This window comes from Scytonema sp. PCC 10023, from assembly GCF_963920835.1.
In the GTDB taxonomy this organism is placed as follows: domain Bacteria; phylum Cyanobacteriota; class Cyanobacteriia; order Cyanobacteriales; family Nostocaceae; genus Kalymmatonema.
Genome location: NZ_CAWUDP010000017.1, coordinates 57,228 through 114,898, shown reverse-complemented (window position 1 = coordinate 114,898; position 57,671 = coordinate 57,228). Strand labels below are relative to the sequence as shown.

Annotated in this window: 52 protein-coding genes, 1 tRNA gene and 3 pseudogenes (2 of these 56 cut by a window edge); 30 read left to right on the top strand and 26 right to left on the bottom strand. The window is 43.0% G+C overall.

Annotated elements, in window-relative coordinates:
- Both ACM0OZ_RS12970 and ACM0OZ_RS12965 read left to right on the top strand, forming a co-directional pair.
- On the top strand, nt 1–412 hold the final stretch of the coding sequence (locus ACM0OZ_RS12970; protein WP_414583234.1) for an amylo-alpha-1,6-glucosidase. It extends 1,598 nt beyond the left edge of the window; 412 of the gene's 2,010 nt are visible here — the last part of the coding sequence; the start codon falls outside the window, past its left edge; it ends in the stop codon at nt 410–412.
- A 151-nt stretch (nt 413–563) separates the two neighbouring features.
- Nucleotides 564–827 carry a chemotaxis protein CheB gene (locus ACM0OZ_RS12965; RefSeq protein WP_414583251.1) on the top strand — a complete coding sequence of 88 codons (264 nt, stop codon included), beginning with the start codon at nt 564–566 and terminating at the stop codon, nt 825–827.
- A gap of 55 nt (nt 828–882) precedes the next feature.
- Here ACM0OZ_RS12965 and map read toward each other — a convergent pair whose 3' ends face one another.
- Nucleotides 883–1,656, bottom strand: coding sequence for a type I methionyl aminopeptidase (gene map, locus ACM0OZ_RS12960; protein WP_414583233.1), 774 nt, complete (start codon nt 1,654–1,656; stop codon nt 883–885).
- A gap of 5 nt (nt 1,657–1,661) precedes the next feature.
- On the bottom strand, nt 1,662–2,675 hold the full coding sequence (locus ACM0OZ_RS12955) for a Gfo/Idh/MocA family protein (RefSeq protein ID WP_414583232.1): 1,014 nt from the start codon (nt 2,673–2,675) through the stop codon (nt 1,662–1,664).
- Between the two features lie 459 nt (nt 2,676–3,134).
- On the opposite strand from ACM0OZ_RS12955, the gene ACM0OZ_RS12950 reads away from it, so the two are divergent.
- Nucleotides 3,135–3,434: a ferredoxin gene (locus ACM0OZ_RS12950; protein WP_414583231.1), complete on the top strand. Its 300-nt coding sequence runs from the start codon at nt 3,135–3,137 to the stop codon at nt 3,432–3,434.
- A 556-nt stretch (nt 3,435–3,990) separates the two neighbouring features.
- Complete coding sequence (locus ACM0OZ_RS12945; protein ID WP_414583230.1) at nt 3,991–4,293, top strand: ferredoxin; 303 nt, start codon at nt 3,991–3,993, stop codon at nt 4,291–4,293.
- Nucleotides 4,294–4,569: 276 nt separating this feature from the next.
- Here the strand turns inward: ACM0OZ_RS12945 and ACM0OZ_RS12940 are convergent, their stop codons facing one another.
- Nucleotides 4,570–6,165 (bottom strand): SpoIID/LytB domain-containing protein, encoded by a 1,596-nt coding sequence (locus ACM0OZ_RS12940; protein WP_414583229.1) that lies wholly within the window; start codon nt 6,163–6,165, stop codon nt 4,570–4,572.
- A 330-nt stretch (nt 6,166–6,495) separates the two neighbouring features.
- Here ACM0OZ_RS12940 and ACM0OZ_RS12935 point away from each other — a divergent pair, with 330 nt between their 5' ends.
- The 4 genes from ACM0OZ_RS12935 to ACM0OZ_RS12920 all read left to right on the top strand — a co-directional run bounded on the left by ACM0OZ_RS12935 (nt 6,496) and on the right by ACM0OZ_RS12920 (nt 8,543).
- Nucleotides 6,496–6,756 carry a ParB N-terminal domain-containing protein gene (locus ACM0OZ_RS12935; RefSeq protein WP_041034194.1) on the top strand — a complete coding sequence of 87 codons (261 nt, stop codon included), beginning with the start codon at nt 6,496–6,498 and terminating at the stop codon, nt 6,754–6,756.
- A 45-nt stretch (nt 6,757–6,801) separates the two neighbouring features.
- Nucleotides 6,802–7,287, top strand: coding sequence for a Dps family protein (locus tag ACM0OZ_RS12930; protein ID WP_041034196.1), 486 nt, complete (start codon nt 6,802–6,804; stop codon nt 7,285–7,287).
- A 72-nt stretch (nt 7,288–7,359) separates the two neighbouring features.
- Nucleotides 7,360–8,025, top strand: a complete 666-nt coding sequence (grpE, locus tag ACM0OZ_RS12925) for a nucleotide exchange factor GrpE (RefSeq protein ID WP_414583250.1) — start codon at nt 7,360–7,362, stop codon at nt 8,023–8,025.
- A 182-nt stretch (nt 8,026–8,207) separates the two neighbouring features.
- A complete protein-coding gene (locus ACM0OZ_RS12920; protein ID WP_414583228.1) occupies nt 8,208–8,543 on the top strand; it encodes an STAS domain-containing protein in 336 nt (111 codons plus the stop codon).
- Here ACM0OZ_RS12920 and ACM0OZ_RS12915 read toward each other — a convergent pair.
- The 6 genes from ACM0OZ_RS12915 to ACM0OZ_RS12890 all read right to left on the bottom strand — a co-directional run bounded on the left by ACM0OZ_RS12915 (nt 8,540) and on the right by ACM0OZ_RS12890 (nt 13,919).
- The gene (locus tag ACM0OZ_RS12915) at nt 8,540–9,676 is read right to left on the bottom strand and encodes a PP2C family protein-serine/threonine phosphatase (protein WP_414583249.1); all 1,137 of its coding nucleotides are present in this window, start codon (nt 9,674–9,676) and stop codon (nt 8,540–8,542) included. The genes ACM0OZ_RS12920 and ACM0OZ_RS12915 overlap by 4 nt on opposite strands.
- 92 nt (nt 9,677–9,768) lie before the next feature.
- Nucleotides 9,769–10,536, bottom strand: a complete 768-nt coding sequence (locus ACM0OZ_RS12910; protein ID WP_414583227.1) for a DUF1350 family protein — start codon at nt 10,534–10,536, stop codon at nt 9,769–9,771.
- Between the two features lie 301 nt (nt 10,537–10,837).
- Nucleotides 10,838–11,626, bottom strand: coding sequence for an ABC transporter permease (locus ACM0OZ_RS12905; protein ID WP_414583248.1), 789 nt, complete (start codon nt 11,624–11,626; stop codon nt 10,838–10,840).
- A 243-nt stretch (nt 11,627–11,869) separates the two neighbouring features.
- A complete protein-coding gene (locus ACM0OZ_RS12900) occupies nt 11,870–12,901 on the bottom strand; it encodes an ABC transporter ATP-binding protein (protein WP_414583226.1) in 1,032 nt (343 codons plus the stop codon).
- Between the two features lie 402 nt (nt 12,902–13,303).
- Nucleotides 13,304–13,468, bottom strand: coding sequence for a hypothetical protein (locus ACM0OZ_RS12895; protein ID WP_414583225.1), 165 nt, complete (start codon nt 13,466–13,468; stop codon nt 13,304–13,306).
- A gap of 127 nt (nt 13,469–13,595) precedes the next feature.
- Nucleotides 13,596–13,919 (bottom strand): hypothetical protein, encoded by a 324-nt coding sequence (locus ACM0OZ_RS12890; protein WP_414583224.1) that lies wholly within the window; start codon nt 13,917–13,919, stop codon nt 13,596–13,598.
- Nucleotides 13,920–14,182: 263 nt separating this feature from the next.
- Here ACM0OZ_RS12890 and ACM0OZ_RS12885 point away from each other — a divergent pair, with 263 nt between their 5' ends.
- Nucleotides 14,183–17,596: a filamentous hemagglutinin N-terminal domain-containing protein gene (locus ACM0OZ_RS12885; RefSeq protein ID WP_414583223.1), complete on the top strand. Its 3,414-nt coding sequence runs from the start codon at nt 14,183–14,185 to the stop codon at nt 17,594–17,596.
- Nucleotides 17,597–18,318: 722 nt separating this feature from the next.
- Here ACM0OZ_RS12885 and ACM0OZ_RS12880 read toward each other — a convergent pair.
- Together ACM0OZ_RS12880 and ACM0OZ_RS12875 are read right to left on the bottom strand one after the other, a co-directional pair.
- On the bottom strand, nt 18,319–19,965 hold the full coding sequence (locus ACM0OZ_RS12880) for an ABC1 kinase family protein (RefSeq protein WP_414583222.1): 1,647 nt from the start codon (nt 19,963–19,965) through the stop codon (nt 18,319–18,321).
- A gap of 428 nt (nt 19,966–20,393) precedes the next feature.
- Nucleotides 20,394–21,458: a mannose-1-phosphate guanylyltransferase gene (locus ACM0OZ_RS12875; protein WP_414583221.1), complete on the bottom strand. Its 1,065-nt coding sequence runs from the start codon at nt 21,456–21,458 to the stop codon at nt 20,394–20,396.
- Nucleotides 21,459–21,753: 295 nt separating this feature from the next.
- Here ACM0OZ_RS12875 and ACM0OZ_RS12870 point away from each other — a divergent pair, with 295 nt between their 5' ends.
- Nucleotides 21,754–23,187, top strand: coding sequence for an LCP family protein (locus tag ACM0OZ_RS12870; protein ID WP_414583220.1), 1,434 nt, complete (start codon nt 21,754–21,756; stop codon nt 23,185–23,187).
- A gap of 374 nt (nt 23,188–23,561) precedes the next feature.
- Here the strand turns inward: ACM0OZ_RS12870 and ACM0OZ_RS12865 are convergent, their stop codons facing one another.
- Nucleotides 23,562–24,053: a cupin domain-containing protein gene (locus tag ACM0OZ_RS12865; RefSeq protein WP_414583219.1), complete on the bottom strand. Its 492-nt coding sequence runs from the start codon at nt 24,051–24,053 to the stop codon at nt 23,562–23,564.
- A 396-nt stretch (nt 24,054–24,449) separates the two neighbouring features.
- On the opposite strand from ACM0OZ_RS12865, the gene murJ reads away from it, so the two are divergent.
- The 3 genes from murJ (at nt 24,450) to ACM0OZ_RS12850 (ending at nt 29,642) form a co-directional block, all read left to right on the top strand.
- On the top strand, nt 24,450–26,072 hold the full coding sequence (murJ, locus tag ACM0OZ_RS12860) for a murein biosynthesis integral membrane protein MurJ (RefSeq protein ID WP_414583218.1): 1,623 nt from the start codon (nt 24,450–24,452) through the stop codon (nt 26,070–26,072).
- 292 nt (nt 26,073–26,364) lie between these two features.
- Nucleotides 26,365–26,913, top strand: coding sequence for an outer membrane beta-barrel protein (locus ACM0OZ_RS12855; RefSeq protein ID WP_414583217.1), 549 nt, complete (start codon nt 26,365–26,367; stop codon nt 26,911–26,913).
- Nucleotides 26,914–27,590: 677 nt separating this feature from the next.
- Nucleotides 27,591–29,642 carry an alpha-amylase family glycosyl hydrolase gene (locus ACM0OZ_RS12850; protein WP_414583216.1) on the top strand — a complete coding sequence of 684 codons (2,052 nt, stop codon included), beginning with the start codon at nt 27,591–27,593 and terminating at the stop codon, nt 29,640–29,642.
- A 174-nt stretch (nt 29,643–29,816) separates the two neighbouring features.
- Here ACM0OZ_RS12850 and ACM0OZ_RS12845 read toward each other — a convergent pair whose 3' ends face one another.
- Nucleotides 29,817–30,077, bottom strand: coding sequence for a GNAT family N-acetyltransferase (locus ACM0OZ_RS12845; protein ID WP_414583215.1), 261 nt, complete (start codon nt 30,075–30,077; stop codon nt 29,817–29,819).
- 147 nt (nt 30,078–30,224) lie between these two features.
- Here ACM0OZ_RS12845 and crcB (ACM0OZ_RS12840) point away from each other — a divergent pair, with 147 nt between their 5' ends.
- The 3 genes and pseudogenes from crcB (ACM0OZ_RS12840) to ACM0OZ_RS12830 form a co-directional block, all read left to right on the top strand.
- A complete protein-coding gene (gene crcB, locus ACM0OZ_RS12840) occupies nt 30,225–30,635 on the top strand; it encodes a fluoride efflux transporter CrcB (protein ID WP_414583247.1) in 411 nt (136 codons plus the stop codon).
- Nucleotides 30,636–30,819: 184 nt separating this feature from the next.
- A pseudogene (locus ACM0OZ_RS12835) lies at nt 30,820–30,966 on the top strand (transposase); the annotation flags it as partial.
- A pseudogene (locus tag ACM0OZ_RS12830) lies at nt 30,956–31,213 on the top strand (transposase); the annotation flags it as partial. The pseudogenes ACM0OZ_RS12835 and ACM0OZ_RS12830, both read left to right, overlap by 11 nt.
- 224 nt (nt 31,214–31,437) lie before the next feature.
- Here ACM0OZ_RS12830 and crcB (ACM0OZ_RS12825) read toward each other — a convergent pair.
- Nucleotides 31,438–31,857: a fluoride efflux transporter CrcB gene (gene crcB / locus ACM0OZ_RS12825; RefSeq protein ID WP_414583214.1), complete on the bottom strand. Its 420-nt coding sequence runs from the start codon at nt 31,855–31,857 to the stop codon at nt 31,438–31,440.
- A gap of 264 nt (nt 31,858–32,121) precedes the next feature.
- Nucleotides 32,122–32,463, bottom strand: a complete 342-nt coding sequence (locus tag ACM0OZ_RS12820; protein ID WP_414583213.1) for a hypothetical protein — start codon at nt 32,461–32,463, stop codon at nt 32,122–32,124.
- Between the two features lie 419 nt (nt 32,464–32,882).
- Between ACM0OZ_RS12820 and ACM0OZ_RS12815 the strand changes: the two genes are divergently transcribed.
- Entirely contained in the window at nt 32,883–33,416 is a 534-nt protein-coding gene (locus tag ACM0OZ_RS12815; protein WP_414583212.1) for a pentapeptide repeat-containing protein, read from the top strand.
- A 559-nt stretch (nt 33,417–33,975) separates the two neighbouring features.
- Entirely contained in the window at nt 33,976–36,537 is a 2,562-nt protein-coding gene (gene glgP, locus ACM0OZ_RS12810; RefSeq protein ID WP_414583211.1) for an alpha-glucan family phosphorylase, read from the top strand.
- Nucleotides 36,538–36,586: 49 nt separating this feature from the next.
- Here the strand turns inward: glgP and ACM0OZ_RS12805 are convergent, their stop codons facing one another.
- Nucleotides 36,587–37,327, bottom strand: a complete 741-nt coding sequence (locus tag ACM0OZ_RS12805; protein WP_414583210.1) for a DUF429 domain-containing protein — start codon at nt 37,325–37,327, stop codon at nt 36,587–36,589.
- Between the two features lie 235 nt (nt 37,328–37,562).
- On the opposite strand from ACM0OZ_RS12805, the gene ACM0OZ_RS12800 reads away from it, so the two are divergent.
- From ACM0OZ_RS12800 to ACM0OZ_RS12790, 3 genes are read left to right on the top strand one after another with little or no spacing between them, the layout of a single operon-like run.
- Nucleotides 37,563–37,748, top strand: a complete 186-nt coding sequence (locus ACM0OZ_RS12800; protein WP_414583209.1) for a transcriptional regulator — start codon at nt 37,563–37,565, stop codon at nt 37,746–37,748.
- 60 nt (nt 37,749–37,808) lie between these two features.
- Entirely contained in the window at nt 37,809–37,979 is a 171-nt protein-coding gene (locus ACM0OZ_RS12795; RefSeq protein ID WP_414583208.1) for a helix-turn-helix domain-containing protein, read from the top strand.
- Nucleotides 37,980–38,031: 52 nt separating this feature from the next.
- A complete protein-coding gene (locus tag ACM0OZ_RS12790; protein ID WP_414583207.1) occupies nt 38,032–38,598 on the top strand; it encodes a GNAT family N-acetyltransferase in 567 nt (188 codons plus the stop codon).
- A 240-nt stretch (nt 38,599–38,838) separates the two neighbouring features.
- Here ACM0OZ_RS12790 and ACM0OZ_RS12785 read toward each other — a convergent pair whose 3' ends face one another.
- Nucleotides 38,839–40,422: a B12-binding domain-containing radical SAM protein gene (locus tag ACM0OZ_RS12785; RefSeq protein ID WP_414583206.1), complete on the bottom strand. Its 1,584-nt coding sequence runs from the start codon at nt 40,420–40,422 to the stop codon at nt 38,839–38,841.
- Between the two features lie 300 nt (nt 40,423–40,722).
- Between ACM0OZ_RS12785 and trpS the strand changes: the two genes are divergently transcribed.
- From trpS to ACM0OZ_RS12770, 3 genes and pseudogenes are all read left to right on the top strand, one after another.
- Entirely contained in the window at nt 40,723–41,733 is a 1,011-nt protein-coding gene (trpS, locus tag ACM0OZ_RS12780) for a tryptophan--tRNA ligase (protein ID WP_414583205.1), read from the top strand.
- Nucleotides 41,734–41,794: 61 nt separating this feature from the next.
- Nucleotides 41,795–42,724: a methylenetetrahydrofolate reductase gene (locus ACM0OZ_RS12775; protein WP_414583204.1), complete on the top strand. Its 930-nt coding sequence runs from the start codon at nt 41,795–41,797 to the stop codon at nt 42,722–42,724.
- Nucleotides 42,725–43,203: 479 nt separating this feature from the next.
- Nucleotides 43,204–44,270, top strand: a pseudogene (locus tag ACM0OZ_RS12770) (transposase).
- 204 nt (nt 44,271–44,474) lie between these two features.
- Here ACM0OZ_RS12770 and ACM0OZ_RS12765 read toward each other — a convergent pair.
- Entirely contained in the window at nt 44,475–45,026 is a 552-nt protein-coding gene (locus ACM0OZ_RS12765) for a calcium-binding protein (protein WP_414583203.1), read from the bottom strand.
- A gap of 941 nt (nt 45,027–45,967) precedes the next feature.
- On the opposite strand from ACM0OZ_RS12765, the gene ACM0OZ_RS12760 reads away from it, so the two are divergent.
- Both ACM0OZ_RS12760 and ACM0OZ_RS12755 read left to right on the top strand, forming a co-directional pair.
- Complete coding sequence (locus ACM0OZ_RS12760; RefSeq protein WP_414583202.1) at nt 45,968–46,585, top strand: hypothetical protein; 618 nt, start codon at nt 45,968–45,970, stop codon at nt 46,583–46,585.
- A gap of 445 nt (nt 46,586–47,030) precedes the next feature.
- Nucleotides 47,031–48,425, top strand: coding sequence for an amidase (locus ACM0OZ_RS12755; RefSeq protein WP_414583201.1), 1,395 nt, complete (start codon nt 47,031–47,033; stop codon nt 48,423–48,425).
- Nucleotides 48,426–48,542: 117 nt separating this feature from the next.
- Here ACM0OZ_RS12755 and ACM0OZ_RS12750 read toward each other — a convergent pair whose 3' ends face one another.
- Nucleotides 48,543–49,289 carry a class I SAM-dependent methyltransferase gene (locus ACM0OZ_RS12750; protein ID WP_414583200.1) on the bottom strand — a complete coding sequence of 249 codons (747 nt, stop codon included), beginning with the start codon at nt 49,287–49,289 and terminating at the stop codon, nt 48,543–48,545.
- A gap of 1,279 nt (nt 49,290–50,568) precedes the next feature.
- Here ACM0OZ_RS12750 and ACM0OZ_RS12745 point away from each other — a divergent pair.
- Nucleotides 50,569–52,293: a protein kinase domain-containing protein gene (locus tag ACM0OZ_RS12745; protein WP_414583199.1), complete on the top strand. Its 1,725-nt coding sequence runs from the start codon at nt 50,569–50,571 to the stop codon at nt 52,291–52,293.
- A 266-nt stretch (nt 52,294–52,559) separates the two neighbouring features.
- Nucleotides 52,560–52,934: a hypothetical protein gene (locus tag ACM0OZ_RS12740; RefSeq protein ID WP_414583198.1), complete on the top strand. Its 375-nt coding sequence runs from the start codon at nt 52,560–52,562 to the stop codon at nt 52,932–52,934.
- A gap of 126 nt (nt 52,935–53,060) precedes the next feature.
- On the opposite strand, the gene ACM0OZ_RS12735 is transcribed toward ACM0OZ_RS12740, so the two are convergent.
- Together ACM0OZ_RS12735 and ACM0OZ_RS12730 are read right to left on the bottom strand one after the other, a co-directional pair.
- Nucleotides 53,061–53,636, bottom strand: coding sequence for a DUF924 family protein (locus tag ACM0OZ_RS12735; RefSeq protein ID WP_414583197.1), 576 nt, complete (start codon nt 53,634–53,636; stop codon nt 53,061–53,063).
- A 5-nt stretch (nt 53,637–53,641) separates the two neighbouring features.
- Nucleotides 53,642–54,199, bottom strand: coding sequence for an SRPBCC family protein (locus ACM0OZ_RS12730; RefSeq protein WP_414583196.1), 558 nt, complete (start codon nt 54,197–54,199; stop codon nt 53,642–53,644).
- A gap of 831 nt (nt 54,200–55,030) precedes the next feature.
- Here ACM0OZ_RS12730 and ACM0OZ_RS12725 point away from each other — a divergent pair.
- Nucleotides 55,031–55,231, top strand: a complete 201-nt coding sequence (locus tag ACM0OZ_RS12725) for a hypothetical protein (RefSeq protein WP_414583246.1) — start codon at nt 55,031–55,033, stop codon at nt 55,229–55,231.
- Nucleotides 55,232–55,416: 185 nt separating this feature from the next.
- On the opposite strand, the gene ACM0OZ_RS12720 is transcribed toward ACM0OZ_RS12725, so the two are convergent.
- The 4 genes from ACM0OZ_RS12720 to ACM0OZ_RS12705 all read right to left on the bottom strand — a co-directional run bounded on the left by ACM0OZ_RS12720 (nt 55,417) and on the right by ACM0OZ_RS12705 (nt 56,873).
- Nucleotides 55,417–55,490, bottom strand: a tRNA-Pro gene (locus ACM0OZ_RS12720).
- A 52-nt stretch (nt 55,491–55,542) separates the two neighbouring features.
- On the bottom strand, nt 55,543–55,908 hold the full coding sequence (locus ACM0OZ_RS12715) for a DUF1818 family protein (RefSeq protein WP_414583195.1): 366 nt from the start codon (nt 55,906–55,908) through the stop codon (nt 55,543–55,545).
- A 102-nt stretch (nt 55,909–56,010) separates the two neighbouring features.
- Entirely contained in the window at nt 56,011–56,613 is a 603-nt protein-coding gene (locus ACM0OZ_RS12710) for a hypothetical protein (RefSeq protein WP_414583194.1), read from the bottom strand.
- 23 nt (nt 56,614–56,636) lie between these two features.
- On the bottom strand, nt 56,637–56,873 hold the full coding sequence (locus ACM0OZ_RS12705; RefSeq protein ID WP_041034255.1) for a DNA-directed RNA polymerase subunit omega: 237 nt from the start codon (nt 56,871–56,873) through the stop codon (nt 56,637–56,639).
- A 159-nt stretch (nt 56,874–57,032) separates the two neighbouring features.
- Between ACM0OZ_RS12705 and ACM0OZ_RS12700 the strand changes: the two genes are divergently transcribed.
- The gene (locus ACM0OZ_RS12700) at nt 57,033–57,452 is read left to right on the top strand and encodes a fasciclin domain-containing protein (protein WP_414583193.1); all 420 of its coding nucleotides are present in this window, start codon (nt 57,033–57,035) and stop codon (nt 57,450–57,452) included.
- Nucleotides 57,453–57,580: 128 nt separating this feature from the next.
- On the opposite strand, the gene ACM0OZ_RS12695 is transcribed toward ACM0OZ_RS12700, so the two are convergent.
- Nucleotides 57,581–57,671, bottom strand: partial view of a glycoside hydrolase family 13 protein gene (locus ACM0OZ_RS12695; protein WP_414583192.1) — the end only. 1,367 nt of this gene lie beyond the right edge of the window; 91 of the gene's 1,458 nt are visible here — the last part of the coding sequence; the start codon falls outside the window, past its right edge — the gene reads right to left on this strand; its stop codon occupies nt 57,581–57,583.

Here is a 57,671-nt window from a genome sequence, read left to right as displayed (position 1 = left end):
CACGCCAGCGCAACAACGAGGAGTGGTCGATTCTTGTGGGCGGATGCTGCTAACTTCGCATGGATTGCGTTCGCTTAGCGTGTCCGAAGGACTCTCGCTTGCCCCTGAACATACCCAATACCAGGGAAACTACGGAGGTAATCAGTATCAACGCGATGGAGCCTATCATCAAGGAACAGTCTGGGGTTGGTTACTAGGTCCCTTTGTCCTGGCACATATGCGTGTCTATAAAAATCCAGCTATTGCTCGTCAGTTCCTAGAGCCAATGGCGAACCATCTCACTGCTCACGGTGTCGGTAATCTCAGCGAAATTTTTGATGGCAATGCCCCTATGACCCCACGGGGATGTATTGCCCAAGCGTGGACAGTAGCAGAGGTTTTGCGTGCTTGGCTTGCGACAGAGAATTCCTAAAAGGTTTCTTGCGATGTGCAATGCCTAGAGATGAGTTTTTCCTGAGTCTATCCTGCATTTTTCTCGTCGCATTTTCACTATCAATTTCTCATCAGAAATTCAGCCTTATTTAGGGCAGGACTGTTTGATTGTCTGAAGCCAACCGGGACGGATTTATATTGCTCTGCCAGATCACCACCTGCTTGTGGAATCGGGGCATATCCGAGTAACTCGCGGATCTAAGGAAAATCGCTTTCGTCCCTCGATTGACGTCTTGTTTCGCTCCGCCGCCCGGAGCTATGATCCGCAAGTGATTGGGGTAGTTCTAACTGGATTGCTTGATGATGGGGCATCTGGGCTGTACGCGGTGAAGGAGCAAAGCGGGAAAGGGGTTGTCCAAAACCAGCCTTTGCCCCAACCGCATGTGTGTATTTGATGCAACTGAGAAGCGCTATAGTTTTGATGCCATCAACACAGAAGGTTTTTGATGGTTAAGTCTCGCCTTCGGGTAACGTGAGGATTTCAACGCCGTCTTCAGTCACAGCGAGAGTATGCTCAAATTGAGCGGAAAGCTTGCGATCGCGTGTCACAGCAGTCCAACCATCGCCCAGAAGCTCGACTTCCCAGGTGCCTTCGTTAATCATCGGCTCAATGGTAAAAACCATACCAGGTCGTAGACGTTTTCCCTTGCCTCGTGTCCCGAAATGCGGAATTTCCGGTGCAGTGTGGAAAACGTTGCTCACACCGTGTCCGACGAAGTCTCGCACCACTGAAAAGCCCTGTGCCTCGGCATACTCTTGAATGGCTGCACCAATATCCCCAACCCGTGCTCCTGGCTTAACCTCAGCAATGCCCCTTCTCAGGCACTCGTGTGTCACCTCAACCAGCTTTTTAGCTTTTGGGGAAGGTGTGCCAACAAAGAATGTCTTGGATGTATCACCGTGGTAGCCATCAACAAGCGGTGTCACATCAATGTTAATGATGTCACCTTCCTTGAGGATTTGCTTGGCATTGGGAATCCCGTGACAGATGACTTCATTAACACTCGTGCAAATTGACTTAGGAAAGCCCTTGTACCCAAGAGGTGCGCTTTTTGCACCATGCGCCTGTGTCCAGCGTTCAGCTTCATCATTGAGTTCGAGGGTGCTTACCCCTGGCTTGACAAGTGGTTCAAGATGGTGTAGAAGCTCGGCTGCCAAGCGTCCAGCCTTACGCATCTTGTCTAGTTCTCTGTTAGATAAAATAACAATCGTTTCGCTTTTCATGAAATCTAATGTAAAGCATCATCCAATACTACCGTTACCCCCATTTCGGCAGAACGTCGTGCCGCATCCGCCACTTTCAGAGTGTACAAGCTTTCTTCTGGGGTGACGTATATGGGAGTACCATCAATGAGATGGTCTAACACTATTGTCGTATCTTTGGCAAACAAACCCCGACGAGAAGCAACTTCTATCGGCTTTGTTTCCCCTAGCTGTACCAAAATTCCGGTGTTACCGTCAAAAAGTAATCCGCCGTTTTCACCATGAACTTCAAACTTACGTTCTGGTTGCCACAAAGTTTCGCCTTTACCGTAGACAACATGGGCTAACAGCCCGCTATTAAAGGACAGATGAGTATCACAGAAACAGCTTTGGTAATAGTCTGTTTCTTCTATCTGCCAAAATCGGTTATGACAGTTGATCGATATCACTTTACCAAACAAATCTACAAGACGGTGTAAGCGGGAAAGTGCGCCAATCAAAGGAAACCCGAAAAGCTCGTGATTGTAAGTCCATTTGCGGGGTGCGGGATGCTGGGGATTAATGGTGTTGTAGCGCACAAAAAATACTTGACCAACTTCTGGGAGGTATTGCTTCAAGGCTTGATGTACACCACCCAACAGTTCAAGATGTTCGACATGGAGCAATTTTTTTTGTGCTTTGGAAAGGGCAATAAGTTCTTCAGCTTCTGCCACATCTACAGAAAGGGGATATTCTACAACAACGTGTTTACCCTTCTGCAGCGCTTTTCGTGCAATTGCACCATGATCCCGAGTCACAGTACAAATCACCACCAAGTCTATATTGTCTTGCTCTACCAATTGCTGCCAAGAATCTATCATCTCAGCCTGGTAGTCTCTGGCAAAGGCTTCTGTCTTCTCGGGCGTATGGCCGGCAACAGCAACGAGATGTGAGCGTTGATCATGCACCAATGTTTCAGCCCGGAGCTTTGCTGCATACCCAGTACCAACCAAACCCACCCTTACTGGGGATTTTTGCGAAAAAGCTGAGTTATCGTACATTATTATTGCACCGCTTTGTTTATTGTTGTGTATAAGCGCTAAAAAGCCGATGGGTATAAGGGCGTAAAGGCATTACGCTCGTATCGAGGTAAGAATATAGGGAAAAATAGACTCCTTTGTCTACACTCCTACACTCCTATTCCCTACTCAAACGGCTTTAACATCTCAACCAACCTCAGATTGGTTTACTATGTTATTTTTATACATTGATTTTTTTGCTCGTTTATAACTTTATTTAACAATCTAACAAGTAGAGACTTAGTCTTATAAAAAAATTATTTCGGTTAACTCACTAAATTTCATTAGCCATCGAGTTCAGTTTCCGGTTATATCGTTTTGTTTTTCTCGTAGTATCAGAAGTGAAGCAAATTTTCATGAACTGCTGATCCAATAAGATCAGCCGTCCTATTTGCTTTAGGATAACTTATACAGTCCGTTTGCAGAAGAGAGGATGACAAAATGGCTACTTACAAAGTGACACTCGTCAATGACGCTGAAGGGATAAACAAAACAATTGAGGTAGGAGATGATGAGTACATTCTAGATATTGCTGAAGACGCTGATCTTGATTTGCCCTACTCTTGTCGCTCTGGTGCTTGCTCTGACTGTGCTGGTTTGATTAAATCAGGTTCCGTTGATCAGTCTGACGGGTCTTTCTTGGACGACGACCAGATTGACCAAGGATATGTGCTGACCTGTATCGCCAAACCTACCTCTGATGTCACCATCGAAACCCACAAGAAAGAAGATATCGAATAAAGCTTAGGTACTCCAAAAATCAACTTCCAAGAGCCACTGATGTGGTAAAGACAGAAAAAAAAGCAGGATAGACAGAGAAAAATTCCCCCTGTGCTGTGTCTGTTACTTACACGTACTTTGGCAATAAGTCTATATTCAGGTTATACGAGCAGGAATACACAGAACTCTATGCTCCTGCTTCCTTAACTTACCTAGATTGTGACAGACTCCCTTAAAGGGTATTCGTAGACAAATAAACGTGGAGCTAATCACTGCTGAAAGAAAGTACAAATTGATATACTACGCTAACTTTTTATACTTTCAAGATTTTTTGGACACTTATAACTTTATTTAACAATCTAAGGAGTAGAAACTCAGTGCCATAAAAAAAACTTATCAGTATTAACTAACTAAATTTCATTACTAATCGAGTTCAATTTCCGGTTGCATCCTTTTATTTTTCTCGTAGTATCAGAAGTGAAGCAAATTTTAACAAACGGCTGATCCCATAAGATGAGCCGTCGTATTTGCTTTAGGATAACTTATACGGTCCGTTTGCAAAAAAGAGGATGACAAAATGCCTACTTATAAGGTCACACTGATTAACGAAGCTGAAGGATTCAACGAAACGATTGAGGTTAAGGATGATGAATATATTCTAGATGCTGCTGAAGAGAAAGGTTTTGACCTGCCTTACTCTTGCCGCGCTGGTGCTTGCTCTACCTGTGCTGGTAAACTTGTATCTGGTTCTGCTCCAGACCAGTCTGACCAGTCTTTCTTAGATGATGACCAAATCGAAGCTGGATATATCTTGACTTGTGTCGCTTACCCAACTGGAGACTGCACCATCGAAACCCACAAGGAAGAGGAACTTTACTAAAAGTTAGGCACCTCCAAAATCAACTTCTTAAAAGAGTACCGGATGTCGTAAAGACACAAAAGGAAAAGAAGCAGTACAAACAACAGAAATCATTCTGTGCTGTGTCTGCTCCAACACCTACTTTGGCATTAAGTCTAGATTCATGTTAGATGAGCAGGAGCACAGGGAATCCCGCGTTCCTGCTTTATTAATTTAATTTTAGCAATCTCCACAAGCATCCCTGTGTTGATCTGCAAGGGAAGGAAAGCATTTTGAGTGTGATAGATATAGATTTGCTCAGTTTGTTTGCGCAATCCCGTTGCCGAGAATTTGAGTTTTAGTCCCAGGATAGTAGAACTGAAGAATCTTTGGACTTGACCAGCCGAGGTTAGCTAAATTTTGAGCACCCACTTGACTCAAGCCAACTCCATGTCCTAAACCACCACCAACAAAGGCGTATCCCCAAAGTTCTGAGTTACCTTTATTTAATGGTTGTAGGTAAAACAGGGTGCTGATAGGAGCCATAAAGGCACTGCGAACTTCGTCTTTATGTAAAGAAAATGTGCCAATATCTGTTTTGACATCGAGTTTGAGAATCCGACCACTCTTGCTTCGCTCTACTACTTTCATTTCTCGGATAGTTTTGAACTTCGCATAGGGGCTGTTTTTCACCTTGAGAAATTTTTGTAAACCCTTGGTAATGTCTTTCAAGCTCGTTTCCCGACGCCAACGGAACAAGTCCCTCTCACTTTCATTAAATCCTTGTTTGAGACTGATAAACTGTTGAAATTGGTTTTCATCCGCTAAATTCTGCCCAGACAAGTTCCATATATCATGGCTTGGAGCATCTACTATCGGTTGGAGATAGGGACGGTCATCACCATTCCAAACATCGCTAAAGGAAGCGGTGACACCACCAGTTGTGGAAGAATATAAAGCATCCACTAGCTGATTTTTATAAGTGAGAACCATACCCCGTGTTGTGGCGATCGCCCGATCTGTCTTCGGTGTTACTCCACTCAACCCATAATAAACTTGACAATGAGTATCTGCACACAATTGATACCCATCTATAGCAAATCTATGTAAATTCCGTAAAGCATAAGTCCGGGCGAGAATCGCTTGTGCTTCCATTGCTGGCATTGGTGCTGTCGCGCCAATTTCATACGGCACAACTCCACGCAAGTATGTTTCTAAAAATACTTCATTCACCAGAGTATAGTCGCCATAGGCATTTGGCTGCAACTTCATGCGTCCAGGGTAAAGACGTGCTTTGTCGGGTTTTTTACTTTCATTGACCCGAATCAAATTTTTGTCGCTACTAATTTCTAAATTATCTGGGCTGAAGCGTTTGCCATCCACTTGCCAACTGACTCGGGGTACGTTTTGTAAAACTTGGGTATCGACAAAAGCAGTCTTTTGACCAGCAGCTTGGACGCTTTGCAACAGCAAACGTCTGAGTAAGGGAGTGTTGTAAACTTCCCGTTTTGCCCAAACTTGCCAGCGATCTGGTTGGGCTATTTCCACTTCTATTCCGCGATCGCGCCACTTTTGCGCGCTATCTTCAGCGGTTTCATACGTACGGAATGTTCCCAACACCACCCTTTCCTTGACGACTGCTGCTGGCAAAGGTTGCATCAAGACTTCTAGTTTGACAGGCTTGGTCGTGACTAAAGTTTGCTGGCTACTCCCATCTTGAAATTTCAACCTCAAGCGATCGCCTTTAGTGGGTTCTAATTGCAGCGCTTCTGTAGGCTGATCTCCAAATCGCTGCACAATGCCAATCCTGATTTCCACATCCTTTGTTCTACTTGCAGGACCCGACGCCCCAGTTAAACCCAACAAACAAAACGTGGTGAGTACCGTGTAAGAAATACGCCAAATGATTTTCATGGAATCTTTGTTTTGCCGCCACAGCTGTCTAGGGGTAGATGATCGCCAAAATCATTATTAGGTAAGAAGGATAATGTCAGACATACTTGGTTGCAAGCCCCTAAAACGGAAAAAATCCGTCCAGAAAAATTCAAGCGAAGCATCCTGATTCTAAGACCCCCCTTTCATCTTTAGGGTTCCTTTTTCGCATTCTGACATTCCTATGTAGTGTAGTAGTTTTTCGCACAAGTTATTTGCTCAAATCAATACCTGTTTCACAACCAAAATTAGTTGCAAATTGAAGTCATAACGACTATGATTTTATAAAGAGCGACAAAACACAACTCATTTATGGTCATTCAAGAAATTCCTTTAAATCAGATACGGCGACCTTTGCCACGCCAAAACGACCCAGAAAAGGTAAAAGCGTTAATGGAATCGATTGCTGCCATTGGGCAGAAAGAACCAATCGATGTTTTAGAAGTCGATGGACAGTACTACGGATTTTCTGGATGCCATCGTTACGAAGCTTGCCAGCGTTTGGGCAAAGAAACGATCATAGCTAGAGTCCGCAAAGCCCCTAAAAGCGTTTTGAAGATGCATCTGGCATAAGCTTGTCTTTGGTAGGACAATTCAATAAATCATTTGGAGAAAATTATGCCAAGTCAAACATTCCCAGTAAACATTGGTATTGACGAAGCAAGCAGGGCTAAAATTGCCGAAGGTTTGTCTCGCTTGCTGGCTGATACTTATACGCTGTACCTGAAAACTCATAACTTTCATTGGAACGTCACAGGACCGATGTTCCAAACTCTGCATTTGTTATTTGAGACCCAGTATACAGAGTTAGCGGGTGCAGTTGATTTGATTGCCGAACGGATCAGAGCATTGGGCTATCCTGCACCCGGTACTTACAGCGAGTTTGCCCAACTCAGTTCGATTTCAGAAAGTCCTGGTGTCCCCAAAGCTACAGAAATGATCCGCCTGCTTGTCGAAGGACAAGAAGCCGTTGTTAGAACTGCGCGGTCTATCTTCCCCGTTGTAGATGAGGTTAATGACGAACCCACTGCCGATTTATTGACTCAGCGGATGCAAGTACACGAAAAGAATGCTTGGATGCTGAGAAGTTTGCTGGAAGAATAAAGGTATGGGGAATGGGGAATGGCAAAAACAACCAATTCCCCATTGCCAATTTCCAATTCCTCGTGTGCTGTCATGTCCGACACCGATTTCACTCAAAAATTGCATGATTTGATGCAACGGGTGGGTATTTCTAGTTTTAAAGCGTTGAGTCGCACTGCTGGTGTCTCAGAACGTCAAATTTTGCGGTTGCGACGGTTCGGAGTTGGGCAAATGCGCGTGGATGTCCTACTTAAGTTGTCGCAAGCGCTGAAACTCAGCTTAAATGAATTAGTTGCTACTTTCTCTCAAGTAGAGTTGGTGATAGATAAAGATACACCAACCCAAGAATTGTTACATTATGTAGACCAATTAAAAAAAGAATACGAGCGATCGCAACAGCAAATACAACAGCAACGACAAGTATTACAGCAAGAGTTCCAGCAGTCTAGTTTGCAACTGCTGGAATCTTTGTTATTGCAATTTCCCACAGCCGCACATAAAGCACGAGAAAATCCCCAGTTACCAGCAGTAAACATTGTTCCGTTGGTACACAAACCCTTAGAAAAACTTCTACAGCATTGGGGGGTGGAAGCCATAGCACCTGTGGGAGCAGAAATACCCTATAACCCACAACTCCACCAGCTTCTCGAAGGTGAATCACAAGTTGGTGAAATTGTCAAGGTGCGTTACACTGGTTACCGTCAAGGTGACAAGTTGCTATATCGAGCTAAGGTCAGCCCAGTGTCAGCACAAGTGTAGGCAAAGGATAGCAGAAACAGGCACTCACGGTTGAAAAATTACAAACAAATAGTTACCGGTAAACCCCAATTTATTATTCAGAACTTTTACATAGTTATGTGGTTACCGTTTTTCAAATGAATTACTATTGGTATAGGCTAACAATGTCAAGAAAAATTTATACTAATTAGTATTCCTACGTTATGATAGAGCAAGTAAAAGTTATTCAACTAACTGGAATGTTAGGGACTAGTCAATCCCAAGAGTTTCGAGAAAAAATTAATGAAATTATCGAAAAAGAAAGTAGCACCAAAATAGTATTAGTTGATTTTAAAGATGTGACTTTTATGGACAGTTCTGGCTTGGGTGCTTTGGTGTTAGCTTTCAAAGACCTACGAGCTGTAAATAGGAATTTGGTGATCTGCTCGATAAATGAACAAGTTAGAATATTGTGTGAACTGACCGGCATGGATAAGATATTTGAAATATTTCCTAGTCAAGAGGAATTTAACAAAGTTGCCATATCTAAAATAAATTAATCAAACTTCATCTTGATGATAGATAAATCATCATCAAAAGCTTCCTTTGAGTTTAAAGAGATGATGTAATTTAATATCTGATCAAGTTTACCCTCAAATTGCCGCTGTGAGGTGACAAGCATCTGAATGAAATCTTCTAACGTCCAAAGAGTGCCATCTGATTGAGTGATTTCGTAAGCACCATCACTGAAAATATAAAGAGAACTCGATTCTTCAATATTGCAAAAGTCATCTACATATTTTACCTGTGGAAACATACCCACAGGCACACCTGGAGTTCTCAATTTTTTGACTTTAGTCGAGGTTGGGGATTTTCCAGATATTAAGACTGCTGGCGGATGACCGGCACTTGCGTAAATTAATTGGCGTTTAACTCGGTTATAAACTCCATACCAGATAGTAAAGTATTTATCGTTTTGATAATTCATTTGAAAAGTATTATTCAACGCTTGCAGGACATCACTAGGTTGATAGTAATTCAGACCCTTAAGAGCACGCGATCGCAGTAAATTTAATACAGAAATCGAGGGGAGAGTTGCTCTCAGCCCATGTCCAGCAGTGTCTAACAGGTATATTGCTAAGTAATCAGGGTCAAGCCAATAGTAATCAAAACAATCACCTCCGAGTTGGCGTGAGGGAATGAATTGGAAATTAATGCCCAGAGGATGCGTCATTGGAGGTGGTAGAAGCGATCGCACATATTCTGCGGCTTCTGCCAATTCTGCTTCTAAAATTTGCTTTTGGGTTTGTAAATCCCTACTAAGTTGGTGCAGACGCAATCCTGCTCTTACTCTTGCTTGCAATTCATTGTGTTCAATCGGTTTAGTGATAAAGTCATCTGCACCCGCATCTAAGCCCTTAACGCGATCGGCTACGGAATCTAAAGACGTTAATAAAATAAAGAACGTAGTAGATAACTGGGGATCTGCCTTGATTCTTTGGCAAACTTCCAGTCCATTTAACCCTGGCATAATCCAATCACAAATAATCAGCGCCGGACAGCAAGCAATTGCCTTGACAATTCCTTCCTCACCATTGCTAGCAACCACGACTTTATAACCCTGTCTTTCCAGCATCCTTGTCAGAAGTATCTGTACTGCCAGGTCATCATCAATTATTAAGATTTGATACAAATTAGCCATTAGTCATTAAGTCACGAGTCATTAGTCAGTTATAAGTCATTAGTCATGGAAGACTTTTGACTTTTGACTATCTCTCTAGATGATTATGGAGGGGAAAGAGGATTTAGCCACAACAAAATGGTGCGTTGGAGCTGATTGAGATCGCGGTATACTTCTTGCTTGAACCACTGTCCGAAGGCGTCAAACGGCGTAAACGATTCTCCCGTCTGCCATTTAATATCTTGCCCTAAGGGTGTGGTATGAGTGCCGGTGAGTGTCTGTACCGTCACCATCTCTGGAAAGCGTTGTTTCAAGAGTTCAGTTAAAGTTTTTGATTGATCAAGCGTGTCGTTAGTAAATTTTATTAACAAGTTGCGGCGAACATTATAGCACTCTTGCACGAGTTTATTGGTTTCTAACGGTGAGGGGGTAAACTCGACGGCGGCGGCTAAGTTCAACTGTTCGATTAAGGGAATGGCATCGCGTGCAGCGTAGTTGTTATAGGATATGAGGATATTGCCAGCGCGTTCTACAGGAAGAAGGCTACCAATAAGTAAGTGGAGTTTGCACCCCATACTGTGTCCGATTCCGTAAATGGGAAGGTAGCGCTTGCGTATTGCCGAAGTATCGTGTAAGCGTTCTATGGCGCGTTCAAAGTTTAATAGTACAGATTTGGCGATCGCAGTATGATCCAAAGTGTTCACAAACGGCGTCGCAATCACAGCATAGCCTTTGCTTGCCAGTTGTTCTAATAAGTGGCGGTAAGTCAGATGAGGTGCAGTAGCAACGAATGCACCGCCCAGGAAATGAATGATAGCAACAGGATTTCGTGGAACGAGTACCCAGTTGCCAGATATTTCTTGCCAGTCCATCTCAACAAGGTAAAGGGTGGGAGATCAAAGCTGAGTATTTAATACTTTTTAATATAAAGCCTTGTTGAGTGTTGTTGTGGGGTGGGTATCCGTCAATAACTAGGGGTGTAAGGGTGTAAGAGTTGCCTCGTTCCTAGCCTCAGGCTGGGAATGCATATTGGAAGGCTCTTTTTGCCAATTGAGCGTTACTAGCCGCTTCAAGGGCATTTCCAGGTGGAACCTGGAAACGAGATTTTAGAAGGGTTTCACCTTAAGTTGACACGTATGGCATCCTACCTGCCCAAATTGTGCGAATACGAGATTATGCTCCCATCCCAGAATATCTCTTCAACCCCCGCCGCCACAGCAAACGATTTAAACCCAAAAACACCAAAATCCAACCCACCATTGACAAAAATCCCCGTCCTAAATCCACGGGTAGCCCAACCAAAATACTTGCAGGGAAATCAATCATATAAGGAAACGGCGTACAAAGTACCACCGCCCGCACGCTTGGAGGAAAAACCTCCAGAGGTGCAATCATCCCAGACAAAAATAAATAAAACAAAAACCAAAAATTTTCTACAGCACTCGCCCGTTCAGTCCAAAAAGCAAGCATTGCAAATGAGTATTGCATGATAAAACGCAAAGCAAAAGCCAGCATCGCCGCCAACATAAATAGCAAAAGATTTGCTAGACTTGGCAACCAAAAAGCTTGGGGATAAAGGAGAAAAAATATCACCAACAGTAACAATGCAAAAGGTAAACGGGCTGCTCTTTCAGAAATATGAGACGCAATATGATGCCATACTGGATCAATAGGTTGTAGCAAGCGAGGAGAAAGTTTTCCTTCTACTATTTCCCTTTCAAACTCCCAAACAACCCAAACAACTGTGATTTGTCTAAGGAGAAAAACAGTAAGAAAGTAACGGGCAAAATCCACAGGTGACAGACCGAACCGTCCTCCTTGCGCCGCCTGTATCCACACTCCCATGAGAATAATTGGCAGAGAATTTGCCAGCACCCATAAAATAAGTTCCGCCCGATACTCAACCATATAGGCGTAGTAGACTGACAGGAACGTCAGGGCTTTCTTGAAAATTCGCTTCATCATAAAGATTTAGTCATGAGTCATGAGTTATGGCGCTTCTGGTTTAGATGAAATACAGATTTATCTGTGTCCATCTGTGGTTCTTATTTCTTGATCTATTGCACTCAACTAAGTACACCATTTCATTAATTCGTAACGTTTTTAAATGCAGAGGAGATCTCTCGGTAAACGCAAAGGTACACAGAGTCTTCGTTCAAGTTTTCGCTATGAACTTATGGAATCATCTACTAAGAACCGCTATATTTAAACGTTGACCACTCCTGCTTGAAAAACTCGCCCAATCACTTCTTCAACTGGCGGTTCTGTGACTGTCAAATCAACGACATCCAAATCTGCTAAAATTCGCGCCACGGTACGGGTAAGTTCCTCTTGCTGCACCATAAAACAAACCGATCGCCCTTCCATATGTCGTAAATCACCATATAACATCAGTTTTTCTTTTGGCAGAAGATTAGTTAATTCTAAATGGACTTCTCGATAAGGGGCAAAACGTTCCAGCAGTCCATCCAAGCTACCGTCATACATCAACTGTCCTTGGTGAATGAGCAGAACCCGCTGAGATAAAGCTGTAATGTCAGCCATGTAATGGCTTGTCAATAGTACTGTCGCTTGATATCGCTGATTGTACTCGCGCAAGAAATCACGCACCCCCACCTGAGCATTTACATCCAATCCCAGTGTTGGTTCATCCAAAAATAGTACCTGAGGACGATGCAAAAGTGCTGCTAAGAGTTCTGCCTTCATTCGTTCACCTAAAGACAGCTTCCGCACGGGTTGAGTCAATTTACCTTCGAGCGACAGCATCTCGGTTAATTCTCCTACCCGTTGACGGAACTCTTTATCAGAGATATTATAGACAGCACCGTTAATCTTGAGAGAATCAAGTGCTGGTAAGTCCCAAAGCAGTTGCTGTTTTTGCCCCATCACCAAAGTAATTTTTTGCAAAAATGATTCTTGGCGACGAAATGGAACGTGTCCACCAACTCTGACTTGACCGCTAGAAGGATGAATCAGCCCCGTGAGCATTTTCAGTGTCGTGGTTTTACCAGCGCCATTTGGTCCTAAAAACCCCACCACTTCACCAGGTGCAATTTCAAAGGAAACATCTTGAACTGCTTTGATTTCTCGGTAGGTGCGGCGGAAAAAGTGGCTGATTGTGCCTACAATGCCTGGTTCTTTAACGGCAACAGGATAAACTTTGCTCAGGTTTTGAACAGATATTATACTATAATCATTTGCAGTAGAAACATTGTGTACTGACGATTCTGGTGACATAAAAAACGGTAATAAATTGGATTTAGCAACAAAGTTTACTTAAAATAGTTCCAGATCTTATTGTCTTTCAATTTGTATAAACAATACAAATTTGTTTTTATTTTATACTTTCCCACTCAGAGAATGTTTGGAAAGTGTAGTTTGTACCAGAATTTATCAATGATCCCCCTAAATCCACGCCAGTTGCTCTAGTTGGGGAGACCCCTGCGTACCCGTCACTGGCTCCCCTTAAAAAGGGGGACTTTTACCCCCCTTTTTAAGGGGGGCAGGGGGGATAAAATAAAATATTTTATACTTCTCAAACATCATCTCAGTCATCCTCAAACCTTCAAGCACTTGTTAACTGAGCCAAGCGCTTAAGAATGCGAAGTACGTCGTATAAATCATTTCCGGGGTTACGCATCAAGAACCCTTGGATAAAGCATAACGGGGTGGATATCCTTTAATTAATTTGAGGAAAATAAACTCGCTACCAGTGCCAATCATAGCAAAACAAATTTTGTCTGGGTGAGGACTACCCAACATATAAGCAAGAATTTGTGCTAGTCCTTCTTTCTTACTTTTCACGGTATCTGGAAAACCTCGCTTCTATTTCTCTCTCCTATAAGGAGAGAGACGCAAGAATTTTGGGTTTGAAAGTTAGATTTTTTGTGAACTTTTCCACATGACGTGAAAAGTCAGGTCCTTCTTCAATTCAGAAGGAAGCTTTTTTAGACTCAATAATCATGAGCCAAAATTGGTCTTTCAAAACTAATGTATCAATTCTGCCTTTGATAATGACATCATCAGGCACAGCAATATCTATAGGTTCTTCTGATTTTACGTAAAAAGGAGTTAAGTAAAAATCTCCAATAAAAAGTATAGGATCTACAATCGCCATTCGGACGACATCTTCTAGCAAAGGTGGATAGTTACTTACATTGAAATAACCTACTTTTACCTTGTCTAAAAGTTGTTTATCTAAATTTGTACTTTCAGGCAAATTATCTTGCCATTCCCAGAAGAATTGGTCACCCAAAACTAACTGAAGACCGAAGTGATCGATTAAGAATTTATACCTTGCATTAAGCTTTAAAACCCTTATTTTCTGCCCCCTCCTCGCTTGCGGTGAGTAAGCGCGCTGCAGGCGGGTTTCCCACGCCCAGGCGACTGGCGAACCCGGAGGGGGAGGGGGTTAGGGGGTGGGGTGCATTTCGGTGAGTTGTCCTGTTTGCATCATAAAACTTGAGTGTTGTGGTTTACTAAGTAATAATGTAAACACTAAAAAAGCTGGTAAGTGCAATGTCTACCATAAGTACTCGTTGGGGCGCTTTCTTAGGAATTGCTATTGGTGGTGTCTATACTTTCTCGGCAGATTGCACTCAAGCTCAAATTACCCCTGATGCCACTTTACCCAATAATTCCATCGTCAACATAAATGGCAACACCTTCAATATCACAGGGGGAACACAAGCAGGCGGTAATTTATTCCACAGTTTCCAACAATTTTCTGTTCCCACTGGTAGCGGTGCTTTCTTTAACAATACGGTTGACATTCAGAACATCATTAGTCGCGTCACGGGTGGGTCGATATCTAATATTGATGGGTTGATTCGCACCCTAGGTACGGCTAACCTGTTTTTGATTAATCCCAATGGAATTGTATTTGGTCCCAATGCCCAATTAAACATTGGCGGCTCTTTCTTTGCAAGTACGGCTAGTAGTCTGAAATTTGCTGATGGCACAGAGTTTAGAACAGACGGTACCCAATCAACACCATTGCTGACTATAAGTGTTCCATTGGGTCTGCAATTTGGGGCGAATCCAGGAAAAATAACCGTACAAGGTTCAGGTCATAATTTAACTTACGACCAATCTACAACGATTCGGGGTAATGTTCCGGGACTACAAGTGCAACCAGGGAGAACCTTAGCGCTTGTTGGTGGAGATATCGTTCTAGAGGGTGGTAATCTCAGAGCAGAATCAGGAAGAATTGAATTAGCAAGTGTTGCTTCACCCGGCTTAGTTAGCCTCACTCAAAATGATTCTGGTTTTACTTTAGGATACTCAGGTATTGAGAATTTTGGTAATATCCTGCTTTCTCAAAAAGCTTCAGTTGATGCAAGTGGAGAGGGCGGAGGTTCCATCCAAGTGCAAAGCAGGCAACTTTCCGTAAAGGATGGTTCATCAATTTTGTCTATTACCTCTGGATCAAAACCTGGAGGAGATTTTACTGTTAATGCAACTGAGTCAGTAGAACTGGTTGGAGAATCCTCAGATGGAAACTATGCTAGTAGCTTACTAACAGAATCTCAAGGTGCAGGTTCTTCCGGTAATTTGACAATTAATACAAGAAAGTTAACTGCTACTGATGGAGCATACGTATCAACTTTTATTACATCTTTAGGTGATGGTGGAAATCTGACAGTTAAGGCTTCTGATTCAGTGGAATTATTAGGTATAGGCAGATTTGGGAGTGGCTTATATACAGCAACTAGTTTAGGCAGTTCTGGCAATGCTGGAGAGTTAAAAGTAGAAACTAGGAATTTGAATGTCAAAAATAGTGCAGGAGTGTTTGCAAATTCTGATGGGCGGGGAAATGGTGGCGATATTTTTATACAAGCGTCTGATGGTCTTTTTGTCTCTGATGCAGGCATTGTCAGTAGTGCAGGTACTAGGGCGATTGGTAAAGCGGGAAACATTAATGTCAGATCAGGCTCAGTTTCCTTAACTGATGGTGCTCTAGTCGATACCAGTACCTATGGACAAGGGGATGCAGGAAACTTGAAGATTGACACTCGTGAATTGCTCGTGCGGGATGGGGCAACGGTTACTACAACCACATACGGTACAGGCAAGGGCGGGAATTTGAATGTTAATGCGACTGAGAAAGTGGAAATCAGTGGTTTTCGTAGATCCGCCAATGGTGAGGCATCTGGTAGCATCTTGGCAACTGGGGCTATCGCAACCGGGGATGCGGGAGACTTGAAAATTGATACCAAAGAATTTATTCTGCGGGACGGGGCGGCCGTTGCTACGAACACAGTAGATGCAGGCAAGGGGGGGAATTTGACTGTCAATGCGACTGAGAAAGTGGAAATCAGTGGTTTTTTTACATCTGCCGATGGTGGGGCATCTCCTAGCATCTTGGCAACTGGCGCTAGCGCAACCGGGGATGCGGGAGACTTGAAAATTGATACCAAAGAATTTATTGTGCGGGATGGGGCGGGAATTAGTACGATTACACAGGGTGCAGGCAAGGGCGGGAATTTGACTGTTAATGCGACTGAGAAAGTGGAAATCAGTGGTTTTTTTACATCTGCCAATGGTCAGCTATCTCGTAGCATCCTGTCAACTGGCGCTGGCGCAACCGGGGATGCGGGAGACTTGAAAATTGATACCAAAGAATTTATTGTGCGGGACGGGGCGGGAATTAATACGACTACAAGCGGTGCAGGCAAGGGCGGGAATTTGACTGTCAATGCCACTGAGAAAGTGGAAATCAGTGGTTTTGGTACATCTGCCAATGGTGAGGCATCTGGTAGCATCTTGGCAGGTGGCGCTCTCGCAACTGGGGATGCGGGAAACTTGAAAATTGATACTAAAGAATTCATAGTGCGGGACGGGGCAGTAGTTAGTACAAGCACATTGGGTGGAGGCAAGGGTGGGAATTTGACTGTCAATGCCACTGAAAAAGTGGAAATCAGTGGTTTTGGTACATCTGCCAATGATCAGCCATCTTTAAGAGTCTTGGGGACTGGCACTGGCGCAAGCGGAACGGCGGGTTCCTTAAAAATTGACACCCAACAGTTGATTGTGCGGGATGGTAGTGTATCAGTGGAAAGCACCGGAACAGGCGCTGCAGGCAATCTTGAGGTCAATGCTCGCTCTATTCGTTTGGACAACTCAGCGAGGTTCAACGCTGAATCAGCATCAGGTAACGGCGGCAATATCAATCTGCAAGTAGGAGACTTACTACTGCTACGCCGTGGAAGTTTCATCTCTGCTACTGCGGGTACTGCACAGCAAGGTGGTAATGGCGGCAACATCACTATCAATGCTCCGTCGGGCTTTATCGTCAGCACTCCAAATGAAAACAGCGACATTACCGCCAATGCTTTTAATGGCACTGGTGGGAAAATCAATATCAACTCCTTAGGCATTTTTAACTTCACTCAACGTAGTCGAGAAGACTTGGTGCGCCAGTTGGGAACTGATAACCCAAATCAACTCAACACGCGGGATTTACAAACCAACGACATCACAGCATTTTCCCTAACCAACCAAAATTTAAGCGGTGAAGTTACTATCAATACACCGGATGTTGACCCAAGCAAAGGATTCGTCGAACTCCCCACAGTGTTAGCAGAGACAACAAACCTAATAGCAGAGAGTAGCTGTGATGCCATTGCTAGCACAGATTCTGACACAGATAAAAGCAAATTTACGATCACCGGACGCGGTGGTTTACCTCCCAGCCCCTACGAACCCCTCAGTACTGATGTCATCTGGTTAGACACTCGCACTTCGGCTATAACATTACAACAGCAACGTTCAGAAGTACCCACTGCTAAACCACCATCCTTAGCTGATGCTGTGGAAATTGTCCCCGCTACAGGTTGGGTGTTCGACGGCAAGGGGAATGTTACCCTCATTTCTAATGCATCCAAAGGGAATGGTTTGGGGTCTACTCCTGCTGGGTGCCCCCAAAAGTAAAACCATACACGTTCATATTCAGCGGATTCTCTGAGTTCAACAGTCCTTGAAGACAGTCATACCAAGTTGCAGTCATAGAGACAAGTTGTCATGCTGAGCGTAACGGTAGTGAAGGGAAGCATCTCGCGAGATTCTTCCCTTCGGTCAGAATGACATGTTTGAACGCAACTTGGTATCAGCGATATCAAATCGCAATCATCGATGTGATTATTAAGTCTGGTTGATTATAGGGGTTTTGAGGTAAATGAACCACATTTGTGACCCAATACGGTTCAGTTAAGGTTGATGTGTAAAAAATCACGTGTGTAGAGACGCGCCATGGCGCGTCTCTACATTGTGTTCCTGATAAGGATTCTGGTCTTATCTGAACGGTATTGATTCGTAACCTCTCTCCTTTGAATTTTCCCCCCTTTCCTTGTAGGGAAGCGGGGTTGGGGGGTTAGGTTTCTTGGCGTAGTCTAAGGAACTTCCAATTAAAAAAATCTCCAATTTGTCGTGACGCAGGAAACAATGGTGGGTTACGGCGCAATGCAAGTCCTGTATGTAAAACCTCAACTGTCGTGCGCCTAACCCGCCCTACAGAATGGATAATTTATTTTTTGGTACTGCCAATAGCAAAATTGCTGTAGTGCGATCGCCACAGAACCACACCCCAATTTTGTCTTGCGCCAAAACTTCCCCTCCCCGCAAGCGGGGAGGGGTTAGGGGTGGGGTTCTAGGTTTTAACGTAGACGCCCCGATCGCAAGATACTAATGATTAACCACAGCCCTAGCAAACTGGCGACGGCAAACAACACATTGCTTAAAAAAGAAAGTTGAGGTGTCCGTGCGTTGCTAGAGATAATTGCTGCACCCATAATCAGCGAACCAACCAAGATGCTGAAAGAAAGACGATTAGCAGCATCATCTGTCGTACGCCGCAAGCCATCTAAACCACGCACTGAGATATTCCACTGTAGAGTTTCCGAGGTAATTCGGTCTAACAGCAACTCTATCTGACGGGGAGATTGTAAAGAAAGGCTTTTGAGATCCAGCGCTGTTCTAAGGAGCGATCGCACCGGACTATCCCCAAACAGTTGTCGGCGAAACAAGTCTGTCAGCAATGGTTGAATTTCGTCGATAAAGTTAAGTTCTGGGTTAAATCCTCGCGCTACCCCCTCTAAATTAGCTAAGGTTTTGGCGTATAAGCCCATGTTACTGGGCAAGCGAATTTTATTGTTGCGGGCGACTTGCAGAAGTTCATAGATGATTTGACTGAAATTCATCTGAGCCACGCTCATGTTGTAATACTTTCGCAGCATTCGGTCATAATCATTTTCCAGCTGAACCATAATCACTGGCTGTGTGGACTCCGCTAGCTGCAAAGTTAACTGAGCGCACCGCTGAGCATCCAGATCTACAATTGCCAACAACATTTCTGTCAATATCTGCTGCGTACGCGGATCAAGCCGTCCCACCATGCCGCAGTCTAACAAAGCAACGCGACCATCTTTGAGATAAAATATATTTCCTGGATGGGGGTCCGCGTGGAAGAAGCCGTCAATGTACAGTTGCTGAAAGAAAGCACGGAATAGTAGCGTGGTGATTGCTTTCCGCTCTTCGGCAGGGTCTTTACCGTTGTTGTCACTGCTAAGATTCGCCGACAGCAGGGGAACTCCGTCCAGCCACTCCATCACCATTAATTTTGGTGTGGTCAAATCCCAGTAAATTTCCGCTACGACTAATTGTGTGGGATCAAACCAGCGACTTTCAGATAAATTGCGTCGCAACTGGTCGGTGAAACCTGCTTCCCGTGTAAAATCTAACTCTGCTTCCAGCGCCTTGGTAAATTCTTCGGCAATGGATTTGATTTCATAAGTTTGCCCAAATTCGGTACGAGCCACTAAATCAGCAATACCTTGAATTAAAGCGATATCTTGGGCAACAGTCAGATCAATTCCTGGACGTTGCACCTTAAGAGCAACTTCCCGACCATCTGCAAGTGTGGCTTTGTGTGTCTGAGCAATAGAACCAGCTGCTACTGGTATAGCATTTACTGTAGTGAAGGTTTCTTCTAAGGGGCGTTTGAGTTGTTTGCGAATGAGAACTTCTATTTCTGCCCAAGGAACTGCCGGCACTTCGTCTTGCAGTGTTGATAGTTCTTCTATGTATGCTGCGCTCAGGAGGTCTGGACGGGTAGACATTAACTGACCGAGTTTGACGTAGACTGGTCCTAAATCTACCAATATGTTTTTTAAAACAGCAGGTGTAGGTAGCTGGGGTTCATCGGCTTTTCCTCCAGTTAGGAGCCGTCGCATATAGTCCCAGCCATTGCGAAGTAGAACTTCAATAATTTCTCTTTGACGAGGAACAGTTTGGGTTATAAACATAATTTTAATGAACCGCAGAGGCAACCGAGAGTGCAACCGAAAGAGGAACAGAGGAATTAGAGAGGTAAGCAGCAGCGAATGATGATGCAGCGCAAGTCATTGGTACTGCTGTTAGCTTTTAAGATTTTGCTTGCTTCCGCGCAATGTTAAATCTTTATAAAGACGATTTTACAACTTTTGTCAAATTTTGTTTGCTCAGCATCTGTTTAACATGATTTGAGCAGAAATCCCCATCGTATAGACGATGGGGACACAAAAATCTTTTGCCCGCAAAAATATGCTTTTGATAGGCAATAATGCGGTTTATTGCCATACCCTTGGCGAGAAGCTGATAACTAATGATTTGCATAATTGTTCAAATGAAATACGAGACAGAAAAGTTATACTGGTAAATTCACCTTTTATGCCTCTGCCAAGGGTTTTAAGTTCTAAAGCAAGTTGGTAAATCGGGGATCACTCTGCAAGGTTTTGAGGACTTGCTTAATTTCTTGGGTACGGTCTTTTTTGACTATGAGGGTGACGTTGCGATCGCGCACAATTACCACATCGTCTAACCCGATGGTAACAATGACATCTTCTTCATTTGTCGAGTAAACGATAGACCCTTGCGTATCAAGTCCTACGTGAGTAGCCAATTCGACATTGGGAGTGCCTTCTTTTTTCAGCAAACGCTCAATCGCATTCCAATCACCTAAATCATCCCAGCCAAATTCTGCTGGCAAGACATAGGCGATATCTGTCTTTTCCATTAAGGCATAGTCTATACTCTTCTTAGGTAGCTCTGGGTAGATTTGCGAACCGTGTTTTTCTATCGGTTCGAGAATTTCCGGAGCGTGTATGTGCAGTTCCTTAAGAACAATGCCCGCCCGAAAAATAAACATGCCGCTATTCCAGCTAAAGCGTCCCGTAGAGAGAAAATTTTCTGCCGTTTCACGGTTAGGCTTTTCAGTAAATCTATTGACGTGGTAAGCTGGCAAGTCATTAAAGATACTAACCTTTTCCCCTTGTTCAATGTAGCCGTAACCAGTTGATGCAAAAGTTGGCTTGATCCCCAGTGTCACAATTGCTGCTTGGGTTGCCGCAAGTTCTGTAGCTGCATTTATTGTGCGTGCAAATGCTTCTTGGTCTGCAATCCAGTGGTCAGCAGGGAAAAAGCCGATAATAGCTTCATCTCCGTAACGCTTTTGAATTTCCAAACTTGTCCAAGCAACCGCAGCAGCAGTGTCCCTTCCCTGTGACTCGACGAATAGGTTATCAGATGGCAGTTCAGGTAGTTGTTCTCGCACTCCTTCAGCTATCTGACCAGAAGTGATGACCCACAAGTTCTTCCAACCGTCTGCAAATGTCAGCAGTCGGTCAGCAGTTGCTTGCAGAAGACTTCTATTGCTGCCATCAAGATTCAAAAATTGCTTCGGTCGATTTTGGCGACTTAGGGGCCAAAAACGCTCACCTTTACCACCGGCAAGGATAACGGGGAACAACGTTCTACTCATTGTGTCATAAAAACTTACTAAAGAACACTACAAGTGTACTGTCAACTACCTCTAGTTGAGTGCAATCCCCAGGCACTAAAAGGGCTTGTAGTTGACTTTAGTTGACCAGTTTCAGTCCATTGACGGGCTACGAACAGTAAATCATATAGACGCCATCCCGGCGGCTTCTTGTAGGGTAGGGTAAAAAGAAAATTTTAAACTTTATACTTCAGGCTTCAAGTGATCTTGTTAACTGGCAAGATTTGTGTCTTGCATTAACATTACCTTTAGGGAGTGGATGAGTGGGGAGAGTATAGTGGTTAAACAAGTCGCAGGTCAAGAAAACCAAGCCACATCTGAGGAAATTCAACAATCACCCAATCGGGTGATAACAAAAAAGCAAGAAAATGTTTCCCGTAACTTCGTAGAGTCTACGGGTTCCATTCCCAGCCAGCTTTACCACAGGCTAGGGTTAGCCATGCCTCGATGGCTATTTTGGATACTGACAATTGTTGTAGGGATGACTTTGTCAGGCTTGCTGGTATCGAGTTTGGCACTTTGGACTCCACTTTGGAGTGACATGGATCGAACAGATGAAGAATTGGGATTGGATGCGAAAGAGCAAAAAACACCATTGCCTAGGGAGTTGTGGAATAACATTTCACAATATCAACTCACCCGACCAATGAATATTTTGGTGATGGGCGTTGAACCAGTACCCAGGAGTGTAGATGGTTCTCCGGAAAGTTTTGCAGGTCATAGCGATACGATATTGCTGATACGAGTCAACCCAAGTAACAAAACAATCCGAGTGCTTTCGATCCCCAGAGATACGATGACAGCTATTCCAGAAAAAGGATTAGCTAAGGTATCTGATGCGAATGCCCAAGGTGGTCATGTTTTAGCAGCACGCGTCATCAGTCGTAGTTTAAATAATGCACCTATTGACCGCTACATTCGTATATCTACTAGTGGGTTGCGACAGATGGTGGATCAGTTGGGTGGAGTAGAGGTCTTTGTTCCCAAACCAATGGTTAATAAAGACTCTGGCGAGAAATTTTCGATTAACTTAGTTAACGGCTGGCAAACTCTCAATGGCGAACAGGCAGAACAATTTGTGCGCTTCCGTGAACCAGGAATGGGGGATCTCGAAAGAGTACAGCGACAGCAAGCACTACTGATGGCATTGCGTTCTCGCCTAGATAGTCCAACAGTCTTACCTAGGTTACCTCAACTCGTCCGCATTATGCGAAAGCACTTCGACACCAACCTGAAGCTGGAAGAAATGATGGCGCTCGTCAACTTTGGCTTAAACGTTAGGCGAGATAATTTCCAAATGACCATACTACCTGGTATTTTCAGCCGTTTAAGCCAAGACCCCAATAGCTACTGGCTAGATCTGACTGGGCGAGTTGACTTACTTGAGGACTATGCTGGGGTGACAATATCTGGTATGAAACCAAGTGCGAAACCCCTACCCAGCCTCAAAATTGCTATTCAAAATGCTTCCAATAAACCCGAGCTAACTCAAAAAGTTATCAACTCTCTTAAACAGAAAGGTTTTACTAAAGTTTACGCTATACCTGATTGGGCTGACAGCAGACGCCGAACCCAGATTATCGTCCAGAAAGGCAACAGACAAGCAGGAGAAGAACTACAAAAATTATTAGGCTTTGGTTATACCCAAGTTGCTGCGATTGGGGATCTAGAATCTGACATTACCATTCGTATTGGTCAAGATTGGAAGTAGTCATTAGTAGAGACGCTTTCATTCAGCGCGTCTCTACATCTTTGTCTTTTGACTAATGACTAATGACACAGGACAAAGGGCTTGGGTAAACCTGTGTAAATCTGGGCAACCGTTGCGATTGGGCGGGTCTAGGCGTGTGGTTTTTGGATTTTTGAGTGTTGAAACCGCCCAATCGCACCGGATCTATTCGTGCTTATGCATAGATTTTTGATACGGTTGCCCAGATTTACCTAGGAAAAATGAAGGGGCAAGCTTATGAAAAAAATCCTACTTCGTATATTGGGATTGATTGTAGTTTGGGTTCTTGCTTGGTTATGGGTGCTGCTTTACGCCAGTCCAGCTTATGCTTAAGCAAAAACAATCAATGACAACAATTATGGCAATCGAACATACTTTGTCGTAGCGACTTCAATAGCTTTTTCAATTTCCTCAGGACTGGGAGGATGGGAAAGACTGCGTATTTCTTCCTCGTTTATTGGTCGCTTCACAGGCTGTCCCACTTCTACAAAAAACTGCTCACCGCCTGCTGGTGTTAAAAGCATTAGTATTTTAGCAGGCTTTGACGCAATGTTCTTATAACCGTGGCTTTGACCTTTGGGCAAATGAACGAAGGTTCCTGGAACTGCAACGATTGTCTGCTTGTCAAGCTGGTACTCAACCTCACCTTCAAGAATGTAGTGTGCTTCGTCGTTTTGTTCCTGAAAGTGGGGTGGTGTCATGCTTTGCGGTTGCAGTACTACCTCGGTTAGCGAATATGCTCCACCTGTATCTTCTCCCACAGCTAAAAAGGTGTAGAAGTCACCCAAAGCCAAATATGTGGAACCCTGACCTGGCTGAACTATAGTGCTTTTGGGATTGAGTGCCATTGTGATTCTCCTTCTGCTTGAAAAAAATTTGTCTTACAGCGGTTTTCTGTAAGGTGGGCATTGCTCACGAATACCTTAAATGTGCATTACATGGGCTTTTAGGAGCAATGCCCACCCTACGATTTGTGGTCTAATCATGTGAAAAGCGCTGTAAACTGGAAGAGCCTTTATTTTTAATAGATGTAGTTTAAATCAACTTATGCCAAGAGCAAAAGTTGTGAGAAAAGTCTTTGCAATCCAGTACGAGTACGTGTCTTTCCACGCATCAACTTGAAGAATCGATACTAACTTACACCCGTACATTTCTGATTTTGTCAAAAATACCCTGACAAACTCCTAAATTTCAGGTTAAATGTTTCCAGATAAGCGCCTAGAGAAAGTTGTCAGGTACGATTTGTGACACAAGAACAAAAAGCCTCTCGTTCTGTTGCCGGAATTGCGGGAATTGTTGCCGCCGGTACTTTAATTAGCAAAGTTGTCGGTCTAGTGCGGCAGCAAGCAATTGCTGCTGCTTTTGGTCTTGGTGTCGTGGCTGATGCCTATCAATATGCCTACGTTATTCCCGGTTTTCTTTTGATTTTACTTGGCGGGATTAATGGACCATTCCACAGTGCGATTGTCAGTGTTTTAGCCAAGCGTAGGCAAGAAGAAGCCGCTCCCTTAGTGGAGACAATTACCACGCTTGTGGGTGCTATACTGCTGGTTCTCACCGTGATTTTGGTTCTTTTTTCTGGAAACCTGATTGACTTGGTAGCACCTGGCTTAAATAAACTGCCACAAGGTGGAATGATAAAGGCGATCGCCATCCAACAGCTCCAGATTATGGCACCAATGGCAATTCTTGCCGGACTCATTGGTATTGGCTTTGGTACTCTCAACGCTGCCAATCTATTCTGGCTTCCCTCAATCAGTCCTCTGTTTTCCAGCATTACCGTTATTATTGGTCTGGGTGTTTTGTGGCTACAGCTGGGTAACAAAATTACCGCTCCTGAAAATGCTGTGTTAGGCGGAGTGGTTTTAGCGGTAGGAACCTTAGCTGGAGCCTTGCTGCAATGGATAGTGCAGCTTGTGGCGCAAGCACGAGCTGGTATGGGTAGCTTTCGCCTGCGATTTAATATCAAACAGCCTGGAGTGAGCGAGGTCATGAAAATTATGGGACCAGCCACCATTTCCTCTGGAATGCTGCAAATTAATCTCTGGGTGATTTTGTTTTTCGCTTCCGGTATTCCATCTGCTGCTTCGGCGATCGCCAGTGCTGGTCTTTTGGTGCAAACACCATTGGGAATCATTTCTAATATGATTTTGGTTCCCCTATTACCGATATTTTCCAAACTGACCGACCCTAAGGATTGGGATGATTTGAAATTACGCATTCGCCAAGGACTCATCCTCTCCGCTTTTACGATGCTGCCTTTGGGTGCTTTGATGATAACCTTGGCGGTGCCAATTGTGCGCGTGGTGTATGAACGGGGTGCTTTCCAAAAAGCAGAATCACAGCTGGTATCTTCGCTGCTTGTCGCTTACGGTACCGGAATGTTTGTCTATTTGGCGCGTGACATTTTGGTTCGGGTATTTTATGCTTTAGGCGATGGCGATACACCGTTTCGCATCAGTAGTGTTAATATCTTTCTCAACGTCCTTTTAGCTTTCTTTTTTATCAATGTTTTGGACTTAGGTGCTCCTGGTTTGGTGTTAACCACTGTAGGGGTAAATCTTAGCTCTACATTAATGCTGTTATGGTTACTAAATCGCAGACTGAATGGATTACCCTGGCAACAGTGGGGTTTGCCAATTCTAGGTTTAACTGCTGGTAGCATAGTAGCTGGAGCAGCAAGCTATGGAACTCTTGAGGTTTTGCAGCGGTTTTTAGGTACAAATGGTTTGCCGATTCAACTGTTGCAATTGTCTCTTGCTGGTTTAGTTGGCATCAGCGTTTTTGCTGTGATTGCCGCATGGATGAAATTACCAGAAGTCAATATTTTTGTATCTCGTCTGCGTCAGCGTTTTTTGAGAAGATAAATGATAGTAGTACAGGTATCGTCTGCACGGTTATGAACATGACACTTTTTAATAAACCGCAGAGGACGCTCCAGAACACAGAGGAAAGAGAAATTACAGAGTTGACAAACAATTTGGGATTGCTGTGTATGCTATAAATTATATCTAAAATATTTGAGTGTAGGCTCACCTAACTGGGTGAAACAGTTTCACCCGCTAGGATAACCTAAGTGCATGAAGGTGAATTTTGTCAAAAAAGAGATTCTAGTACTAGAGAGTATTGATTGCACTTAACTCTAGTAACAAGAAACTTATGAAACTTGCAAAATTATTAACTTCTACACTTGCTGTTGCTTCTGTTGTTCTTTCTGCTGGAATTGCCTCGGCTCAAACTGCTCCAACAACAGCTACAACTCAAGAAGCTGCAACACGCGGTATGAACGGTAGCTATCTTGGTGCTGGTGCTTCTGCTGGCGTGACTAATGGCGGACGAGACAATGATGCAGCTTTATTTGGTGGAAATATTCAAGGACGATTCGCCGTTCCTAATGCGCCTGTTTCACTTCGCGGTTCTGTTCTGTTTGGTGGCGATTCAACCGCAGCTATGCCTTTGTTAACTTACGATGCACCGATCGCTAAAAACACTAACGTTTACATCGGCGGTGGTTACTCCTTCCAGACAGACGAAGGTAAAGCAAGCCAGTTGGGAAATCAGAATGCACCTGTTGTGACCCTTGGCGCTGAATCAGAAGTTGCTAAGAACGTCATCGTGTATGGTGATGCCAAGTGGGGCATTGACGCCTACCAAGGCAGTGACGCTGACGCCGTCAGCTTGCAAACAGGGGTAGGGTTCCGCTTCTAATCCTTCACAGACTCCATCGCGTAAAGAAGGATTCTGATGCAAAACCAAATACACCAGAGCGGTGAAGCTTTTCCTCTGATTTTAGGAGCTTCACCGCTCCTTGTTTGTTGCAGCAAGTGAACACAAGTATTGAATTGAGCAATAAAGCGCACAATATTTCTATTATTTTTTAAAACTACACCTTTTTTACAATTTAAAATTACTGAGATTTATAATTTAACTCTTGTTTATAAGAAAATTTAATTAACTCCTTATTGAGTAACTAATCAATCCTTCTCTTGCTTTTTTATTACTTTTTCAGCAAACCCTAATTAAACAACCGTATACCTGCGCTCCAGAACGCAGAGGAAGAGAGAAACAGAGGAGGAATGATTTCATAGTAGCCATCATCAACTGCGTACACCCTTCGGGTATGTCCTGAGTCCTTACGGACACGCTACGCGTTCGCATGATTGCGTGCGCTTTGCGCTTACAGCAGTCGCCTGGGTCGGAAAACCCTCCTGCATAGCGCTGCTTCACCACGACAGATGAAAATTTATTTTTTCTTCTGCGTTCTGCGTTCCTAGCTGCGGAGTTCTATTTTCAAGTCAGACTGAGAAGTGCATAAGTTGATTTTGCTTACATTTACAAATTATTTAGATACCACCAGAGCCTAATTGAATACCAAGAAAAAACATATGGTAGAACTATCTGCTCTCAGCAAAAATCGACCAGAAACTTTGTCCGAAGTAAATGCATTACTAGACCAAGTGCGCCGCAGCCGCATACAGTACTTTCCTTCGCCAACAGATTGGCGAGACGAAGTCCTTTACTTTCTCTTACCTGATAGGTTTAGTGACGGAAAAGAGGCTTCACGAGAACTACTGAGACGTAATGAAATCATAGATTTACGTAAAACAGCAGATCGACCAGATTGGAACTGGAAACAATGGGCGGATTCTGGTAAACGCTGGCAAGGCGGTACTATCAATGGAATTCGTGGAAAATTAGATTACTTGCAAAATTTAGGAGTCACAACTCTGTGGGTTGGTCCAGTCTTCAAACAGCGTGTTCGTCTTGATAGTTACCACGGTTACGGAATCCAAGACTTTCTTGAGGTTGATCCCCGCTTTGGAACACGTCAAGACCTAAAAGATTTGGTCAAAGAAGCCCATGACAAAGGGATACATGTCATTCTTGACATCATTATCAATCATTCGGGTGATAATTGGGGATACGTAGAACCTGGTAAGGAGTTGAAAGACGCCCGTAATGTGCCTCCTTATTTGCCTTGGCCCGATTTTTACGGCAATCCCAATAATTCCTCTAACAGCGGGTGGCTTTTAGCTTGGCGGGACGAGTTTGAAAAAGGATTTACAACTAACGGACAGGATATTAAAGGTCTCCATGAAGGAGTTTGGCCCCGTGAATTGCAAAACCCAGAGATATACACTCGTGCTGGTAACGGTAGCTTGGGAAGCGGTGACGTAGGAGACCCTCATGCCGAAAATAAGCGTACTGACTTTTTTAGTCTAAAGGATTTCGCTCTGGATACTCCCAATACACTTTCATTTCTTGCGACTTGTTTTAAGTATTGGATAGCGCTAACAGATTGCGATGGTTTCCGTATTGACACCGTCAAACACATTTCATTGGAAGATGCACGTAATTTCTGTGGTGGAATTCGTGAATTTGCAGAAACATTGGGTAAACGCAATTTCTTTTTAGTCGGTGAACTTGCGGGCGGTGACGATGTTCAAGATTTTTATATAGACCGATTGGCAATATTGCAACGTAACCTTAGCGCTGCTTTAGATATTGGTCAAGCAAGAACCACTCTAACTGATGTGGGCAAAGGATTGCGTCCAGGAAGCGATTACCTCAACTTATTTGCAGAAAATACTCAAGACTTTGGGTCACACCGCAGCCTTGGGAATCGCCATGTCTCAATTCTAGATGACCACGACCATGTGTTCGGTAAGAAACTAAGATTCTCTGCTGAAATTCCCGATGACTCTCCGGTGAAAGATCATCAGGTTGTTGCAGCTTGTGCTCTCCAACTCTTCACTCTGGGAATTCCCTGTATCTATTACGGTACAGAACAAGCTTTTGCTGGTCCTGCCCAATCACAAGTCCAGTTTATTCGTGGCGAAGGCTGGATAGAAGGTAGCTTCAATGACCGCTATTTGCGAGAAACAATGTTTGGTGCCTCACATCCACGCGCTAATCACGAAAACAACGATTTGGATACCCAAGTCAACAGCGCAGACACTACATTACCAGGGTTTGGAGCCTTCGGTACCGCAGGCAAGCACTGCTTTGATACCAATAGTCCTGCTTATGTACGGATTGCCACCTTATGCAAAGCACGAGTTGAGAATCTCATTTTGCGCGTTGGTCGGCAATATCAGAGACAGATACGTCTTCCTGGAACGGGATTTGAGTTTCCCAAAGCGGGTGAGCTCATAGCTTGGTCTCGGATTCTTGATAACCTAGAAGCTATTTGCATAGTCAACCCCAATGGTGCTGCTACTCGGGGAGGAGATGTAGTGGTAGCCGCAGAATTATGTCCCGAGGGAACAGAGTTCGAGGTTATTGTTAACACTGCCGAAGCTGCTGTTGGCAGTCACTTTGGTGGAGCACACCGAAAAAATTCGACGGTTCCAGTGAAAAGGCTAGGTGATACCGCTTTTATTGAAATCCGTGATGTTCCCCCAGCAGAGGTGCTTGTACTGGTTAAGAAATTGTAGAGTTGGTTAAAGGTAGTATCCAAATTTTTGCGATTGCCCAAGGGGCACTGCGCAGAGCGCAATCGCACGAGCGTGTTCTCTGAAGTACAACGTTGTTATCTAAAAGTCAGACAGAAAGCCCTTTTTACTTCTGACTTCTGACTTCTGACTCAGGAATTGCTGCTGTATTCATTCTCAAGCCATGATCACTAACGAAAAATAGTGGTCTTCTTTTTGAACAGCATCTCGCAGGACTCCTTCTTTCTTGAAACCAACTGATTGGTAAACGTGCCTAGCGCGTTGGTTGTGTTCAAAGACATCTAACCAAAAACGATGAGCATTATACTCTTCAAAAACCTTTTTAATAAGGATGTATAATGCTCTTTTGCCGTATCCTAGTTCTGGCTGAGCAATAACAATTCGAGTTAAATCGAAGGATAAAGCTTTTGAACTCATCCCTCGCTTCCTGAGAGAAAATAAATTCAATATCTTTTGATTCAGCGTGTCGTAATTTTATCATGCCTTATTAGTACCTTTTAGTTATGTGTCAGGCAAAATCTTGGCAAATCGATGTCTACAGCTTCCACTCCTGAATGTGTGGCTATGTTGCAAAATCCCGCTATTCGTACTCCTATTGCTATCAGTCTTGGCGCAATTGCTGGCGCACTCTCGCGCTATTACCTCGGTTTGTGGTTCAATCAGGTTTTTGGTACAGGGTTTCCGTATAGTACGCTCATTATTAATATGAGTGGTTGTTTTGTTATGGGTTTCTTTACGACACTGTCACTGGGACGATTGATTACGATTCATCCTGAAGTCCGACTGCTAGTAACTACAGGATTTTTAGGGGCTTATACTACCTTTTCAACTTATGAGTTGGATACAGCTAAACTACTTCAACAACGTAGCTTAGAAATTGGTTTATTATACTGGCTGGGCAGTGCGGTATTAGCAATGGTATGCCTCCAATTAGGAAATTCTTTGGCTGAATTTATACGTATTAAAGAAGAATAATAACTGTTCTGAATAACTGGAATTCAATCAATATTTACCTGATAAGTAGAGCTGACTTTTGACGCCATGTGGAAAAATCCACGAAAAACCTAATCCCCTAGGGCGTGTTTTCAAACTCGTTATATCCTAAGAAATAGGCGATTGCCCAAGGGGCAGTGGCGGAGCGAATCGCTTTGTTGGAATGATGAACCGAGGAGACTTAAGTAAGGAACAGTGGGAGAGGTTAAAACCGCTACTACCACCACAAAAACCCAGAACGGGTAAGCCAAATTCTGACCATCGCACGGTGATCAATGGCATTCTCTGGATACTTAGAACCGGGGCACCGTGGGTACACAGGTCGTCGCAACCGTAATTATCTACGCCGCAGTGGTATCCGTTTAACCATTCCACGACTCTGGAATCAACCCCGTCGCGGTCCTAAAGCCTTTGAAATCTACCGTCAACGCAACGTTGTTGAACGTACTATCAACAGACTCAAACAATTTCGCCGCATCGCTACCCGATATGAAAAGCTTGCAGCAAACTATACAGCTATGCCAAGCGATCGCCTCCATTATTCTGTGGTTATAGTTTGAAAACACGCCCTAGCCCCCTGACCTACAAGGGTTGGGGCTAAGGTAAGAGCCTCTCTCCTACGAGGAGAGAGGAATGGAAGCGAGGTTTTCCACATCCCCTGAAAACTAAGATAAGTAGATAGGTAGAAATAAAGAGAGATAGATTAAGAAAATTAAAAACACCTCAGACTCTTACCAATAGCTAATGAGAGTCCTAACAAGTTTACTTTATTTTTACGACCTACTTAGGCGATCGCCTCAGCGTTATGATTCAAAAAATATGATAACATTTTTGCTAAAAATATTCCTAATTCTATACTAATAAACCCTAATATCGGACTACCACACCAATAAAATATTGCAGGTAGATACTTTTTAGTATGTAACAAATTTGAAGTATCTAAAGCATAAGTAGAAAATGTAGTGTAAGAGCCTAAAAAACCAACTGCAACTAACAGATTTAACTGAGGAAAAATTGCTAGCTTTGATGTAAGGGTAATAAAAAAGCCCATCAAAAAAGCGCCAGTGATATTGATGAAAAAAGTTCCATAAGGAAACGCCGTTCCTAACCAACGCGCAAAAAAGATAGTCAGGTAATAACGACTCAGCGCACCTGGAACTGCTCCCAAACTGATTGCGATGAGAGCGTAAGTTGCAGAGTTCATACAAGTCAGTAACCGCCAAAGGATTTGTTAGTTCAGCCATGTTTTACCTGAATGGCTAATAAACATTCTAAAAATACGACCAAACAATGACAATTTTGTCAATACCTACAAATCGTGTAAGCTTGCCAATACGGTTCGGTTAGCTTGTTTATCACGCCGTAAAAAAGGGGCTATTTTCCTTCTTTACCCCCAATTCATTGGCGATCGCCGCTAGGTGGGGGGATTTTATCCGAACTGTATAGGATAGCCTGCGGGAATAAAACATCATTTTTTTACCGGAGATGGTGCTAATAGCCCAGACAACGCACCTAATGAACCTGTTCCAAGAGCAGTTAAAAGTTCAGGGGTTGGTCTATTACTTACCTGTAATGCAATTGCCCCAATCAGACAACCTAATACAGTTGATGTCAGTCCACCAACAATTATACGGTAAATCCAAAAGTCTGTTTCTATAGGTTTTTGTGAAATATTGAAGTTATGAACTTCTGCTCTACCAATGTTTTGTTGTACGATTTCCTCACTTTGAAAAGCGTTACCAATTGGTTGTTTAATTTCACTGGCTAAAGGCTGTTCGGTTAGGGGTTTATTTCCATTGTTAGTACTCATCAGTAAATCCTTTTTGCTGTTTCAATAAAACGTCATCTATTTCTTTAATAGAATCAGAAAAATTGGCTTATGCACTTTTACAGTGCTTTTCAATTAAATAAACCACCCGGTAGACGCTGTTCGATGCCTTTGCCCCTACGAAAATCTGTGGTTCGATTCACTGAAAATAGTTGTAAGTCCAATACGGTTTAGTTAAGAAAAGTGATCTGAGCCAGGCAAGCAGGGAGCCTAGGGGGTGCAGGGGGAAACAAAAAAGGCTTATCACCAAGCTTATTGCACTATATATCTAAGATTTTTTTCATCACTTTAATTTATAAATTTGAATAAAAATAGTATTTGATTTTATCAACTGACCTATTTAAAGTAAACATTAAGCAGCTTATTGATGGCTGCAATCAAAGCAAAGCCACGGAAGTCAAATGAAAAAACCAAATTTAAAAAAACTCACTCATTGGGTTGTAGCAGCAGTATTTCTAGTATTTGTAGCAGGATTTTCTCTGCTTGACCAACCCAACGCTACTGCTCAATCACTCACACCATCAGTACCCACACAATCCACAGAGACTCCAATCGTATCTCCAGCTGCATTGCCAACAGAGTCTGTAACAGCAAACGTTAGACGTTTACTACAAACCAAAGAATGTGTCGGGTGTAACCTAATTGGGGCAGACTTAAAAGGGGCAAACCTGCAAGCGGCAAACTTGGAAGGTGCGAACTTGCAAGGTGCGGACTTAGAAAAGGCTAACTTACAGTCAACAAATTTGCTAGCAGCAAACCTTCAAGGAGCAGACTTAGGCAAGGCAAACATAGCCAGAGCAAACCTGCAAAGAGCGAACCTATTTGACGCAGACTTAGAAAAGGCAAATTTAACAGATGCGAACATAGAAGGAGCAAACCTACAGGGGGCTGATTTGGAAGGAGTAATAAGACCCCAAGGATTGATCACTCAGTAATGAAAAGTGGGTAGCTGTAGCACTACTATTCCAAAAAATCCATAGTTTGTTGTTTCCCCCTGATAACCAAATACGCTTGGTGATAAGACCAAAACCCTTATCAGGAACACAATGTAAAGACGCGCCATGGCGCGTCTCTACACGTGATTTTTTACACAGCAATCTTAAGTGAACCGTATTGATTTATGACGCTAGGTTTAGTTTCAGCTTGTGGTTTGAGGACGAACCGTGAAAAGTCAGGTCATCCAACCCTTGAGACACCCAATCGCCGTAGTAGGTGTTTTCCAAAATATAAAGATTTATAAATTTACTACTCATATTTCCTAGATTGACAGAGAGGATACATATTTCTGATAAGTTTTTCTGTAGTCAAGATAAGGCAAAAGGTAACGCGTAGAAATTGAGATACGTTTGTTGATAGCTTTGACAGTGAAACTGAGAAGACTTTACAAAACTTAACAATATCATGGTAACTTCACAAACTTAGTATAAAGAATTGACAGCATAAGGGAAATACAGTCAACAATAACCATAGCCAAAGCTAGAGTTTCGCTAACCTATGCAGCCGATTCGCACTTTTAATGTTTCCCCTTCACTACCGCAGCGACTTGAGCCGCTACGGAAGTTGGCATATAACTTGCACTGGGATTGGAACGTTGAGACGAAAGATTTATTCCGTCGCTTAGACCCCGACCTGTGGGAATCTAGTCGTCACAACCCAGTTTTGATGCTTGGTACCATTAGCCAAGCGCGTCTTTCGGAAGTTGTGGAAGATGAAGGCTTCCTGGCGCAAATGGACCGCTCTGCTCGTCAGTTAGAGGATTATTTGCAAGAGCGTACTTGGTACCAAAAACAGCGGGGTCAAAAGCAAAAAGAATACTACGCCTATTTCTCGGCTGAGTTTGGGCTTGTAGATTGTTTGCCCATCTACTCTGGAGGTTTGGGAGTTCTCGCTGGGGATCACCTCAAATCTGCTAGTGACTTGGGGTTACCATTAGTTGGTGTGGGCTTACTCTACCAACAAGGTTATTTTGCTCAATATTTAAACGCCGATGGTTGGCAGCAGGAACGCTACCCAATCAACGACTTTTACAATATGCCTTTGCACCTGGAACGCAATCCTGATGGTTCAGAATTGCGGATTGCGGTAGATTATCCAGGGCGCATCGTATATGCAAGGGTTTGGCGTGTACAGGTGGGATCGGTGCCTCTGTATATGCTAGACACTAACATTGAACCGAATAACGCTTACGACCAAGACATCACAGATCAGCTTTACGGTGGCGATATCGATATGCGTATCCACCAAGAAATTATGCTGGGGATCGGTGGTGTCCGAATGCTAAAAGCGCTAGGATACAATGTGACTGCCTATCACATGAATGAAGGTCATGCGGCTTTTTCTGCCCTAGAACGTATCCGCATCCTGATTCAGGAAGAGGGGCTAAGTTATACCGAAGCCAGACAAGTGGTCGCTTCTAGTAATATCTTTACCACTCATACGCCAGTGCCAGCGGGAATTGACTTGTTCTCCCCAGACAAAGTGTTGCACTACCTGGGACGCTATGCTGAGATTTTTGGCTTGAATAAAGACCAATTTTTAGCTTTGGGGCGCGAAAATACTGGTGATTTGTCTGGACCTTTCAGTATGGCGGTGCTGGCGCTGAAAACGGCAACATTTTCTAACGGTGTAGCACAGCTGCATGGTGTGGTTTCGCGGCAAATGTTTAAGGGTTTGTGGCAGAATGTGCCAGTAGAGGAAGTGCCGATTACCGCAATTACTAACGGCGTTCATGCCCGCTCTTGTGTCTCTAAATCGACTCAGGAGTTGTACGATCGCTATCTTGGACCAAGCTGGTCATCAGCAGCAACTGATAACCCTTTGTGGGAACGGATGGACGCTATCCCCGATGAGGAGTTGTGGCGCAATCATGAACGCTGTCGTTTGGACATGGTTTTGTACGTGCGCGAGCGTTTGGTGAAGCATTTGCGAGATCGTGGTGCTTCTCCCTCAGAAATTGCCTCTGCACAAGAAGTTCTGGATCCAAATGTTCTCACTATCGGCTTTGCCCGTCGCTTTGCAACCTACAAACGTGCCACCCTATGGATGCGGGATGTTGAGCGAATCAGGCGGCTTTTGTTAGCTAATAAAGACCGTAAGTTACAATTTGTCATCTCTGGTAAGGCACACCCGAAAGATATTCCAGGTAAAGAACTCATCCGCGATATCAATCATTTTATTGAAGAACAAGGCTTGGAAAAGCAGATAGTGTTTGTTCCTAACTACGACATTCATATAGCCAGATTGATGGTGGCGGGTTGCGATGTCTGGTTAAATAATCCCCGGCGTCCACGGGAAGCCTCCGGTACCAGTGGTATGAAGGCGGCGATGAATGGATTGCCGAATTTAAGCGTACTAGATGGTTGGTGGGATGAAGCTGATTATGTCCGCACCGGTTGGGCAATCGGACACGGGGAAATGTATGACGATCCCAATTACCAAGATGAAATAGAGGCAAATGCCCTGTACGATATCCTAGAAAAGGAAGTCGTGCCTTTATTCTACGACCGAGATGTCGATGGTTTGCCTCGCCGGTGGATTGACAAAATGAAGGATGCAATCCAGTTAAATTGTCCGTTCTTTAACACGGCACGGATGGTGCGAGAATATGCAGAGCGGGCTTATTTTCCAGCAAGCGATCGCTACCACACTCTCACTGTCGATAACTACGCCCCAGCTAAAGAATTAGCTCATTGGAAAGATAACCTCACCGCACACTGGTACGACATCAAAATCAAAGATGTTAACGTATCTTCAGAAGCAGATATTAAGGTTAACCAAACCGTTAACGTCAAAGCCAAGATTGACTTGGCAACTTTGACGAACGATGATGTGCAGGTGGAACTTTACCAAGGTGCTATTGATGCCAGTGGCGATATTATCAACGGTGTACCTGTGGTAATGGATTACCAAGGCGAGGATAAGGACGGATTGGGTATTTACACGGCTGACGTCGTGTATAATACCTCTGGTTTGCAAGGCTTGTCTCTGCGCGTGGTGCCAAAACACAAACACCTCTCTAGTCCTTATGAGCCAAGGCTGATTGTTTGGGCACAGTAAACAAGTAAAAAGTAAAAAATAAAAAGAAATTCTTTTGACTTTTAACTTTTTACTTTTGACTTTTTGAGGGGATGACAATGTAGCCAGTGGTGCGATCGCCAAGTACCAGGTTACGTTGTTCACCCCAATACCACCAGTAGGCTGCTACATAAGCACAAATGAGGCTATCGAGTTTGTCTTCGACTTCTTTGAGGGCTGCGCCTGTGGTGGGAATTTCGGGAAGGAAGGAACCACAGAGGCGCAGAGAACACAGAGGAGGATGCAGGGTGGGTAAGATTTCTGTAATGTAATTGTAGAGTTTGATCAGTTCTAAGCGGCGATCGCTGAGGCGTCCTTTTTTATATTTGAGAATTCGTTCTAAGCCAAATAAATGAACTATGGCTGGATGGGGAAAGACTTCTATTTGATATCTACCAGGTTTTTGTGGTTCGATGGTTGGTGCGTGAGCAAAACCACGCGATTCTAATTGTAAGCCAAATTTTACTGTTCGTTCTGCAAAGGGTAAGCCGAGATTTGCCGGGTAGCATCCAGCGTGATATTTGCCAAAATGTTTGTGCGTGAGTTTGTCCGGTAGGCGGCTTCCAGTAGCGTTGGGGATGAGGGTGGGTGCGTCTACGGCGATGATGGCGGGTTCGTCTGATGTAACGCAAGTATCAATCCAGGTAAGAATATCTGCAATGAATTCTTTGCGATCTAAGTCTTGTATTTGCAGTTTTCCATCGATTAATTGTAAATAGCATAAGCCACTGGGTTGCGATTTCCACCCTAAGTCAATTCCGAGAAATTTCATTGTTGAGCTGGGGATTGGGGATTGGGGATTAGTTTCAAACCACAACACAAAGTAGGGTGTGCCGTGCCGTAAACTGATGTGCAGATTATATGCTAGTGCTTAGCGCTGCCCACGTTACAGTCGAAAACTAAAATACATATTTGATTATTTTTGTCAATGCATAAGTCCTAAACTGGTTAAAAAAAAATCAAAATAATTTGATGCGTGTTATTACCAAAAGAACAGAACTGGAAAAATGACGAGTGGTTTGAAAACTCCTAGCACATACTACATAGAGTTAATTAATACCTTTCGTCCGCGCCCTATCACCAATGAGGCTGAGTTAATCGCTACGCAGAATCGGATGAATTTTATCTTGGATAAGGAAAATGTTACACAAGATGATAGAGATTATCTGAAGGTGCTTGGAACTCTTGTTTAGGATTATGAACAGCAACACGAACCAATACCTATTCTCAAAGGTGTTGAACTCCTTAAAGCGTTGTTAGAAGAGTCTAATCTTCAGCCTAAAGATTTGGCTCACATCTGTGAAAGCGAGTCTACTGTTTTAGATATCCTAAATGGCAAACGTCAACTTAGTGACAATCAAATCAAAGAATTGGCTGCTTTTTTCAAAATATCCCCAAGTTACTTTGTTGGGGATATTTTCTAATGTATCTCTATTTCTACTAGCAAGTGAAGATAGGGCAAAGAGCGAAAAAGATATGCTTTCAACATTAATGATTGAATCGGCTAAGCTCAATTATGAAAACTGGCAAATACCAGAAGGTTCACTTGTACGCTTAACACATATGCAAGAAGAAGACTTATATTTTTTGTATATGTGGTTTATGGAATCACAAGAAGCCCGGATGACCTGTAAACCAATTAAAAATCTTTCTCTTGAACAGTGGAAACAACAATTTAGAGAAAGCAAACCTTGTAAATTGGCAGTTCGTAGAATAACAGATAATCAATTGATTGGTCGTATCAGTTGCTTTAATTTCAATATTAGAAATCGCTCTGTGGAAATTGGATATCTTACGGGTTCACCCTATCGAGGACAAGGTTACACCAAGCAGGTTCTGCAATTACTTATTGATTATTTATTCAATACAATAGGGCTAAATAAGGTGATGGCGCAAACAGGCGCTTTCAATCAAGCTTCAATTGCTTTATTAACCTCTCTGGGATTTCAACAAGATGGTCGCTTACGCCAGCATCATGAATTGGATGGGAAGTTGTATGATGATTTCATTTTCAGTATTTTAGCGGAAGAATTTTGTATTTAAAGAAATAAGAACCACAGATGGACACAGATGGACACAGATAAATAATTACTTCATTCAAACGAGAAGCGCTATATTGTGGAACCTGAATCACTAGATGCAGTTATTGAATTTCGACAGATTAACTGTCAGCAGCAAAAGTAGATGTAACGGAGAGTTAATCTGTTGTCCCACAGATCATTTATCCGTTACATCAATTATTTTATCCGTTGTAAAAAGAAGCGCGAATTAAAAATGATTTACTTAAGTGACAGGTGACAACTGAAGATTTGCTTCCTCCTGCTGTGGTGCTTGCTTTTGTTGCTTCCAAGCTTCCAGTTGTTCTTCTAGTTGCGCCTTGACTTCATGACGGAAAGAAAAGAAGTGTTCGCCAAAACTCAAAGCTGCTAAGTAATCATAAACTAAATGCGGTTTCTTAAATGCGATCGCCAGTAATTGCCACCAGAAGAGCAAACGAGTTGAGCGAACCACACCTTGACGCCAGCAAACTATCGGGAACAGACGCAGTTCGTGCCAAGTGAGGGGGCGTTTGCCCTTAGGACGCTTACCCTCCATCATGTTAAAGTGGCGGAACGTGCGCTTAAGATACAGCATTGGCTCATACATGTTCCAGAAAGTATCAATATACTCCCTGACAATTTCTTCCAAGGGACGAGTCGGGACAAAGTTCATCAAACCTTTCTGGGAACCCAAGAAATCCATCAATCCTTCTTGTAACCGTTCCTCCTGCTTGAGACGGTTCCACATTGCTGTATTATGCAATGCTTGCAGCAAATTAAGGTGAGCTTGTGGAATTCCTGTTTCTTCTACAAATGCCTGAATGCGCTGTCCTGCACCCGTTTTTTCGCCATCAAAACCGAGAATGAAGCCAGACATAATCTGTAATCCGGCTCGCGTAATCTTATCACAAGATTCTACCAGAGACTGGCGTGTATTTTGTTCTTTATGGGCTACGGCTAAACTGTCTACATCTGGTGTTTCAATGCCCATAAATACCATCGTGAACCCAGCTTGCACCATCAAGTCTATCAACTCGTCATCCTCTGCTAAATTCAAAGATGCTTCTGTCAGCAGAAGAAACGGGTAGTTGCGCTCTTTCATCCAGGGAATCAAAGCACGCAGGAAAACTTTGGCATTGCGCTTATTACCAATGAAGTTGTCGTCCACGACAAAAACCAAGCGTCGCCAGTTCATTTGATACAAGACTTCAAACTCAGCCAGCATCTGTTCTGGCGTTTTTGTGCGCGGTTTACGACCAAATAAGTTGATGATGTCACAAAACTCGCACTGGAACGGACATCCCCGCGAAAATTGCACTGTAATTGCCAAATAAGCATCCAAATCTAGCAAGTCAAAGCGCGGTACTGGTGTGTGAGTGACATCGGGTTTTTCTGGAGAGCGGAAAATTCCTCGTTCTTCACCTCGTGCTAAAGCTTCCAAAAACATGGGGATGGTACATTCCCCTTCATCAAGAATGAGATAGTGAGCTCCTGCATCCAAAGCAAATTCTGGTACTGATGTCGCGAAAGGACCACCCACTGCAACTTTTTTCCCTAACGCAACTCCTTTTTGAATTAACTCCCACAAATCTTTTTTCTGGATAATCATTGCAGAGATTATCACCATGTCGCACCATGCCCAGTCGTCGTCTGTCTCTAGACGGACATTGCGGTCAACCAAGCGGATTTCCCAATCAGCAGGCAACATTGCTGCCACTGTGATTAACCCCAGGGGCGGATTAGTTGCACGTAACCCTGCTAAATCAAGCGTCTCCTGGTAAGACCAGAAGGAATTGGGCATTATTGGCCAGAGTAGTAAAGCTTTCATAAAGCACACACCTCTGAGTGTAAAAAAAGTTAACTAACTTCAAGGTTACTGCTGCATTCTCTCAAAAAACCTTAAAATTTGTCGATTTTTGTAAAGGGAAGCTGAATAAACGTAATTGTAACAACAGATAACATGAGGTATGTAACAAATAAGTTATTTGTCGGACAAAAGATAAACCATCTGCTACATGCGCTACATAATCCGTTGCCAGTCTTTGCGTGAAATATAAAGAAATGCCAAACTAAAAAAATCAGTTGTATTCTCGCTATTGTCGGAGTTGAAAAAACTATCTTGAAATCTATGGGCAGGCAACGAGTTCTTTCTGGAGTTCAATCAACTGGCAATCTACATTTGGGCAATTACTTGGGTGCAATTCGCAACTGGGTAGAAATCCAAAGCCAGTACGAAAATTATCTCTTCATAGCCGATTTACACGCCATTACCGTGCCACACAAACCGGCAGAACTGGCGTCAAATACCTACACCCTCGCTGCTTTATATTTGGCGTGTGGGCTTGATTTAAACGACTCGACAATCTTTGTGCAATCTCATGTCCCTGCCCATAGTGAACTGACTTGGTTGCTTAACTGTATCACACCTCTTAATTGGCTCCAGGACATGATCCAGTTCAAGGAAAAGGCTCTCAAGCAAGGAGAAAATGTTGGTGTTGGCTTACTAGACTATCCAGTGCTGATGGCGGCGGATATCTTACTGTACAATCCTGATAAAGTACCAGTGGGTGAAGACCAAAAGCAACACTTGGAACTGACGCGGGATATTGTTAACAGGTTTAATCACCAATTTGCCAAACCGGATCAGCCAGTTTTGAAATTACCAGAACCTATGATTCGTAAAGAAGGCGCGAGGGTGATGAGTTTGACGGATGGTACGAAGAAAATGTCGAAGTCCGATCCGTCAGAATTGAGTCGGATCAATTTGCTAGATTCGCCTGATGAGATTGCCAAAAAGATTAAGCGCTGTAAAACTGACCCGATTCGTGGTTTAGAATTTGACAATCCAGAGCGTCCTGAAAGTAACAACTTATTAACACTGTATATGCTGCTTTCTAGTAAGACAAAGGAAGAGGTAGCGGCTGAGTGCCAGGATATGGGATGGGGGCAATTTAAGCCTTTGTTGACGGAAACGGCAATTAACGCCCTCAAACCTATCCAAGAGAAATATCAGGCGGTGACGAACGACAAAGGCTATCTAGAGTCGGTGTTGCGGGATGGAAAGCAAAAAGCAGAGGCGATCGCCAACCAAACTCTCAATCAAGTAAAAGCTGCGATGGGTTATTCTATGCCCCTATGAGCTTTTCTGTCTACGGTATATTGTGCTATAGCAGTACCTACAGACTGAAATCGTCATTGTTATGCTGGATACCATAAATCCAACTGCTTTAACTTCTTTTCGTACAGCAGCGAAAACTGGTCAATTCCTGATTACCGCCGAGGTGACACCACCGAAAGGCGGTAATCCAGAACACATGGTAAGAATGGCGGCGACCCTTAAGGGGAGGGTTCATGCCGTCAATATTACCGATGGTAGCCGCGCGGTGCTACGGATGTCTTCATTAGTCGCATCGGCAATTTTGTTACAAAACGGCATCGAGCCAATTTGTCAACTTGCTTGTCGCGATCGCAATCGTATTGGTTTGCAAGCTGACCTCATGGGCGCTCATGCCTTGGGTATTTACAACATATTAGCTTTGACTGGTGACCCGGTGAAAGCAGGCGACCATCCCGACGCTAAGGGTGTGTTTGACTTGGAAGCGGTGCGCCTGCTGCAACTGATCCAAAAACTGAATCACGGCGTTGACTGCAACGAAAAACCTCTGACTGATGGTGCGCTGGACTTATTTCCTGGTGCAGCGGTCGATCCGCAATGTGCCAGTTGGTCTGGTTTGCAAAGTCGGTTTGAGCGCAAATTAGCAGCGGGAGCCCAGTTTTTCCAAAGTCAGCTGATTACAGATTTTGAGCGGCTAGAAAAGTTTATGGACAAAATAGCCGCAGGTTGTAATAAACCAATTTTGGCGGGAATTTTTCTGTTGAAATCAGCGAAAAACGCCCAATTTATCAATCGGTGTGTACCGGGGGTGAATATTCCCGATCACATAATTGATAGGTTAGCGCAAGCAAAAGACCCCCTTGAGGAAGGGATGAAAATTGCCGCTGAACAAGTGCAGATAGCGCGTCAATTGTGTCAGGGTGTGCATATGATGGCGGTCAAGCGCGAAGATTTGATTGTGCCAATTTTGGATATGGCGGGCGTTGCGCCAGTTAACCTGGTTGTAACAAAGTAAACACAAAGCATTTTTAAGCAAAGCAGCTGGGATAACCAGCTGCTTTGGTGTATACGGTTGAGGGGTGATATCAAGTTTTATTGATTACCCGTAAGATCTGTAGGGGCACGAAGCTTTGCTCATACGTGTCAACTTAAGCCAAAACCCTTGTAAAATCTCGTTTCCAGGTGGAACCTGGAAATGGGGTTCAAGCGGCTCTGCCGCGAGTAAGAGAGGCAGCAGCCCTCCCAATGGTATTCCCAATCAGAGACTGGGAACAAGGCACCCGTAATAAATATCTGTAGGGGCACAGCAAAGCTTCGTGCCTCTACAACGTGTTGCATCCAAACGAGAACCGATATATATAGGACTTACGCATTGAGAAAAATGGCTATATGTGTATCATGACTGATGGGCGAAATTTAAAATGCGATCGCCTACGGCGGGGGCTTTGCGCCATCGCGAATCAGTAGGGGCAATGAAATGGCAGATAATACTTAATGTTGGGTAGATTTAGGGTTCGGACGAAGAAAGCTATTAGTAAGCCATCCACCGCAAAGTGTAACCTCGACACGTACACTTTATTCTTGCTGGCAGAATCAAAATATCCAGGCTGCACAAGGTTAGCAGAAATAATGGAAGATTTGTCTCATGATAGTGTGAATAGATTTTTGCTACGTGAGCGGTATGAACCCAAGGATTTATTTGATGAAGTCAAATTAAACATCAACTTGCTAGGCGGGACACTAAGTGGAGACGATACGGTAGTTGATAAACCACATAGCGATCCAAAAATAACAGAATTAATTGCTTACTATTATTCGGGAAGACATCATCGTGCCGTCAAAGGGATTCAGTTAATTACCTTGTATTACACCGACTTGTCAGGTAAATCTGTACCGAGAAATTATCGCATTTATAACAAACAAGAGGGAAAGACTAAAAATGATTATTTACGAGACATGATTGCGGAGGTTTTGACTTGGGGTGTAAGTCCAAAAACTGTAACTACTGACGCTTGGTATGCGAGCCAAAAAAACCTAAAATTCTTTAATAGACTTGCGGATTGGAGTTTTTAACTGGAATAGCTAAAAATCGCTCATGTTCAGTTGATGGTAAGAATTTTACTCAAGTCCAAAATCTAGAAATTCCCGAAGTTGGTTTAATAGTGTATCTGAAAAATTTTGGGCAGGTGAAGGTATTTCGGAGAAGTTTCAAAAACGAAACTTCTAGATATTACATTATGTACATTTCTGAAAAAGATGCACTAAATCTAATTTCTAGAGCAGAGTTCAAGGAATTACATTCAATACATTGGGGAATTGAGTGTTACCACAGAGCTATTAAACAAGTATGTAGTATCGGTCAATTTATGGTAAGAACAACTGAGGCTTTTTCGTACTCATTTTTTTAGCGCCATTCGAGCTTTTACACAATTAGAATTAATGCGGGCAGAAGAGTTAATTGAAAACTGGTACGAAATGAGCGCGAAATTTATCTCAACAAGAGTGCTCGCGACTTTATTTTGGAACACCTAACACAGAAGTTAGGCTTGAGTGCAGAGTAGATATTTTCTGTCAATGCGTAAGTTCTAGTATTATTCTTGATGAGTGGTGATTGTAAATTATGTCGAGCTACCGACCGAATCTACCTGATAAAGGGACTCAGGCATTAATTCCTCTCACCCTTTCAAAATGAGCGAACGTACAGTAAATATGCTCGACGTCTAATATACCGTCGAGCATAGACTAGAAGTTAAACACCTACCGTCTCAGAGTATCCACAACGCCCCAAGATCATTTGTTCCTGTGGCTAACCAATCAGCCCTGTCTTGGCGGAAGCTGTCCACCAACCCCCCATCATCTTGTAATATCGCTTGAGTTCCTGCGGTTGTCGTTATTATAAGCTCTGGATCAGATGATCCAACGCCACTACGAACTTCACTAAGTAATCCGATTCCTCCATCAGAACGGGTTCGATCTCCCTTGATTACAACGGTATCTGGAGAAGTGTTGTAGTCAACTATAAGGGCATAGCCGTAGGCATCGTCATAATAATTTCCATTCCCATCACCGACCACAAACATATCTGCTCCCGTTCCACCAATTAGTGTGTCACGATCATTCCCTCCGTATGCGTTACCAGTACCAACGCCGATCAAAATATCATCACCACCGCTAGCTGTGAGCGTGTCATTACCATCACGACCTTCCATTAAGTTTCGATCATTCGCTCCAGTCAATGGGTCATTACTTGAAGTACCAATCCTCGTAGTGTCATAGGGACGACTGAATGAACTTCCTGGCAAGTTCCATGTAGGCATGCTGAACCTCGTATCTAAGAAATAGATTTTCTATTACTACAAAAAATGGAATATGAAATTTCAAGCCGTAAAGTAAAATTACTTATTTTACGACTTACGCATTGTCAAAAAATGATTATGTGAATCGAGTCAAATCTTCGGTTTGAACTGTTTTAAGACGCATTATTTTGTCTCAATCATAACTTTCATCTTTAACATACATATGAAACGTGAGAATCTAGTAAAGATTTTGTAAACTTTTTTAAGCAAAAACTCATTAAGGTGGCAGTTTAGTTAATGCATATTATCTTCTGTTTGTACAGTGCGTAAGTCCTAATATAAGCTAATTGAACGCATCTATCTTTAGATATTCTTTACAACAAGTTAATAAAAATACAGGCTCTTATACTTGTTTTCCCTGAAATATATAAGTATATTAATTAACTATATTAATAAATACAAAGCTGCAAATAATGACAGCCCAAAACAGAAACCAAGGGAAAACTCTGTATAGTCGGGCTGCCAGTGGGCTGAAAGCTTCAGTAATGCATTTCTACCAACCGCGTTTTTACATATAAGGTTTATCCAAAATTACTGCCAGCATTACCAAAAGCTGTTTAAGAATGTGAGTTATTTTGAATACTTCAAGTTTCTGCAATTAGGGATGATATAAGAATTCTAGACATAAAATTGAAAAATTAGTATCTAAAAACACTTCAATAAAAAAACTAAGAAAAATTTAAATTAAGTCAAAAATAAATCATTATACATAGGTTTTTACTAGTTCTTTTTAGAGAAATAAGTATTGTTATATACAAAACGTAAAAGGAGACAGATTAAATCTGTTTCAGGAGTTTTTTCCGGAAAGATAATAACCTAACTGAATAGAATTATTAAGAACTAAAATGGGACGCCTGACCACTACGAAAAGGTGTCTTACTAATTACTTATAACCAAAAAACATGAATATAATTATTCGTTTGCTTAGCGCATTCGCTGTTTCTGCGTCTGCGTTAGCTGCCGTTTCTTTTATGGCAAAAGCAGAGGAAGTTACGACTGCTCCTCAACAGAGAACACTACAGAGAATTTGCTCTTTCGACCCAGTAGCAGATTTGTTACCTACTCCACAAAATCAGCCCACTAATTCTCCGTTTTCCTACCTTACGCAACAAGGTTTTATACAAAATCCCGACGGTTCCTGGGTTTGTTATGTGAACGATCCTAAAAAAGAATCGCGCTATTATACTTTGTTCAAAGTGCAACAAATTAATGGAAAAATCGTAGCAAGTTCTTTCCTAGAAAACGGTAGTCTAATTGACGGACAAGATAACCGCAGCTTGGACTTGTTCATGATGCTGATCAAGAATCATACAAATGGAACTCAGGGGAATCGTCAAAGTATACGCAGATATCTCGAAGCTTTTATGTCCCTGGTCAAGCAAGGCAAAGTTCCAGCCTTGCGTCGTGGGTATCTCTTCGACAGCCCAAGCCGTGGATTTGTCTCATACTATCCTCTTACAAGTGGACAAATCAAAGGTACAGCAATCAGTATTGACATCGATATGTTGCGAAAAAATTAGCTTGTAGCGAACATCTATAGCCAGTTGATTTGCTGTCACAGTCGTGTTTCCTATTTTTGCAGTTCAGCTTATTAGAACAATTTAGCTAGAGTTTTTTGCTCAACTACAAGTTGAGTTGCCGATAAAGTTTTTTCTATAGGTCCCAAATTTGCAATCTCATAACCACTCGGATAACTGCTGGTTGGAGAGTCGATAAAGAAATTAGGCTGTTTACGAGGTGGTAATATAACCCTGGATCTACAAAATTGTCTTTAGGTTAGGAATTGTAAAAAGTGTAACCATGTTGACAGTGTCAGGGTTCTCTTGTTAAGTAGCGACCCCATGCCTATAAGGCAGGGGCTTGCTGGTTGACTCCACCTGACCAGACTACTCGTTTAAGGTAAGAGTGAAATAAAATCCAATCCCCCAAAAGCAGGGGGTTTTTGTTTAAGAGGTTATTGTTTCAATGAATAAAGTAGATTTAGCTTTTACCTCAGCACTAGAACAGGCACAGTTAATCCGTCGTCGAGAAGTGTCGCCTTTGGAGTTGGTGGAAATTTATTTAGAACGCATCTCTAGGTTGAATCCCCAACTGGGAAGTTATTTTACAGTGACGGCAGAGCAAGCGATCGCAGATGCCAAAGCAAAAACGGAAATGCTCGCTAGTGCATCAGAACTCCCACCGTTTTTTGGAGTGCCAATTTCTATTAAAGACCTCAACCCTGTTGCAGGTGTTCCTTGTACCTACGGAAATCCTGCCTTACTGAGTAATATCTCTGATTATGATGATGGGGTAGTAACGAGAATTAAGCAAGCTGGGTTTATTCTTCTGGGTAAAACAGCAACTTCAGAACTCGGTTCAACTCCTTACACAGAACCTACGGGATTTCCCCCAGCTAGAAATCCCTGGAATTTGGAATACACCACAGGTGGTTCGAGTGGTGGTGCAGCCGCAGCAGTAGCAGCAGGATTATGCGCGATCGCCCAAGGTTCTGATGGTGGTGGTTCGATTCGTGGACCTGCAGCTTGTTGTAGTTTAGTGGGAATTAAGCCATCAAGAGGACGAGTGACTCATGCGCCAGTAGGCGATCGCCTCAATGGTATTGCAATCAATGGTCCGTTGGCGCGTACTGTTGCTGATGCGGCTGCTCTTTTAGATATCATGTCTGGATACGTCACTGGTGATCCATATTGGTTAAGCGATCCCGAACCATCCTTTCTTGCTGCTACCCAACAAAAACCCGGTACTTTACGAATTGCCTATGCTACGAGTATTGCTCCTTTAGGGGAAGCCGATGCAAACTGTCAGCAAGGCGTTCTGCAAACAGTCCAATTATTGCAAGAACTTGGTCACACAGTTGAACAGAAAAGCTTAGACCTTAGTGGGTTAGTTGAACCATTTCAAGTTGTTTGGCAAACAAGCGTAGCTTCCTCGGGTATTCCTGCTGAAATTTTACAGCCACTGAATCGCTGGCTATTAGCTAGAACCGGTTCTGCTGGTGAGTATCTGCAAGCAGTTTACCAAATGCAGATGGTAGCGCGACAAATCGTCGCATTTTTCGACACTGTGGATGTTCTGGTGTTACCAGTTTATCTACATTCACCTATCCGCGTAGGAGAATGGGCAAACTTGAGTCCAGAAGAGACATTCCAAAACATTATTCGTTGGGTTGCGCCATGTCCCGCAGCGAATGCGACTGGACAACCAGCGATCGCTCTTCCTGTAGGTTTTGACGAACTCGGTTTACCAATAAGCGTACAGTTGGTGGGACGCCCCGCAGCGGAAACCACTCTCATTAGCTTAGCAGCCCAACTAGAAGCCGCAAAACCTTGGATTCACCATCGTCCTGCTTTAGGATGACCAAATCAAGTTTACTAAAGGATGAAGATAAAGTATGCAGATGCCTTGAGGACGGCTTTTTGTGGATTTAAGTAAAATACTATACTTTATCTTCTACAGAAAGCTGCCCGAAAGGTGTCAAACCATTGGTTCAGCCAAGTAAATATCGATACGGTAGACCACACAAACTTTACCGCTACTATCAACCGCCTGCTTGTGTAGCTTTTGCAATTGGGCGACAAGCTGTTGTCGTTCCTCTCCTGAAAGTGGGACAAACCCTTGGCTTTGGACAAGACCAATCAATCCTTGTGAATCTAACCATTGCTGATACGGAACATTTGTTTGGCGAACTTTTTGGAAGTAGGGAGTCTCCAAAAGTGCGCTTACCATCGACTCACGACTTGGTAATCCAGGAATATTGTTTGACGCTTGGAAAACTAAACGTTCAAGGTCTTTGGTGAATGAGTCGTCTTCATCCCAGATACCCCAAACCAAAGCAAGCCGTCCAGATGGCTTTAAGATGCGGTGAAATTCCCAAAGCGTTGGAGAAGGATTGAACCAGTGGAAAGATTGAAAACAAGTCACGAGGTCAACCGATGCATCAGGTAAACCCGTCACTTCTGCTGTCGCAGAGCGAAATTCTACCATGGGGTGCCCAGTTGCCGCCAGTCTCATTTCTTCATTTGGCTCAATAGCAATGACTTTTATCTCGCTGTCGCCTAACAACCGAGAAGCGATACCTGTCCCAGCGCCAACATCGGCTGCAACGAGCTGTGATGGCTGGTCAAATCCTTCTAGGATGGTATTAATTGCCTCTGGTGGATAGCTTGGTCGATACAAAGCATAATCTGTTGCTCTACCAGAGAACAAGCTCGTGGGGTTCATTTGGTACTTGAACTCTCCACGCTTTGAAAAACGTGGATTCTGAACTGTTATTGCTATGCCGATTAGAAATCGGGCTACGCAATGTTGTTCTGCCCCAAAGGGGCAATGAGCAGGTTCAAACAGCCCTACCCGCCTCGCTCCCGTTCGCGTAGCGTCTCCGTCAGGAGAAGGAATGTGCGGCTACCTTAGTATCTTCCAACCTTGAAGATTTTACGCACTCTCCGGCTCCTAAAAAGAACTTCTCAGTACAACCCCATATCTTCACTTGTCATGGTTCAGTATGGCATCACGTTTTGTTTTTTGGAGTTTTTCATCCTTGTGTTACCATGACCTTATTATACCATCAAAACAAGGTCATGCAAAAACTAACTGTTAGATTTTCGGATAAAGAGTATCAAGATTTAGCGCGACTTTCCCAAAAAACAGAGCGTTCTCGATTGGGATTTGGTTCGAGAATCTGTAAGACAATACACGGAAAAAGAAACGCATAGCTAAAGCCCTACAAGTCGCGTTTCATCCCCGGATTAAAAGGTAGGGGTTCTCACGCTCCCCCGCTACTTTGATAGGCTTGCATCGGTTTTTGTTTAGTCTTCTCGAGATTGAACGTGAATAGGGCGATGCTCCAAAAGAGATGTTCTAAACAGGCGATTGCGCGGAGCGCAGTGCATAAAGGCGATCGCCTACTTATCCCTATTATGTCATTCATCATCTAAGGGTATTCCAACAAATAAATTATCGAATGAGAGTGGGTGGACTTCTAGTCCCTACAGTTTATATAGTGCTTCTGTTGAATTTTCAACACTCGCTATTCCAAAATTTTATGAGTATATTAAAATGCTTGAATATTTATATTTTTAGTAATTATTATTGCTTTTATTTTAAACAAAACTACTTACATTTTTATTATTTAACATTTTATTTAATCAATAGTTTTTGCGTGAGGCTAAGCATAACCTATGTATGAAATTTAAATTGCTATAAAAGTGACAAAACAACTAAATAAACATAGTTTAAATAGTTTGATATTTATTTTGAACAATGTGCCAAACTGGCAACATTAGTTTATTGAATTTGTTATTCATTGATGTACCAGAAGCGTTTTATTTATCATTACCTAATGAACATCACAAAGCTTTTGATTCAGAGTGCTGTGAGAAATATAATAGGATTAATCGCCGTTGCAATACCCTGCTTCTTACTCCGTTCCCGGTGTAAGATTACCTATATTCTTCCTTTCTTCCTTCTCTTCGTAGTCATTTTTTAAAATCACCGTTACAACATGATTGGTCAGCTACTAGCAGGACATTACAAAGTCCTTGAAGTATTAGGTGAGGGGGGCTTTGGGCAAACTTACATTGCAGAGGACGTTCACCTCCCTGGAAACCCTAAATGCGTCCTCAAACATCTCAAAACTTCTAGTACCGACCCTGACATTTTAGAAACTGCCAGAAGGCTTTTTCAAAAAGAAGCTGAAACTTTGCAACAGTTGGGCAACCATGACCAAATACCCAGGCTTTTAGCTTATTTTGAAGAGAACCAAGAATTTTACTTGGTGCAAGAATTTATCAGCGGGCATACCCTGAGTATGGAACTTCCTCCAGGTAAAAGATGGACGGAACGCCATATTATAGAAATGCTCATAGAGGTACTAAGTATCTTAGAATTTGTCCACAGCCACGGGGTCATTCATCGCGATATCAAACCTGACAATATCATTAGACGTACTTCAGACAACAAATTAGTTCTAATAGACTTTGGAGCTATTAAGCAACTGCGAAATCAAACAGCAGCTGCGACAGGACGAAACAACATCACTTTCATCATCGGAACTCGGGGCTATATGCCCTCTGAACAAATCAGACGTTTACCACGTCCCTGTAGTGATATTTATGCGCTGGGGATGATAGGTGTTCAGGCGCTGACGGGAGTGTATCCTAACGAACTTCAAGATGAGCCTAATACAGGAGAAATACTGTGGGAATATCTCACGACTGTTAGCCCGGGGTTAGCTGCTGTTCTGGCTAAAATGACGCGCTATCACTTCAAAGACCGTTATCAGACAGTGGCTGAGGTGTTGCAAGCGCTACGAGAGTTGGCGGCAAGCCGGAGCGAATTACCGACATCTGAAGCTTCTGGTACTACAAATATCCTTCATGAACTCTCTTTAGAGTGGGAGGAAAACGGACAGCTCAAAAATCGCAAAATTCTTGAGAAGCAACAAAGTAAAAATCCTAGTAGAGGAGTCCGCATTGGTCGTGATCCGCAAGTGTGCGATATTGTTTTACCAGATCCAACAGTGTCAGCTTTACATATTGAAATCTTCTTTCATCAGCAAAAGCAGACATTTTATTTGCGGAATCTGCGCCAGAGGAATCCTCCTATCGTTGACGGACAATTGCTTCTAGCTGGTGAAATGCCACTTTCTGTTGGCAGCAGTATACGCTTGGGACAACAAAATTTTAAAGTGAGTGCTATTGTTTGCAATGAATATCCTGGTGCATATGTACCGTTAGAATACTCTATTGTTCCAATCTCACGTCAAAAAGCTGTTGCTCACACTACACGGATACCAAAAGTCAGGAAGTCTCAGGAAAATTCATTAGAAGTTTTGTTGAGTGCTCAGTCAGTAGTATCACCTCCACCAATTAAAGTACCAAAATTACTGGGAATGAGTGTAGTAGCTTGTGTGAGTGCAATTGGTGGCTTTAGCTTTTTGAATCCTAATCTTACAGGTGGAAGTCATGCACAACAAAATTTCAGATCACAGCAACCACAATTGTGTCGTGTTATTTCTCCCCCTGGCGGCAGATTTTCGGCTACATTACGCCCTGAACCTCAAACAGAAGTTGGCGGTGTCAAACAACTAAATTTGGGTGCGATGGTCTTATTTGTTCAAGTACGAGGTGACTTTGTAGAAGTTAAACTGCCTGATGGAACTCACGGGTGGTTATTTAGGGATGAAGTACAGCCTTGTACTGCATCAAAAGTCACCAAAAAAGGATGAACGATAAAAGATGAAAATTTTATACTTCATCTTTTATATTTTTGCCTTCAGTTCATACTTCAAATAACCATTTGATAGATGTGACCATTTGATAGATATGATAAATAGAATCTGAATAAACTATAGATTTTTATGAAGATCTTCTGATTTTATCCTTGTGATGACTAATAACTCTTGAATATCAATGATAGAAAGCGGGGTCGGTTGGTTAGTTAATGTAATTTTTATTACACGTTAAAATACACAAGAATTAGGGACGGTAATCTATGTCAGTACAGCAGGTGAATGATTTTTATGAGGTTTTGATGTCGGAGCAAGCAATTTATGAGCAGTACTATAGTAAGTGCTGCGTACGAGGCTTATTCGGTATCTGGGATTGGGATAAAACTAAGATAGTTAATTTTGCTGCTAGTCTTGGCTATACATTTACTGAAACTGATCTAGATGAAGTATGGTTTGGTAGCGAACCAAGCATTTCTGAAAGTTCATTAAATTTATCAGAATATCAAAGGTTGTCTGGTATAAATTATGAACAGCCAAGCTCACCCATAAGCCCTTCCGGCACGCTTTGCACTTACGGGGAATTCAAAATTCCAAATTCATCTCTGTACGGCATTGGCAAGTTAAAAAATAATTTTTGATATAAACTCTCTACTACAGTTTCAAATGCCGAGTGCTGAGTAGGATAAAGAAAATTTGGAACAAGTCACTCAAGACTCATTGCTTGGAACTCACAACTCATGACTCAGCACTAAGCACTGATCAATTTAAAATGATGAACCTTTTTGTTTCAAAAACTCCTTTTCTTCTAAAGTTGAAACTCTTCCTAAAATTTCATTGCGATGAGGAAAGCGCCCAAAACGCTGAATCACTTGCATATGGCGAATTGCATAATCAATGCAACTAGCACTATCAGGATCATCGCCCAGTTGCTCAAAGAGTCGTACTGCTTGACGCTGATGCTCTAGGTTTTCACTATGTTCAAAAGGTAAGTAAATAAACCACCGTTGTACGGGTAGCAACTTTTTGTCATATCCTTGTGCAACAGCGTGCTGGGCTGTTGAAAGTGCTTCCCAGTCAGTAGCAAAGGCTTGGGGAGTATCGCGAAACACATTTCGGGGAAACTGATCCAACAGCAAAATCAATGCTAGACAACTATCAGAGCCATTGATCCAGTCGTCTAGGTTTCCTGCTGCCGCTTTTTGGTAATCTGTTAAAAACCGGATGCGCAGTTCTTCGTCAAATTCCGGTTTTTTATTGAACCAGAAAGACTTTGGTTTGCCGTAGCCCGGTTGATCGGGACTACCAAACCAAAAGTCCAAAATTTCTTTTGCCTGTGACATGAGTTTTACTGACCCTTACAAAGAACTTGTCGCATTTTACGCATATTTGCAGGCAATTCAAAATTCATTGCTTGTTGAATAAAAATTGATGGTATGGGAATAGTTGGGGTAGCTTGGACAGTATAGCCAAGCAAAGTCCCATTATCACAATCTTTTAGCTCTAATTTAGCTGTAAAATCGTGAAAATTCCCTTTTTCCAGCTTAAATTGTATCTGCTGTCCAAGTTCTTCCACGACATTAAGGTAAATTTCTACTTGCGCGGTGAAAAAGAAAAAAGCTTTTTGTGCGGCTTGATAAAGACGTTTGACTTCGCCACGTTGTAAAACTTCGCTTTTAGTTACATCAGGAAAATATTGCACCCAACGCGGGTAATCTGTTATCTGCTGCCACACGTGCGATCGCACTAACGGTACATACATCCAAGCAGTCACAGCACCACCCCAAGCTGTATGCGATCGCGTTTCCACCAGAATTTCGCCCTGCATCAGCAATCTTTGTTTGTCCTGATTCCAAGGTATGTCTGAACCTGTGGGAACGGAGTCTGAAATAAAGAACGCAGACATAATGTTTTTACTCACTCCTCAACACATCAACTAAACGGGTTTCAAATGGTGAATATCTGACTTGGTTGAGTCTCACTCACTAATGTTACTTCCAGTACAATATATGGATTTTCCGGAAACAGTTATTTTCTGGCTATAGTTACCGAAACTTCACTCATAATATGTCATGTTTATCACTAATATCAAAGTATCAAATTTTCTAGCAGCTGATAATGAAAACCCTCCTCTTCGCTGTGTGTTTGTGTCCTCAAGGTAGTCTTCATTTTGGGTGTTAACCGACTCGATCTCAAACTTTTTAAGCATATATACTTATAACAACAGCAAAAAATAGAAAGAGAAAAGGTCAACCACCCAGCGCTAATCTAAGTACTTATCTTTAACAGATAAGATGGATTATAAGCTACCGTAATTCCACTTATTATAAAAATTTTGACAAGAGAAATTTAGGCAAATGAACTAAAACAAAAAAAATATCACGATGCAGCGAAAATAAGACAAAAAGACTTGTAAACATGGAAAGACGGGAAATGAGGAATAAACCTAAGAGGACAAACAGAACAAGAGGGAGGGACATTTTCATTTGCAGCATGAGTAGCGTCTTGCCTTGTTTACGTCTTCCTTAGACTCTCGTAGAGCACCTTAAGGTATTGCTTGAAGTACATCTCCCTTTCTCTTTCTTTACTGCTTCTATAACAGTAAGCTTCCTCCCACGCAGTCGCGGAGTTTATGGCTTCCTAAGTCACCCATAAACTCGTGGGCTTCCGCCTTGGAAGTTCTGTGAATACTTTTGTTGCTACATATAAAATGCTATGACTGTAGAGTTTGAGGGAAATTAAGGTGAGTAGTTCTAAATTAAATCGCGCATTAAATCAGGGTTTTGGGGTTTTTCTCGGTATTGCGATCGCTGTTTGGGTACTGAGAGGTTTTGGTATTCTCACTTTCCTTCCGGGAGGAGTGATTTGGCTATTGCTGTTTGGCGCAATTGCTATGGCTATTCTCAGTTACGTACAAAAGACTTGGTGGCGTTTCTAAAATAAGAATCCCTAATTCATACGGGAGGTGAGGAACATCAGGGAAATGGGCAAGTAGTCAAAGCCACATCTTGCACATCCCTCTTATTCTCTCCTCATCTTGTCAAAGATGCATGGCATTATTTGATACAAAACTAAAAAACCTGCTACTCTCTACAAAGAGCAGCAGGTATACTTCTCAATCAATCGGAGCGGCGGGATTCGAACCCACGACCTCCACTACCCCAAAGTGGCGCGCTACCAAGCTGCGCTACGCCCCGTAGTCAACTTTCCTATTATAGCAATAAGATCTAAAATTATCAAGGTCTCAATCTAAAAAACCTTAAGCATAACAGAGGCTTGTAGCAAACCAGGAACAGCAGAATCATTCCATTGACCTTCTGCACAACGCCCTGTTTTCAAGATCAAGCGCAGATTATAGGCATGAGGATAACCTTCTACTTCCATCCATAATAAATCGCTTTCGGCTTCACAGGCAATTTTTTCCTCATCCATTAATTCAGTCGCGATTTGCCTCATCGTGTCTGCGAGTTGCGCCAGTAGGCGACAAAAATCATTCAACTCGGCTTCTGTTAATTCAAACGCCCAATCATCTGTACCCACTAAACCTTTAAACTCTGGCGCTGTGGGGTTCCAGCCGATGCGCCAACCAAGTCCACTTTTTATAACACGTTCCATATTTGAAAGGGATTGGGGATTAGGGATTGGGGATTGGGGACTTCCAGACTGTTGCTTACTCCCGAGTCCGGAGCCCCGAGTCCCAAGTCCCCAGTCCTCTTTTTACTTTAATAGCTCTGCGCCTCCTTTTTTCGGTACCTGTCTAGGAGGTGGAGTGGTTTCCTGTGACGGGGATGAGGTGTTGGGGGTAGCTGGTGTATTTTGCGATTTAGAACTGAAAACATTAACTAAAGCTTGCACCAAGGCGTCCCGCTGGCGACGGTTAAGGCGTGCAACGGCAGCGCGATCGCCATCAAAAGGATTTTTCTGTAGATTATCCTTTCCAGGATAAGTGGTTTCATACATGACTTCATTAGCACCCAGATAATCAGCCAAAGTCAGCTTCCAATCGAGTCGATAATTTGGTGCACGTCCTTTCAAATATGAGTGATACCATATCATACGACTGACCAAGGTGTTATTTTCAGCTCGTTTCCCCGTTTCTTTACTAACGTACTGATTTTCTCGGGGTAAGTCGGGTAATTGTTGATAAACTTGCTGCCAAACATCGCCGGGAGTGCTTCTTTGGGCATTTGCAGGTTGGATCCCTAAACTTAAAAGAAATACACCAACCACGATGATTGCGAAAACCCCCTTCTTTAAAGGGGGGTTGACTAATTGCCAAGATTTGAGCGTCAGTTGAATGAACTCTAAATTTGTGCTCATTCTATTTTCCAGTTGGCATCACTTTAGACTTCGCCAATAATTTCTGGTTGAGTCAGTTCGTCAGACATCTCGATAATTGCCCTCAGCACTGGCTTCATCATCATATCATCCGCACTGTCAAAATCTTCATAACGTCGGCGCTTAGCGCGATTTGCCACTTGAACTGTAATGCGGTAGCGATTTGAGGCTGCACTAATCAGATCCTCGGCACGGTGCATAATCTGAGATTGAGTTGTCTCGAATTTAGAACGCTTTAGCATAATTACTGGTGAGCCTGAAGTCATTCTCTCCAGTTTAGCAGCACTCATGCGTTTACTGCCGCTTGTAGGGTTGCGAGTAACCTCTCTATTGATAGAGGCTGATAGTTTTTTGTCACTCTATAAGTATTTTGTAACATTATCTTCATCAAACATCATCTCATGCCTGATCTTGTTGAAACTGCTGTCAATGCTGGAAATTTCAATACTTTAGCGAAGGCTGTTGAAGCTGCCGAACTTGTAGAAATTCTTAAAAGTCCCGGTCCCTACACAGTCTTTGCACCTACTGATGACGCATTTGCCAAGCTACCAGCAGGAACTTTAGATTCATTGCTGCAAGACATCCCCAAATTAAAGAAGATTCTGATGTATCATGTTGCCAACGGAGATGTTAGGTCTGACGACTTGATCCAAATAGACCATGCGGAAACGTTAGAAGGGTCAATCGTAGCAGTTGATTCTGCTGATGGCAAAGTGAAAGTCAATGACGCCAATGTCGTGAAAACTGACATTCTTACCGATAATGGTGTGATTCATGTTATTGATGCAGTGTTGATGCCTGCGATCATAGCTGGGAAATAGGAATTGTACATTTAAATTGTTGTGGGGCAAACATCCTGCTTACCCTAAAATAGCAAGGGCGGGCTGGACAGCCCACCCCACAAAACTAGTCAAACCATCGCTCTCAATGTGCAATGCAATTTGTTGACTTACCTTACACCAAGGATGCAGCCAGTGCGTGGGGGAACACTTAAAGTGAGATGCTTAGCCTCAACACTCCACTCCACCTCAGCAGCGCCA

Coding starts and splice junctions, on each gene's coding strand:
- map (WP_414583233.1), bottom strand. CDS start 1,656: ATGAAAAGCGAAACGATTGTTATTTTATCTAACAGAGAACTAGACAAG.
- ACM0OZ_RS12955 (WP_414583232.1), bottom strand. CDS start 2,675: ATGTACGATAACTCAGCTTTTTCGCAAAAATCCCCAGTAAGGGTGGGT.
- ACM0OZ_RS12950 (WP_414583231.1), top strand. CDS start 3,135: ATGGCTACTTACAAAGTGACACTCGTCAATGACGCTGAAGGGATAAAC.
- ACM0OZ_RS12945 (WP_414583230.1), top strand. CDS start 3,991: ATGCCTACTTATAAGGTCACACTGATTAACGAAGCTGAAGGATTCAAC.
- ACM0OZ_RS12940 (WP_414583229.1), bottom strand. CDS start 6,165: ATGAAAATCATTTGGCGTATTTCTTACACGGTACTCACCACGTTTTGT.
- ACM0OZ_RS12935 (WP_041034194.1), top strand. CDS start 6,496: ATGGTCATTCAAGAAATTCCTTTAAATCAGATACGGCGACCTTTGCCA.
- ACM0OZ_RS12930 (WP_041034196.1), top strand. CDS start 6,802: ATGCCAAGTCAAACATTCCCAGTAAACATTGGTATTGACGAAGCAAGC.
- grpE (WP_414583250.1), top strand. CDS start 7,360: ATGTCCGACACCGATTTCACTCAAAAATTGCATGATTTGATGCAACGG.
- ACM0OZ_RS12920 (WP_414583228.1), top strand. CDS start 8,208: ATGATAGAGCAAGTAAAAGTTATTCAACTAACTGGAATGTTAGGGACT.
- ACM0OZ_RS12910 (WP_414583227.1), bottom strand. CDS start 10,536: ATGGACTGGCAAGAAATATCTGGCAACTGGGTACTCGTTCCACGAAAT.
- ACM0OZ_RS12905 (WP_414583248.1), bottom strand. CDS start 11,626: ATGAAGCGAATTTTCAAGAAAGCCCTGACGTTCCTGTCAGTCTACTAC.
- ACM0OZ_RS12900 (WP_414583226.1), bottom strand. CDS start 12,901: ATGTCACCAGAATCGTCAGTACACAATGTTTCTACTGCAAATGATTAT.
- ACM0OZ_RS12885 (WP_414583223.1), top strand. CDS start 14,183: ATGTCTACCATAAGTACTCGTTGGGGCGCTTTCTTAGGAATTGCTATT.
- ACM0OZ_RS12880 (WP_414583222.1), bottom strand. CDS start 19,965: ATGTTTATAACCCAAACTGTTCCTCGTCAAAGAGAAATTATTGAAGTT.
- ACM0OZ_RS12875 (WP_414583221.1), bottom strand. CDS start 21,458: ATGAGTAGAACGTTGTTCCCCGTTATCCTTGCCGGTGGTAAAGGTGAG.
- ACM0OZ_RS12865 (WP_414583219.1), bottom strand. CDS start 24,053: ATGGCACTCAATCCCAAAAGCACTATAGTTCAGCCAGGTCAGGGTTCC.
- ACM0OZ_RS12855 (WP_414583217.1), top strand. CDS start 26,365: ATGAAACTTGCAAAATTATTAACTTCTACACTTGCTGTTGCTTCTGTT.
- ACM0OZ_RS12850 (WP_414583216.1), top strand. CDS start 27,591: ATGGTAGAACTATCTGCTCTCAGCAAAAATCGACCAGAAACTTTGTCC.
- ACM0OZ_RS12845 (WP_414583215.1), bottom strand. CDS start 30,077: ATGAGTTCAAAAGCTTTATCCTTCGATTTAACTCGAATTGTTATTGCT.
- crcB (WP_414583247.1), top strand. CDS start 30,225: ATGTTGCAAAATCCCGCTATTCGTACTCCTATTGCTATCAGTCTTGGC.
- crcB (WP_414583214.1), bottom strand. CDS start 31,857: ATGAACTCTGCAACTTACGCTCTCATCGCAATCAGTTTGGGAGCAGTT.
- ACM0OZ_RS12820 (WP_414583213.1), bottom strand. CDS start 32,463: ATGAGTACTAACAATGGAAATAAACCCCTAACCGAACAGCCTTTAGCC.
- ACM0OZ_RS12815 (WP_414583212.1), top strand. CDS start 32,883: ATGAAAAAACCAAATTTAAAAAAACTCACTCATTGGGTTGTAGCAGCA.
- glgP (WP_414583211.1), top strand. CDS start 33,976: ATGCAGCCGATTCGCACTTTTAATGTTTCCCCTTCACTACCGCAGCGA.
- ACM0OZ_RS12805 (WP_414583210.1), bottom strand. CDS start 37,327: ATGAAATTTCTCGGAATTGACTTAGGGTGGAAATCGCAACCCAGTGGC.
- ACM0OZ_RS12800 (WP_414583209.1), top strand. CDS start 37,563: ATGACGAGTGGTTTGAAAACTCCTAGCACATACTACATAGAGTTAATT.
- ACM0OZ_RS12790 (WP_414583207.1), top strand. CDS start 38,032: ATGCTTTCAACATTAATGATTGAATCGGCTAAGCTCAATTATGAAAAC.
- ACM0OZ_RS12785 (WP_414583206.1), bottom strand. CDS start 40,422: ATGAAAGCTTTACTACTCTGGCCAATAATGCCCAATTCCTTCTGGTCT.
- trpS (WP_414583205.1), top strand. CDS start 40,723: ATGGGCAGGCAACGAGTTCTTTCTGGAGTTCAATCAACTGGCAATCTA.
- ACM0OZ_RS12775 (WP_414583204.1), top strand. CDS start 41,795: ATGCTGGATACCATAAATCCAACTGCTTTAACTTCTTTTCGTACAGCA.
- ACM0OZ_RS12765 (WP_414583203.1), bottom strand. CDS start 45,026: ATGCCTACATGGAACTTGCCAGGAAGTTCATTCAGTCGTCCCTATGAC.
- ACM0OZ_RS12760 (WP_414583202.1), top strand. CDS start 45,968: ATGAATATAATTATTCGTTTGCTTAGCGCATTCGCTGTTTCTGCGTCT.
- ACM0OZ_RS12755 (WP_414583201.1), top strand. CDS start 47,031: ATGAATAAAGTAGATTTAGCTTTTACCTCAGCACTAGAACAGGCACAG.
- ACM0OZ_RS12750 (WP_414583200.1), bottom strand. CDS start 49,289: ATGAACCCCACGAGCTTGTTCTCTGGTAGAGCAACAGATTATGCTTTG.
- ACM0OZ_RS12745 (WP_414583199.1), top strand. CDS start 50,569: ATGATTGGTCAGCTACTAGCAGGACATTACAAAGTCCTTGAAGTATTA.
- ACM0OZ_RS12740 (WP_414583198.1), top strand. CDS start 52,560: ATGTCAGTACAGCAGGTGAATGATTTTTATGAGGTTTTGATGTCGGAG.
- ACM0OZ_RS12735 (WP_414583197.1), bottom strand. CDS start 53,636: ATGTCACAGGCAAAAGAAATTTTGGACTTTTGGTTTGGTAGTCCCGAT.
- ACM0OZ_RS12730 (WP_414583196.1), bottom strand. CDS start 54,199: ATGTCTGCGTTCTTTATTTCAGACTCCGTTCCCACAGGTTCAGACATA.
- ACM0OZ_RS12715 (WP_414583195.1), bottom strand. CDS start 55,908: ATGGAACGTGTTATAAAAAGTGGACTTGGTTGGCGCATCGGCTGGAAC.
- ACM0OZ_RS12710 (WP_414583194.1), bottom strand. CDS start 56,613: ATGAGCACAAATTTAGAGTTCATTCAACTGACGCTCAAATCTTGGCAA.
- ACM0OZ_RS12705 (WP_041034255.1), bottom strand. CDS start 56,873: ATGCTAAAGCGTTCTAAATTCGAGACAACTCAATCTCAGATTATGCAC.
- ACM0OZ_RS12700 (WP_414583193.1), top strand. CDS start 57,033: ATGCCTGATCTTGTTGAAACTGCTGTCAATGCTGGAAATTTCAATACT.